At 43.0% G+C, this 41401-nt stretch carries 27 protein-coding genes and 1 tRNA gene (1 of these 28 only partly in view); 19 read left to right on the forward strand and 9 right to left on the reverse strand.

Translation table 11 applies throughout. The features are described from left to right. The 13 genes from CIK96_RS05340 to CIK96_RS05410 form a co-directional block, all read left to right on the forward strand. Positions 1–79, forward strand: the end of a protein-coding gene (locus CIK96_RS05340; protein ID WP_094389362.1) for a ParA family protein. The gene continues 584 nt to the left of window position 1, outside the view; 79 of the gene's 663 nt are visible here — the last part of the coding sequence; its start codon lies off the left edge, out of view; the stop codon is at positions 77–79. After that, positions 76–513, forward strand: coding sequence for a hypothetical protein (locus CIK96_RS05345; protein ID WP_094389361.1), 438 nt, complete (start codon positions 76–78; stop codon positions 511–513). The genes CIK96_RS05340 and CIK96_RS05345 overlap by 4 nt, the downstream gene beginning before the upstream one ends. 1744 nt (positions 514–2257) lie before the next feature. After that, positions 2258–3451 carry a site-specific integrase gene (locus CIK96_RS05360; protein ID WP_094389368.1) on the forward strand — a complete coding sequence of 398 codons (1194 nt, stop codon included), beginning with the start codon at positions 2258–2260 and terminating at the stop codon, positions 3449–3451. 154 nt (positions 3452–3605) lie between these two features. Next, a complete protein-coding gene (locus CIK96_RS05365) occupies positions 3606–4754 on the forward strand; it encodes an SH3 domain-containing protein (RefSeq protein WP_144007256.1) in 1149 nt (382 codons plus the stop codon). Continuing rightward, positions 4744–5454 (forward strand): L,D-transpeptidase, encoded by a 711-nt coding sequence (locus tag CIK96_RS05370; protein WP_094389358.1) that lies wholly within the window; start codon positions 4744–4746, stop codon positions 5452–5454. Before CIK96_RS05365 ends, CIK96_RS05370 begins: the two co-directional genes overlap by 11 nt. Before the next feature lies 1 nt (position 5455). Further along, positions 5456–8518, forward strand: coding sequence for a virulence factor SrfB (locus tag CIK96_RS05375; protein WP_094389357.1), 3063 nt, complete (start codon positions 5456–5458; stop codon positions 8516–8518). Between the two features lie 12 nt (positions 8519–8530). Beyond that, positions 8531–11377 carry a virulence factor SrfC family protein gene (locus CIK96_RS05380; protein WP_094440000.1) on the forward strand — a complete coding sequence of 949 codons (2847 nt, stop codon included), beginning with the start codon at positions 8531–8533 and terminating at the stop codon, positions 11375–11377. 5 nt (positions 11378–11382) lie between these two features. Beyond that, positions 11383–13293, forward strand: a complete 1911-nt coding sequence (locus CIK96_RS05385) for a hypothetical protein (RefSeq protein WP_094440001.1) — start codon at positions 11383–11385, stop codon at positions 13291–13293. Between the two features lie 14 nt (positions 13294–13307). Then, positions 13308–14936 carry a hypothetical protein gene (locus CIK96_RS05390; protein WP_094389354.1) on the forward strand — a complete coding sequence of 543 codons (1629 nt, stop codon included), beginning with the start codon at positions 13308–13310 and terminating at the stop codon, positions 14934–14936. Positions 14937–14938: 2 nt separating this feature from the next. Continuing rightward, complete coding sequence (locus CIK96_RS05395; protein ID WP_094389353.1) at positions 14939–16372, forward strand: hypothetical protein; 1434 nt, start codon at positions 14939–14941, stop codon at positions 16370–16372. Positions 16373–16483: 111 nt separating this feature from the next. Continuing rightward, positions 16484–17626 (forward strand): hypothetical protein, encoded by a 1143-nt coding sequence (locus CIK96_RS05400; RefSeq protein WP_158214833.1) that lies wholly within the window; start codon positions 16484–16486, stop codon positions 17624–17626. Between the two features lie 6 nt (positions 17627–17632). Further along, the gene (locus tag CIK96_RS05405) at positions 17633–19666 is read left to right on the forward strand and encodes a hypothetical protein (protein WP_094440003.1); all 2034 of its coding nucleotides are present in this window, start codon (positions 17633–17635) and stop codon (positions 19664–19666) included. A gap of 7 nt (positions 19667–19673) precedes the next feature. Next, complete coding sequence (locus tag CIK96_RS05410) at positions 19674–20783, forward strand: hypothetical protein (RefSeq protein ID WP_094388343.1); 1110 nt, start codon at positions 19674–19676, stop codon at positions 20781–20783. 1017 nt (positions 20784–21800) lie between these two features. Here the strand turns inward: CIK96_RS05410 and CIK96_RS05415 are convergent. The 6 genes from CIK96_RS05415 to CIK96_RS05440 all read right to left on the reverse strand — a co-directional run bounded on the left by CIK96_RS05415 (position 21801) and on the right by CIK96_RS05440 (position 29701). Continuing rightward, entirely contained in the window at positions 21801–22766 is a 966-nt protein-coding gene (locus tag CIK96_RS05415; protein ID WP_094440004.1) for a YitT family protein, read from the reverse strand. 49 nt (positions 22767–22815) lie between these two features. Beyond that, the gene (locus tag CIK96_RS05420; RefSeq protein WP_094440005.1) at positions 22816–24348 is read right to left on the reverse strand and encodes a phosphotransferase; all 1533 of its coding nucleotides are present in this window, start codon (positions 24346–24348) and stop codon (positions 22816–22818) included. 20 nt (positions 24349–24368) lie between these two features. After that, complete coding sequence (locus CIK96_RS05425; protein WP_094440006.1) at positions 24369–27218, reverse strand: DUF4450 domain-containing protein; 2850 nt, start codon at positions 27216–27218, stop codon at positions 24369–24371. After that, positions 27208–27414 carry a hypothetical protein gene (locus CIK96_RS05430; protein ID WP_094390138.1) on the reverse strand — a complete coding sequence of 69 codons (207 nt, stop codon included), beginning with the start codon at positions 27412–27414 and terminating at the stop codon, positions 27208–27210. The genes CIK96_RS05425 and CIK96_RS05430 overlap by 11 nt, the downstream gene beginning before the upstream one ends. Positions 27415–27759: 345 nt before the next feature. Next, a complete protein-coding gene (groL, locus tag CIK96_RS05435; protein ID WP_094390139.1) occupies positions 27760–29391 on the reverse strand; it encodes a chaperonin GroEL in 1632 nt (543 codons plus the stop codon). 37 nt (positions 29392–29428) lie between these two features. Continuing rightward, the gene (locus CIK96_RS05440) at positions 29429–29701 is read right to left on the reverse strand and encodes a co-chaperone GroES (protein ID WP_094390191.1); all 273 of its coding nucleotides are present in this window, start codon (positions 29699–29701) and stop codon (positions 29429–29431) included. Positions 29702–30268: 567 nt separating this feature from the next. Between CIK96_RS05440 and sppA the strand changes: the two genes are divergently transcribed. The 6 genes from sppA (at position 30269) to coaW (ending at position 36353) form a co-directional block, all read left to right on the forward strand. Beyond that, complete coding sequence (gene sppA / locus CIK96_RS05445; RefSeq protein ID WP_094390140.1) at positions 30269–32047, forward strand: signal peptide peptidase SppA; 1779 nt, start codon at positions 30269–30271, stop codon at positions 32045–32047. An 18-nt stretch (positions 32048–32065) separates the two neighbouring features. Further along, positions 32066–33253 (forward strand): tetraacyldisaccharide 4'-kinase, encoded by a 1188-nt coding sequence (gene lpxK, locus CIK96_RS05450; RefSeq protein ID WP_094440007.1) that lies wholly within the window; start codon positions 32066–32068, stop codon positions 33251–33253. Continuing rightward, positions 33183–33947 carry a purine-nucleoside phosphorylase gene (locus tag CIK96_RS05455; RefSeq protein WP_254046758.1) on the forward strand — a complete coding sequence of 255 codons (765 nt, stop codon included), beginning with the start codon at positions 33183–33185 and terminating at the stop codon, positions 33945–33947. The genes lpxK and CIK96_RS05455 overlap by 71 nt, the downstream gene beginning before the upstream one ends. A gap of 8 nt (positions 33948–33955) precedes the next feature. Continuing rightward, a complete protein-coding gene (gene thiL / locus CIK96_RS05460) occupies positions 33956–35020 on the forward strand; it encodes a thiamine-phosphate kinase (protein WP_094390143.1) in 1065 nt (354 codons plus the stop codon). A 159-nt stretch (positions 35021–35179) separates the two neighbouring features. After that, positions 35180–35252 (forward strand) — tRNA-Phe (locus tag CIK96_RS05465). Between the two features lie 270 nt (positions 35253–35522). Beyond that, positions 35523–36353 carry a type II pantothenate kinase gene (gene coaW, locus CIK96_RS05470; protein WP_094390144.1) on the forward strand — a complete coding sequence of 277 codons (831 nt, stop codon included), beginning with the start codon at positions 35523–35525 and terminating at the stop codon, positions 36351–36353. A gap of 1151 nt (positions 36354–37504) precedes the next feature. Here coaW and CIK96_RS05475 read toward each other — a convergent pair. Genes CIK96_RS05475 through CIK96_RS05485 form a run of 3 tightly spaced genes read right to left on the reverse strand, consistent with a single transcriptional unit; the run spans position 37505 to position 40750 of the window. Then, positions 37505–38164, reverse strand: a complete 660-nt coding sequence (locus CIK96_RS05475; RefSeq protein ID WP_094440009.1) for an MgtC/SapB family protein — start codon at positions 38162–38164, stop codon at positions 37505–37507. A gap of 34 nt (positions 38165–38198) precedes the next feature. After that, entirely contained in the window at positions 38199–39536 is a 1338-nt protein-coding gene (locus CIK96_RS05480; RefSeq protein WP_094440010.1) for an MATE family efflux transporter, read from the reverse strand. Between the two features lie 38 nt (positions 39537–39574). Beyond that, the gene (locus tag CIK96_RS05485; protein WP_094390192.1) at positions 39575–40750 is read right to left on the reverse strand and encodes a dicarboxylate/amino acid:cation symporter; all 1176 of its coding nucleotides are present in this window, start codon (positions 40748–40750) and stop codon (positions 39575–39577) included. Positions 40751–41401: the final 651 nt, after the last annotated feature.

A 41401-nucleotide genomic window follows, 5' to 3' on the forward strand; every position in this document is an offset into this window, starting at 1 on the left:
GACTATCTATCAAAGGAATGCAGTCAAGTATGCCTTTGAACCCATTATCAATGAATTGCAGGAAGGAGGTGATGTATGATGGAAGCAGACAATACTTTCAGTGGCATCTTCGGCAATAAGCTTTCAACACCACAGAAGCCAGAGGCTCTGGCAAAGCAGGAAGATACACCTGTCATCATAGAGCAAACAATAACTGCCCCCACTGAAGACTCTGGACAAAAGACCATAAAAGAAGAGCATGAATCAAATGCAGCGGAGAAGACTGTTCACAAGCGTGGGCGCAGGAGGAAGGGTTATGACAGTACCGATGGCTCGACCGCCGATAAGGCCGGACACTTCTCTTGCATCTGTGACAAAGACCTCATAGCAAAGGTCAGGGCTATCGCCTGGCAGGAGCACTTGACCGTCAGGGCGGTCGTTGAAAGTATGTTCACCAAGTGCATCGCCAAGTACGAGAAGAAACGTGGCCCTATCCAGATTGAACCCCATCAGCAGTCTGAAGAACTCTTCTGACTGTAACACCGTTTATCCTTTTGTGCAGACACCGAACTGAATGTTGTTCCGTGTCTGCTTTTTTTGTATAGCCATATAACGATGGCATACCTATACACTATGGAAGAATATAAGCCTATAGGCATATGCACATCCACAACGTATAGGGGTATATCCAGTATTAGCATATCCCAAGTATAGCTAATTATCCGTATAGTGTTATAGCGTGTATAAGGATATACTGTGTATAGGTGTATAGGTGTATAGTTTGTACAGTCTTATAGGAGATATTGGCATATATGGTTATACAGGGTATATATGTATAGGGTTATAGCATGTATGAATGTACAGGGATATAGGCATATAGCTTTACATTTGGCACGACGGCTTTGCAATGTATAGCCTTATATAGATATACGGTTATACATTAGCGGAGTTTCTGCAATCTCTTTTGTGGCTGCCATTTGTATAACTCTATATTGAGTATAGCCCTATAGGTGATATTCAAATCAAAGGCAAGAGTCGCAATGTTTGGTATTTTGCAGATGTGGTTAAATGCGCAGCAAATCTTGTTATGCCAATGGGCTGGAAATGCACGGCAGATTTCTCGGCACTAAACTATCCCATATGCTCATTTTCCTTTTCCCTTCTTTCAAAGATTTGCGACAGTAGGCCGTCGGAAATGTCCTCGCCTTGAAACCGATGCGATGTCTTATCATTCAGGCAGCCGAAGCCACAGAAGCCTCAGAAATGCCCAAATTCGGGTTTTCGCCATCCCAGAGGTGTGATTACCCACGAAAGGATTTTGACGCTTCCTAAAGCCATTTTCGAGTCTTTGTAGAGGCTTACACGCTGGCTAGGCCATCCGTCCACACCTGTATAGTCATTTTTCACACCTACGGGCACTGGGCTTGCCCATGTGCCACATTTTTACAGTATCGGGAAGCTCACTACCCGTTCCGATTTTCATCGGACGGAGATTTGACCAGATAATTCTGCAAGCAGAGGTCATGGAATCTGGCATGAAGGTGTTCCCACACATGGTCGGCCATGAATGGCAGCGATTAATCTCTGGCAATTTTATCCAGTCAGTCTAATCGGCTTGCCGATGCCACTTTTTCAAAGTCATGGGAAGCCTAATTCCCCAATCCTCCTTCGGGACTTGGAAGACAGACCAGATAAAATTGCAAGCAATGGGGTTTGTAGTGACTATGAAAACTCTTCAAGCGACTGTCATCTGCACGAATGAAATCTGGTAGCAAGATGATACCAGGGCAACTTCTTTCCCATACTTCAAACGAGCTTGCTCCGCGCAGCAGAATCTGTACTCCCGAACCGAGTTAATTTCTGTTAACTCTTATTAGGCTTAGCGTTTTTTCAAAACACTGTTCGACGCAAGCGTCGCATGATGATAAAATCCGCAGCATTTTTACGTGGCTTACGAGAGTCGTTTCCGACACGTCGGAGCTCGCTCCGTTAGCCATTCGACGGTAAGGATGGGTAGCCTAATACCCCTACCTACTATCGATGTCGGGGAAACTAGCCAGATAAAACAGCAAGCTTGTAGGGTTACTATGACTTTGATGGTTCTTCGAAACACGGTATTCAAAATGATAAATATCTGGCAACATCATGCCTGGACAGATATGCAGAAGAGGCTTGCCTCTGTCCACTCAAAAGTAAGGAGGGGCAGCCTAATACCCCAGCCATCTATCGATGTAAGGGGAACTGACCAGATAAATAAGCAAGCAATTAGGGTATGAATATGACATCAATAAAGGTAAAGTTCAGGCCATCCACGGTGGATGGCAAGGAGGGAGGTCTCTATTTTCAGATCATCCACAACCGAGTAGTCCGTCAACTGAATACTGATTACAAGGTTTTTGCAGAGGAATGGGATGCTGAGTCTGAAAGCGTTATCGTAAGTGGTAACCGCTCAAACCTCTTGTTGGGTATTCAAGAACGTCTGGCATGGGATGTGTCCCGTCTTGAAAAGGTCGTCCGCTCGTTGGAAACGGAACGTCGTCGCTTCACGGCAGACGACGTGATCACCATGTTCCATAAACTGACCAAGGAGTCCTCCCTCTTTACCTTTATGCATGGTGTCATAGCTCAACTGAAACAGTTGGGTAAAGTACGCACGTCCGAGACCTATACTGCCACACTTAATAGCTTTATGACATTCCGAGACGAGCAGGATGTTCCACTTGACGACATCAATTCTGACATGATGCTCATGTATGAAGCCCACCTGAAAGCTAGAGGTGTTCGCATGAATACCATATCGTTCTATATGCGTAACCTTCGGGCTGTCTATAATCGTGCAGTTGAAAAAGGATTAACACCGCAGAACAATCCCTTTCGTCATGCCTATACAGGAGTGGATAAGACGGTGAAACGAGCTATACCTATCAAGGCTATTAAAGCCCTAAAGGTGTTAGACTTATCCACGAAACCTTCATTGGACTTCGCTCGTGATATGTTTATGTTCAGCTTTTACACAAGAGGAATGTCCTTTGTGGATATGTCATACCTCAGAAAGACAGACATACAAAATGGTATTCTGACCTATCGAAGACGAAAGACAGGTCAGGAACTGACCATCAAATGGGGGAAGTGTATGGCTGAAATCATTGCCAAATACCCTGAAAACAAAACAGACTTTCTACTCCCTATCATCAAAGAGCAAGGCAATGAGCGGAGGCAATCTGACAATGCCCTGCATCTGGTCAACTATCGCTTAAAGGAACTTTCCACGATGCTGAAACTCCAGCGACCACTCACCATGTATGTGGCTCGTCACTCATGGGCGAGTGCAGCCAAGGCGGAAAATGTGCCTCTATCTGTCATCAGCGAAGGAATGGGACATGACTCTGAGGCAACCACACAGATTTACCTTGCGTCATTAGAAACGTCGGTGGTCGATAAAGCAAACAAGATGATATTGGGATTGCTGTAAATAAGGATTTGTTTAGCAAAATTCTCAATCTCTTTCTAAGAGACGTAGAATATTAGAAACACCTGTAAATACGACAATTCTGACAGTTTTGTTTGCCAATTTGCTAAACAAAGTGAAATAATGAGCGTCAAAATGCAATTTTTTATATAATAAGGTGGAATTTGCAAAAAAAAATGTACCTTTGTACCCAAATATCCATCTCTTAGAAAGAGACGAACGTATTATACTCGACAGAGACCATGTTACTAAAAGGCTAATAACATTTTACAATATAATGATAACAAAATGTCCAAAATGCAATGTTCCCGTACAAATAAATGAGAAGGCATATTCGGGAATAGTGAATCTTGATTATGTTTGTCCTGTCTGTGGAAATCGATTCACAATTCAACTAAACAATCAGCTAGGCGGACAGACTAGACAGCCTGTGCAACCCGATGCTACCACCCCAAATTATCAACAGTCACCTTATCAGGCTACTCCTGAACAACAATATGCCCAAGCAAGCACAAGCCAAGTGCAAAGCCCATTGTTAGAAGAAGCGCCAACCAAGCGTTCTATTCTCATATGGGTTGTGCCACTAATTGTGTTACTTATATGCGCAGGAATAGGAGGATGGTTCTATTACCAAAAAGTATATTTACCAGAGAAGATAGACAGGGAAGCGCCTAGGTATTATACTATTGCAAATGCAACAAATATCAGAACGTCAAAATCATCTGGAGGGGATTTTAATAAGATAGGCTCTGTACCATTTGGTAGTGAACTTATTACCTACAGTTATGATGCAGATTGGAGCGAGGTGAAAGACGCTAATGGAAATAGAGGCTTTATTGCTTCAAATTTCATTGTTGAGAAATCCGACTTTTATAGATTGAATAGCATATTTGGAGATGCTTCATCCCGAGATATAATTGAAACTGTAAAATGTAGAAGAGCATTATTAAACTATTTTAAAGAGCATAATTATATTGGTAAAATAGCACAAAGCGACTTACCAAATATTGTACCACAAGTACAACCAAATTCCCAGAATCAATGGCAGGTGTTTACAAGAGCTAAAGGCGTAAAGCCTAATAGTGTATATTTTTCACGCGTGACTAATTCTGCATCAAAATTCACAGACTTTGCTGTGGTCATTACAAATATTAGCACACAAGATAAACGACTTCTATTATTCACTTTTGCAGACGATGAATCTTCATCCTTAGTTTATGAAGAGGAAACATCAGCAAGCTATATAGAGAATATTTACAATTACGGCAATGGAAATTATGGAGTAGCTTATTATTATGCATATTAATCACAGACAGAAGAAAAAACATAATTGGGCTTTAATTTTACTCTATACGGTGTCCTTCCTAATACCAATTGGAGGGCTTGCTGCTCTATACCTTTATTATAATGGGGAACTACAGAAAATCCCGGAGGCTAAAATTGTAGTAATTTCCAAGCAAGATATGAAACTACGAGTATATGACTATAAGGGTAATAAGGTTGTAGAGTACGGAATTGCATGTGGAAAAAACTATGGCCAAAAATATAAAGTTGGTGATATGAAAACGCCTGAAGGAATGTTTTATGTATCTGGCATAGAAGATGCTTCTGGCAGAACCCATGATTTTGGCGATGGAAGAGGTGCAATCCCTGGCGCTTATGGACCGTATTTTATCCGTTTGGATACTCCTGGTCACAAAGGTATTGGTATTCATGGTACTCATGATCCAGAGTCTATTGGTACTCGAGCCACAGAAGGATGTATTCGTCTTCACAATGAAGATGTAGCCGAGCTCGCTCATCTAATTTACCCTGGAACAATGGTAATTGTTACATCGTCATTCCTTGATTACGAGCAAGAAACAGTAGCTGCAAAGGGTAAAAACGAAACTATAGATAAAAATAAAGAGCAGAAAAATAAGGAGAAAGACAATGTCGTAACTGTTGATAAAACAGCAGACCCATTATTAGAACCCCAAGGAAACATAATCGATAACTACGAATAAGATGGAATACTCATTAATAGCAAATTCCGGAATACAGTTATACACATTCCCATTTGAGATTGATTTAAATAGCAATTTCAAACAATGGTTCCATGAATGGTATGATAAAGAGGAAGGTGTACATAAGCTTGATCTAGTGGAAAGAGTGAAGAGCGATGAAGGTTTCTTTTTCTACAACAAAAAGGAATTGATAGATAAGGGATACATGACCGCATTCGAAACCAAACAGGTTGTTAACCCTGAGGAAGTTCGAGAAGATGGTATCGTGCATCCTCTCGCAGGAAACATTGAGAGCACAGAGGATATGCAAGAAGAGATATACTCGATGTCGTTTACCGACAAGCAATGTAAGCTTTCATTTTATGAGAATCAATGGATTCCACTTCCATATTTCCGCAGAAGGGTTCCTGCCCTAAGATTTGATTTCGGAGCATTCAATTGGGTTCGTGTGAAAATCATTCCACAAGACAGTCAAAATAGCAAGCTCAACTACATTGCTTTATTGGCTATTGACACGAGAATGAATTATGAGGCTACACAACTACAAGAAACGCCTGTATTTCCTGATAATTTCCAAAACGAACTAACGTTCCAGGTGTGTTCGGACGAGATGTTACTAATGGATTATTGTTCTGAGGCAACCGAACAATGCAGTTATATAAATGAGTATCTCCGTAAGTTAGTCCATCCAGATGCTCGTTCAATTTCAAAGATTAAAGGAGAGAAACATAAGATGTCCTATATTGCCACCTATTTTTTGCTTGTTAACTATCTGGCTTCAAAGGATGTCTTTCCAACCCTAAAGTTATACAAAGATGAGAACGTAATTGTAAAAGATGTTGACATGTTCATTGATATCGGTAACTCTCGCACCACATCAATATTGGTTGAAGATGCACAAAATGGTGATTTCACTAAAGTACCCTTGCTGAGTCTTACTGATTTGTCTTCTAGCGTTGAACTTACCGAGGACGGTCCTCGCATAAAACGTTATGATCATCCCTTCGATATGCGTTTAGTATTCCGCAAAGCGAATTTTGGAGAAATTGGACCACGTGATAGCCGTCAATTCGTATATCCATCTATCGTACGATTAGGTAAAGAGGCCAACGATTTGATTCATAAGTCTACAGAGGAATTTTCACCAGAAACGTTATTTACATATTCCAGTCCTAAGAGATATTTGTGGGATAAAGAGGCAGCACATCAAGAATGGCAATTTCTTGTCCTTAATGGTGAAGAACAAAATCCTATTCTCGAGTTAAACGGTATTACGAATCAGCTTAACAGTAATGGAACTGTCGATCCTGATGGAATAGGTGGTGGAAAACATACCTATTCGCGTAGTTCCCTCATGACATTTGGATTTTTAGAGATCCTCTCTCAAGCCCGAATGCAAATCAACAGTGAAGATTATCGAAAGTTCCATGGTGAGATAAATACACCTAGAAGAATAAAGCGACTAATCGTGACCTGTCCTATTACGATGTCACAATATGAACGAGAGACATTAATCAGATGTGTGAACGGGGCAGTTAAATTATTAGCTAATTTTGAAAAATCAAGCCTTACTACTGATCTGCAAACCGAAAAATTCAATATCGAAGTAATACCATCTTATCGAAAAGAAGGCAAGAATGTTTGGTATTATGATGAAGCTACATGCTCACAATTAGTATACCTCTATGGAGAGATAGGGCATAAGTTCAAAGGTAATAGCAAAGAATTCATTAACCTTTATGGCAAAAAAGACAGTAATGGTAGAACATCATTTACAGTAGGATCACTCGATATAGGTGCAGGCACCTCCGACTTAATGATAAATCAGTATCATCTACAAGAAGGTCAGGATTCCGTAATTATTCCTTGCCCCTTATTCTACGACAGTTATTACTATGCAGGTGATGATATGTTACAAGATTTAATCCGCGAGATTTTATTATCAGGAGATTTCTCGGCTCTTGTTAGCCAAATAGGTAATGACAATCATGGACAACAGATGATTAAAGATTTCTTTGGGCACAACTATAATGGTCAGTCTATTTCACAAAGAATCCTAAGAAGAGACTTCAATATCCAGGTATTGATGCCTCTGGCTTGTCATTTCCTTGAATTGCTACGTACAAAGAGTCATGATTGTTCTGTACTCTTTTCGGATGTTTTCGAAGATGAGGAACCAAACGAGAAAGTACTTAAAGGATTTAGGGATTTCTTTGGTTTTAATTTCCAAGATCTAGAATGGAAATATAATAGTGAGGTTGTTACAAATATTGTGATGAAGTCTTTCGACGCATTAGTCAAGAAGATATCTGCTATTATGTACACATACAATTGTGATATTATTGTATTATCTGGGCGCCCTGCTACCCTACCTCCTCTTAAAGATCTGTTTATGAAGTATTATGCAGTAGCCCCCAATCGCCTGATACAGTTGTCTAGCTATTATGTAGGAGACTGGTATCCCTTCGGAAATAATACAGGCTATATACGTAATCCAAAGACAGTAGTGGCTGTAGGTGCAATGATTGGTTTTTATTCTTCAGATCTTATACAATTCTCTAATTTCAAATTAGACAAAAGCGAATTAAACAAATTGCAATCTACGATTAATTATATAGAAACCCCTGATTCTGTTTTGCTCAATACGCAATACTGCCTTACTCCTGTTCAAAATAGAGGAGAAATACTCGTTAAACAGCTACCTGCCTATCTCAAAATCAGACATGAAAACTTTGACAGTTATCCTAGTAGGCCACTCTATGAAATAGACTACGATTTCGGAAGTATCAGAAATCGCATGCGCAGACAGAACGAAGATAGCAACCCGAATATGACAGAAGAGGCATTATCTAATCTTGCAAATGGCGAAATAAGCCGTCTCAAACGTTTACTACCTTATAGAGTCATTCTTACCAGAGACCCTGGAGAAAAAGAAGAAATTCATATCGAACAAATTATTGACAATCAAGAAAACGATGTGACCGAAACAAACATACGCCTTAGCGTTCAAAGCTTAGGGCCGACAGATTGTTATTGGTTGGATTCTGGTATTTTTGATCTCTAAACAATTACAATTATGCAAAACGATATTTCTATACAAGATATAAATCATTTGCTTCATGTTGTTGAACAGTCGATTAAATGGGCCAATACTCATGAAGAGAACTCTTTCCCTTTTTCAGCATTTAAGGAGAAAAGGCGTGAACTAAAGAAGATTAAGTTTGCACTCGAGGAGAAGTGTTCTGCTGCAGCTTATGGTGAAAGTCAGAATGGTAAGTCATATCTGATAAGCAGTCTGCTTTCTTACGAAGGTGAAGCGCTTACCATTTCTGGTGGTATTGGGGGGAAGTTGTATAGCTTCATCGATGATATCAACCCGAGTGGTGGCAATACTTCCAAGAAAGAATCAACTGGTGTCATCACTCGATTCACTGTTCGCCCTGACGATTCACCAGCAGCTCATGACAAAGTAAAAGTTCGTTTGTTAACAGTTGCTGACATTGTATCGCTGCTTGCAGACTCATATTATAAAGATGTGAAGATCAATGCTGCCGATTTGCTACAGACAGACGACATTAATAGCAGTCTTGAAAAACTGTTACCAACTATTATTGACAAGTCTTATCAACAAGATTATATTGATGAAGATGACATCTATACGATTCATCAATTTCTTGACACATCAATAGGTAGCAGTTCAGCTAATGTGTATGGATCTAAGTTCTGCGCCTTAGTCGCACCAAAAATTAGGCAAATCTCACCGAGCAACTGGAGCAAAGTTTTCAGTATGCTTTGGAACAACAACCCGTCAATCACGTCTTTATTTGACCGGTTGATTTCTGATTATATGAAGTTGAAATTCAATCAAGTAGTATATGTTGACTTTGCTGCCATTTTGCGACAAAAGGGTACAATTCTTGATATTACATGGCTGGATTACTTGTTTAATGATAGTACAGTTGAAATCAACTCCAATTACGATCAACTCTGTGATGTTTATGATGAACAAAATCATCTACTATTCAGCGGATTTTCTAAGGCTTCATTTTCTGCACTCGTAGCAGAACTTACCTTAGTTTTACCAGAATCTACTACGACAAAGCGAACATTTCTTAAAGACTTCGATTTGTTAGATTTCCCTGGTGCACGCCATAGAATGAAACTGCCCGAAGCAAGTATACAAACCGAACTTTCTATGATGTTGCGTCGTGGTAAGGTTTCTTATTTGTTCGACAAATATTCAGATTCACTTAGAATCAATTCCATTCTGTTTTGCCAAAACATGGACAAGCCCGAAAGTGAATTAGGTGAGGTGTTGAACGATTGGATAAACAAGAATATCGGTAAAACACCTGAAGAACGGGCAGAGCATATTAAGCACACTAATTACACTTCTCCATTCTTTATTATATCTACATTTTTTAACTGTGATTTACAGCGAACTAAGGAAACACCTTTGTTTACTCAGACTGTACCATTATCTGAAAGATGGAAAACTAGATTTGAGAATCATCTCAGCAACGAGGTTATTAAACCGAGTATTTATCAGTGGTTCGAAAAGTGGGTACCCGTTGGATCAGGCTTTGAGTCGGAATCATTTCAAAACATATTCATGTTGAGAGATTACTTCTGGTCATCAAATCAGCAAGTGTTTAAGGGATACGAACCTGGAGTTAGTGGAGAAACGGAAATAATAATGCATCCTGAATATCCCAATTATATGGAGGATTTAAAGCAATCATTTATTACGTTTCCATTTGTTAAGCAGCATTTTAGAAATCCAGAAAAATCATGGAACGAAGCTGCCTCTCTTAATCATGACGGTTCACAAGCAATTATTCAGTCTTTAGAAAGAATTGCAGTGGTGATTGATGATGCTCGATGTCAAAAGTATCATCAAGAGGTTAGAATAATCAGAGATCAATTACTTGAGTCTTTACTTCGACATTATATCTCTGGTGAAGAAACAGATAAGCGTGAATCCATCAAGCGTACTGCAGGTGAGATCAAGTTTGGACTTGACATGCTTTCACCTTCGTCATTTGGCATGCTCATCAATAATTTTATGGTCAGTGCTCATGATATTCGCTTTCTTGCCACCGACATTGTACTCCATAAAAAAGAATTGCCACAAGACTTTACTCTTATAAATGTTTTGCGTCTGAATGCAGGTATCAACCCTTCTGATGGCAAAGAGATAAACTTGAAAAAACTATGTGATTATTATCATACTGATGAGCATATGCTTCGTAATGGTCTGAAGATGCAAAACATTAATCTGGATGATGTCATATCCGGACAAAATGAAACGATGACTACAGAGGCTGATATTCTTGCAAGAAACATTTCTGTTTACTGGTTAGAATTTATAGATGCTGCTGCTTACAATCTAAGCAAGCGCCTTATTCATTCTGATAGAATTGCATTTATGTATGGCGTATTGTATAAGAGATTTTGCTTGCAACAAGTCATTGCGAACAAAATTCAAGAATATGCAAATACGATTGAAGATAGAGATGTACTCTCAAATATTATTGCAGATTCAATATCATTGCTACTTAATGACTTTGTGACATCTGTTGGTACGAAACTTATGACATCCGAGGATAAACAGAAATCACTGAATAATGCAGAAGAACTACACATCCAAGTTGATATACAAGACGATCAGCGACAGGAAGTTCCCAATCTAAAAGAAACTATGGAGGCATTCGAGAAATCTGTCGAAACACTCAGGTTTCAGGCTTTCGATCAAAACAGTCAAAACCTTTTACGTAAACTTCCATTATGGGATAATTTCAAAAGATGGGAGAATTTACTCATCATGGGGCTGATGCTGACAAGCGATGTGATTGAAATAGACGAAGCAGCCAACAAAGAAATGGAGATTATTATTGATGAATGTAAGTCGGTTTTAAATTAAGGTGTATGGTTCGATTTATAGATAAAAAGCCATTGTGTACTACCCAATTAAAGAATTTCTGTGAGATTCAAGGTATTGGCAATGATCCAATCTACATGCGATTTAGCAGTGTAGATAGTATAATCCTGCGATATATACCAGAGGAATATCAGCACTTTCTAGCCCGTCCAGATTATTCACCCGAAGACGATGCTATTGTATGGTTTGCTCCAGAATGGACAGATACACCTAGACGATTAAACGATCTCTATGGTATAGAAAAAGAAAAATATGAGCGCATTTATGAATCTACCTTCAATTGTTACAACCAATTAAAATCTAAAATCCATGGCGAGGCTTTGGGCATTCTTAATGCAGCCATTAAGTTTGTAGATAAAAAATTTACCTTTTGCTATGACAATAAGGTGGTTTGTGTAGCATGGGGCATGAAACTCAGAGATAGTATATACGATGCAAAGGGAAGTGTCGTTTATAACTTTTCTCAAACTAAAGGATACTCAATTATTTTTGACCCAGGAGAAGGCGGAGACCTCGCAGAACCTAATGATAGAATTATCCGCAGAAAAGAAAAGGCAGAATTAGTAACAGCAGACATACCAAAATTGATTCCCAAACCAGGGTATCAATTCCTTGGGTGGATCCCTCAAGTACAGGGTACAATCGTTACATCCGATTTGATTTTTCATGCTCAGTATCGTCAAGACGCAATAGATCCTATAGCAGGTCCAGCGGTAGAAGAACCACAGGTAGTACCTACTCATACACTACGTTTCTTATCTGATGATAATTGTCAATTCGAAGGGCAAACCGAAATGAAGGTAGAAGACGGCTATCAACTATCGGAGAGCGACTACCCGCATGTTGTTCCTAACAACGGCTATGAATTTGATTGTTGGGATCCATTCTTTGTTGGCCCCGTTCATTCTGATATGAAATTCCAAGTTCGGACTAGACAAAAGTTCTTTGATGTAAACTTCCAACCAGGAAGATTTGGCAGTTTAAAAGGTGTGTCTCCGATTATGGTACCTGCAGGTAGTAGACTTTCGCAAGAACACATCCCACAGGTAATCGCTAATTCTGGTTATCTTTTTTCTGGTTGGAATGTAGAACCATTAAACTACACAGTATCTGATAACTGCACTTTTACTGCCACTTATTATCACATCCCATGGTGGCGACGCTTCTTCATATGGTTTGACACTTTTGGCTGTTTAAAGTGGCTTTTGCTCCTACTGGCCTTCCTTCTGCTTTCATGGCTTTTCTCGTGGATATTTCCTGGTTGTCATAGTCTTCGTTGGAACCATTGGTATCATCCTGTAGATGTAACAGATAATTCTTTGTATGTTGTATCAGAGCCAACAGATACAATATACATTCCAAAGACCATTTATGGACAAGAATATATACAATCTTATGATACTGTTGCTGACCCTTCAGACATTCGAGATCAAGTTCAGAACCGTGGAGGAAACATCAATGCATTTATGCGTTTTTCTATAATATGGAATCAAAATCAAGACGATATCGTAGATTTAGATGCACATGCCGTTCAGCCAGATAAGAAAGAGATTTACTATGGTAGTTATCGTAGCAAACCAACATCTATGTCTGGCCAACTTGACGTAGATGATATTCGACCTAATCACACTGGTGTGGAAAATATTGTATGGACAGATCCATCAAAGATGAAGGATGGTACCTACACGCTGTTCATCCGCAATTATGATGGGGGAGATAATCATGGAGCAAAAGCCGAAGTCGCTTTCAATGGTAAACTATGGCATTACACTATCGACAAACCTATCATCAAAGGTGAAGATATTCCTATTGCTCAAATTAAGATTTATAACAATGGACATAATTTCTTTGTTCACCATTCAAAATATCTTGATTCTGATGAACGAAATAATAACTGAGAAAATATATAATTATGCCTAAGAAAATAGCAATTTTAAATAATGTAACAGAGTATTCCCCTGCTGATTTGGCTTCCTACATTCAGCAAGGCATAGTTACGCTCGATGAACTTTGTAATAGCACCGATGGCGATTTTACTGCTAAAATGAAATTAGATGTGGAGGAAATTCTCGCTGGTAGTGAGGATGCTGATTTCAAACGTGTAATGAAATCCGAATCCATTTACGACCTACAAGAATTTCTCAATAAGTACCCCATGGGTAAACCAGAGCATCTAGAAGCTGTCAGAATCAAAAAAGATAAACTTGAGGCAAAGCCTATCTATGCGGTACCCCCAATTGCTCCTGAGTTTGAGGATGGTTCTGATGAAAACGAATGGATTAATATAAAGAACTCTGACGATATCAATCTTTTTCTTCAATTCAAGGAGAAATATCCTAATAGTAAATACACTTTTGAAGTAAACAAGGCTATTACCCAAATTAAGAATAGTGAAGCGACTCAAAAGAAGTCTACAGCTATCCTTAAAGCGCTTATTCAGCAAGCCAATAGCGCAGATGAGGTTAGTCGAACGATTGTTAAGTTGGTCAGAAATGAGACAATCTCAATCCAAACACTTATTGATCTCATTAGTAAGGACCATAATCTTTTGTCATCTGTAGCATGCTGCAATATTATAGAACAAGGAATACTTAACCGTACAGACTTGTCTAAATGTGGTATAGCTGATGATTTTATCAATAAGATGCTAGGCAAAGCCCCTTCAATAACATTTGATCCTGCACGTCCATTATTCTCTATTGCTGAACCATGTACGGAGGTGTATTTTTGGGGCATTCCTTCATCAGGAAAAACTTGTGCCTTAGGTGCAATTCTTAGTACAGCCAAAAGCGGATTGAATTCAAGAAGCATGATACCAGACAACAATTGTCAGGGCTTTGGATACATGAACCGTTTGTCCTCTGTATTCTCTTCTGGAAAGGTTTGTCGTTTGCCTGGTGGCACCCCTGTTGCTTCTACTTACGAAATGCGTTTCGAATTAGAGGATCAAGAGAATGCTATTCATGATCTTGCATGCATCGATCTTGCAGGAGAACTGTTTACATGTATGTTTATGAAGGATGCTGGTGAGGAATTACGTGAGGATCAAGAACAAGCTTTAGGCACACTTCATAATATCTTACTCAACAATCGTTCAAACAATCGAAAGATTCATTTTTTTGTAATTGAGTATGGTGCAGAAAACAGAATATATAATGGTCTTCCCCAATCAGAATACCTCAATTCTGCAGCAGTTCATCTCAACAATATGGGGTTGTTTAATGACAACACTGATGCAATCTACGTATTAATTTCTAAGGTTGATAAGGCCAAATATGAAGGGTCACTCGATCAGCACCTCATGAAATACATGACCAAGAACTATCTTGGCTTCTACAATAATCTCCTGCGTATTGCAAAAGAAAACAATATCAATAGAGGTAAGATCAGTATTGTCCCATTCACTATTGGCGACGTATGCTTCAAGGATTACTGCCGTTTTGAGACATCTTCTGCATCAAAAATGGTTGAATTGTTGATGCATTATTCATATACCCGCAGAAAGGGATTTTTTAATAAGATATTTGACTTGTTTAGGTAATCATGAGTAAGATAGAATTATTAGTTCAGAAAGCACAAGGTGGCTTGAGAGATATTTATATCACCAACAAAGGCGAATGGTATCGTAAAACATATGATATGCGCAACCACATCAGCAAGTTGCATTTAGGCAATTTGTTTTATGTGCTCAATTCTAATCCACTAGGGACATTCTTCACAATTGTACGCCCGTTGGATGTAGGGCGAAGTGGCGACTATGAAGCTGCATGGATTTTTATTCCATCTACTATATCTGTATTAGCTGATGATTTGATAAAGATAGTGTCTTTAGCCCAGCAAGATATTTTAAATGGAACAGAGCAATTTGACAATCTGTCCCCACTACTCGGTAACGTGTATCCCGATTTGCAATATATCGACTATAATCCTGTTCAGCAGACACATGCATTGGCTTATCGTTTGTATGGACAAAATACTGACTATGTTTACTTGGGAAGTCTACTACAGAAAGGAATAGACCAATCTTACTATAAGAAATATCAGGCTGTATTTTTCTTTGATTTCGCTACGAGAAACTCCATTCCGTCACAGATTATTTCTCAAATGGCTGATCTGTCTAAGATGGGCTTTGAACAACCGGCGTTTTTGTTTCCTCCACAGCATGAATTACCCAATGGTATTCAGGCTTTCTTGGGGCAATCTCCTTTCAATTCAATGCCCATTAAGGTCGCTTTAGGTACCAATGTTCAATTACAATTGCTTAGGCCTGGCTTCGAAGATATTGTTACCACCATCAGGGTGAACCAGCCTCGTCAGATTTTGAACTTACAAGGTGAAATACCGTGGGAGAAACAAATCACAAGGAAAAAATTCCGAGTATCTATAAAGGGCCGTGAAGTTAACCAGTACCAGATATATGTAAATGGTATTCTTCTTTTGGAAGATCATCCTATTTCTATTCCTGAACGTCAAGCAAAATCAGCTAGAATAGAGATTAAGAAAAGTGGTTGTGTCCCATATACAGGCATGCACGATTTGTCTTCTGACGCTCCAATCTTTCTTAATCTTACAGAGAGAGTTCATGTTCGCCCAGGAGGATATGGGAATGAGGGCAGTAAACCATTCTATGCTAACTGGAAGTTTATTCTAGGTGCAGCATTTTATACATTGCTAATTCTTTGTCTTGGTATTTCTATCGGAACAGCTATCGAAGGAAATAACCATGTAAATGATAGCATGTCTAATATGGAAATTGTTGGGGATACAACAAATACAGATAACACTACAAATATAGTTGGTGGTGGGAACAAACGTAAAACGAGCCCTGACAAAGATAAGTGGAAAAAAACAAAAGATAATACTAGCGATAAAGCAAAAGGACAAGAAAATCCACCGAATAATGTTGGCAGCCAAAAAGATCCCAATCTATCTCCTCAAAACACTTCGAGCGATGAAGAATCATTTAAACAACCCTAAAATTATTAGATTATGATATTTGAATATACATGTCCAAGATGTAACAATAAGTTTACATCACCAATGAACGCAATAAGAGAATATGTCGCATGTCCATATTGCCAACAGCAGATGGCTAGTAATAACATTTCTTTAGTAATAGATAATCCTGTGAATGCAGGTTCTTCAACAGTCAGACCAGACAATCCACAAACTGTTCATGGAAGACCCGTCCATGGAAGACCCGTTCAAGGTAAACCCGTCCAAGGTAAACCTGTACAAGGTCGTCCAGTCCTTGCTCAACCGATTCAGGCTCAACCTGTAATCACTATGTCCCAACCCAATGACATCACTCCTCCTCCTGTTTCGTCACAGTATGCCCCCCCCGAGGATAAGCCTGCTATGCAACCAGTTGTGGCTCCTATTGATCCAATAGAACCCATTGCCAATGGGCATGCTCCTATAGCATCTACTTCAAATAATCCTTTTGAAAACAATCCTAGTAATGTTGTAGCTCCCGAACAGGATAACCGCATGAACGAAACGCCTACTGAGGATGAAACGCTCGATGATATGCTAATCAACAAATCACTTGCAGCTGTGGACGAAACAGAAGAACAGGAAGATTATGATGTTGAAGTAGCAGATGAATTGAAAGATGCGTTCGACAACGGAAATCTTGCCAATCCTCACCCACTAAAGAAGGGAAAGTTGTTTGCTGTATTCGGAGGACTTATTATACTACTCATAGCAGTCTGTTATCTCCTGTTCTTTAGTAAGAGTACTAATACAGAACAAGATGAAATAGAAATGGCGAAGAACAATGAAAAGGCTGCTGTTGACTCTTTGAAAGCATATGCCCAAGCTAACCCAGATGCAGGTATCAAGGAGTATTTTATGATAGACTTGAATCAAGATGGTCAGAAAGAAGTGCTAGCTAATTCCGACAAGCAATTAATTGTTTATGGAGCAAAGGGAGGCATTGCAACTCAACTTTATAACAAGCCTGTACTCGAGTGGGTATGGCTACGTGGCAAAGGCTTGTTTGTGGTCTTTAGCAGTGACGATCAGTCAGAAGGTAGTGCCGTATGGCTTAAACAGAATGTAACTACACTCGTCGAAGATTCTACCCAAGAGAATTACTCACACACTAAAGGTAAGTTTGCAAAATCACAGAACGGCAGTATCACAAATGTTTCAGAAGATGACTATTATGGTTTTATCAATGTAGTAATCAAGAATTACACAAAGTTAACTCCGATTAAACTTCAATAATATATTATGAAGGAAAATAGAATACTTGTTTTGACATTAATATGTCTTAATTGGTTGACAGCCAATGCTCAAGTTTCCACCTATACATTACCCAGCAATAAGGAGCAGATTGATAATTTATGCCAAAATGATGCTGAGTATGCCGAAAAGGTGCGTACTGAACAAATGAAACTAAATCACTGGGAGCTATTTGCAAAAAATAATCTTGCTTCTAACGAGGCCAGCTTTACTAATGAAGATAATTCCAACCCAGCTTTAGTAAACAGCAATAGAGAAAACGCGGTCTGGGAAATAGATGGGGTTGTTTATCGAATGCCAACAGCGAGCGAAATGTCATTTATTGCTGCGCCTTATAAGTTAGGGCCAAAAGACGAAATGCCACTATTTAATAAATCGAGTAAACTATATAATAATTTGGAGTTTGTAAAGATTGGGCATAATGGGGGAAAGTCTTTCTATTCAGACTATATTAGCAAGGGTAAGAATACAATCTATGCGTTGAGGTTTAAAGACAATATCGAGAAAAAGGGAGAAGACAATCCGGATCGTTGGGCATATCGTTATGATTTAAGCGAAACTAAACTTACTGTCACCATGAAGTATATAGGTGCAGACTCTCGTATAAAGAAAGTAAAAGACATAGATGATGACGAATGGTGGAACGGGCAAACTGGCAAACAGGTGATTGTATTGCCTGTTTATAGTGGAGGTGTTTCTTATTATATAAATAATGAGGAATTTCTAAACATCAATAACGAAACAGTAACAATTTCTTCTCAACGTATGTCGACATGTTTCATTCGCCCGTTTGTCGACATAGAAAAAACATATAAGAAAAATATGACTTATATGCACTATAATATCTATGGTGAAAATATTAAAACAGATAAATCTAGTGATACAGAGAAAGTTTATCAGATAAGTCCAGCCAATCCTGTAATACAGGTCTATGCAAAAGGAAATCCAAATGCCCCTTTATTAAAGTATGATGATGCTATTTTAAAATATGGTATTGTAGAAAAGAAATCTGAAGACGGTGGAGTATCTAATTACGAGATTAAACTAAACAAAAATTTGGGAATCGTTGAACGAAATCTGGAATTTACAATGGTTTGCCCAGAAGATGAAAGGCATAATAAAACCTTCACTGTTTGCCAACCAATCCTAAGCATCGAAAATATCCCAGATTCTATACCTTTTGACTTTATCAGTGAAGATTACCTCGACCAAGAAGGCAACTTTATGACTAACCACAATAATGAACCTGGAGTATTTAGTTTCGATGACGCAAATATGAAGGCCTGTCTCAATGACGGTGACCATGATTTTCACCTACCAACGATGAATAATATGAATTGCATTTTCCCTTCAAGCGACAAAAAATTTGATACACGTTACGAAACGGAAGATACAGATACCTTACAATTTGGAATGTTTGACAAAGCTCCTTATGCTGCAAAATCATCTTATTTTTGTAAAGGTGATGGCGTAATCTATGCTTTACGCTTTAAAAATAGTTGGCTGTGTTCAGCTTTTCGCTACAAATTCGATCCTCAGAATGGCCTTTATGTAAGTATTGTACCGTTAGGATCTCAAGCATATTTATTAAAAAATGCTAGAGAAATTAGTGATGGAGAAATCTTCGATAGAAAAGAATGCCAAACCTTTCTTTTCAAGAATCTTAAAGAAAAAACGAGCGAAATAGGAGATGGAGGCGCATTGTGGACAAGTACTAAGGATCCATACGATCCCGATTATTCGGCCTTTGCTATTGGATTTGACAAGAAAAAAATCTACAGAACCAGTGTTGCCCAATCTTGCTTACTACCAGTTTTGCCCTTCATCGGTAAAGTAGAGGTTACAGAAAAAGAGATAGAGCCAACTGAGGACACTGATACTGTTGTTACAGTTCAACCGCGTATACGCAGAACAAATCGTAGCAGCGGATCTTCAAGAAATCGTTCTAATAATCAAAGCGGAAGAAATAATACTACACGTACTGGTAGTAATCATATTCTTATTATAGACAAAACAAAATAATAAATGTATGGATAATATTCAATTCGAAGTTACCTGCCCCTATTGTGGACAAGTATTTCTAGTATCTTCACAAGCAGGCATACAGGTGCAGTGCCTATGTCCCAATTGTCAACAAGACGTAATAGTTGATGCACCTATAGTTGATAACAGTGCCCTGTTAGAATCCGACTTTGAAGATTCTCAGACAAATGGTTATCAGTCGGTAACAAATTATCCTCAACAAGTGCCGCCAGAAACTAATTACTATCAGACATCTGGTGCACAACAGAATAATAACCATCAACAATTTGCGGGCACCGTGCCTCCACAAGATTCACTTGTTTATGATGAAGAGCAGAGCAGTAAAGCAAAGAAACTAATCATACCATTATTGATTATTGCTTTGCTTCTAGGTGGAGTGGCATATTGGTTTTTCGGCATATATGCCCCCAAACAACAGGAATTGGCAGATTATAATACAGCGAAAACAAAAGGTGATATATATGCTGCGCGTGAGTTCCTTTCGAAACACCAAACAGATGCACTCCCTGATCATAGAACCTCAATGGAATCAATCGTAGAGGCATTTGTCAATGATTCTATAGCATGGCAATCAACGAAAGCTGGGCTTTCTGAGGATAATCTAAAGAAAAGTGTTTCGCTGCTAGAAACTTATCTTCAAGATTATCCCAAAGGTCTTCATCGTAACGAAGCATCATCAGAACTAAACAAGTATAACAGCTTGGTCGCTGCTGATGAAGAAGCAAGAAATAAAGTTGTAGAAATTGAGATGGTGACTGATGGTTACTCGATGCGAAGTTATTATTGTAATTATGGATCACACCAAACGAGTAACGGGAATGGCGGTACAACATACTACGCTGAATCACAGTACATCTCTGTGCCTGTAGGTAGAGCTTGGAGAATGGTTACTTATGATTGGAACTATACTACAAGCAGAATGTACTATCCTCCGGAAATTGTATTGGATAATGGCTCCCGTATTAATATTAATGAAGCCGGTAGTGGATATGTTATTCCAGGAGGTCGTTCTTTCAAGATTCATACTAAACCAATGTATGCATCCGACTATTATACCTACAAGCTCAAAATATATTTCCATGAGGATGATGCATAATATTATATCTATTAATGGAATGTCTATTTATATAATGGGATTAAATAGAAAGGCGAAGGAAGATAATTACTGTAGCCAGTTTAATTCGCGACAAGTTTAAGAATGTTAAATACGTTAAACTTTCGTGGCTTTGAGGTGTTCATTAATCCTCAAAGCCACTTTTCTATCGTATAAAACACAATTGTCAGATTATCAGCACATTACATATTCTGTGGTTGACTTCGATAGTTTCCCGTCGGCTACTCGATCGACGTTCGTTGCTCTTTCGTTCGTTTTTTGCTTGTTCCTCGTTCGGTCCTCGTTCGGTCTTCGATAGACTAACGAATAAGCAACGAGAGACGAACGAGAGACGAACGAGGACCTAACGAGAACCGAACGAGAAGTTAACGAGAACCGAACGATAACGGGTCGGGTGTCAAATGAAGACTCATGGTCCTTCTGTTGTAAGCAGTTGGGGTTGCTGAATGTACTGTTTGTAAACATAAATGCACGGTTTTGATTATTCGTTAAATGGTTTGTTGCAAAGCTACCATCTTGTTTGGGAAATCATCCTCAGGTAGGGCTGCAAAGATACAACATCACAAAACCCAAATGTCCATCTTTGTCACTCTTTGTCACTCTTTGAGCTATTTTTTAATTTTATTTAACTCATTTATATACTTTTTATACAAATTCTGTGCGCAGTCACACTAAACACTTTTGATGAGAAATCAATAATCGATCAATAAGACAACATATCTTTTGCCGTTAATAAGGCAGAATCTATTACCGAATGGTCTGTAAGTATCATTTACCGCAGTTTGAGTCTTTATTTTTGATCAGTCAAAATTTTCTGCGTTTCAAATTGCCATAGTCCATTATATTTCATTCAAAGTTTCACAAATACAGTTTTATAAGAAATACCAAATACAAATCCAAATTCCACCCAAACCTTAATAATCGATTTGGGTTTAGTATGTTCTTTGAACCATCTCTTTAGTAAGTCCCCACCTGTTCTATCAAGCAACCAACCGGAAATTAATGTCCAGACGAAGTAGTTTCTGGATTTAATTCACGCTCTTTAGCCAACCTCTCACGAAGTTCCGTGAGATTGATTTTATGGTGTGCTTTCACTCGGTCAAAGCCCTGACCATATACACCAACCACAGCCGATTGAGCCACAAAGGCATTGGGATCTATCTCATCGATGAGGTCGAAAATGAAGCGCGACTCGCTCTTTTTAGCGATACAAAAAATCACCTTGATGTCTTTCTTCGTAAAGAAACCACTACCGTTGAGCACCGAGCATCCGCGGTCGGCTATCTGATTGATAGCCTCACCAATCTCTTGATACTTGTCGGAAATGATGAAAAACTGCACACTCTGACGTAGTGAGTTGACCATGTGGTCAACAACAAACGATATGACAAAGAGTAACACGTAGCCATAGAGCACCTTTTCCCAGTCTTGCAATACCACATAGGAAGATGTGATGATGGTGAGGTCGCAGAACAAGATGATTTGTCCAAGCGACACATCACGATACTTATGTATCATGGCGGCTATCACATCCGATCCTCCAGTAGAACCTCCGGCAGAAAGTCCCAATCCCACACATGTGCCAAGGAATACAGCTCCCACCATACATGCCATAAACTTCTGATCGGCAAGCAGATGGAAATCGGGTGGCATAATATTTTGCAATACCGTAGAGGCTACTGTAAAGATCACAACACCATAGATGGTTTTAGCACAGAAACGCCATCCCAAGACCTTCAGCGCCACAACGAGCAACAAGGCATTAAGCACAAAGAATGTTTCGTGGGCTGGAATACCCGTCCCCCAATAAACAATCGATGCTACACCAATGATACCACCTGTTGTGATTTCATTAGGCAACAGAAAGAGTTCCACACCAACGGCTCCCAATATCATAGCAAGGGTGAGCACACAATAGTCGCGCAGTTGGCGCAAGAATTTCCCTTTATTACTTTTAGAATACATAAGCAATAGCAGTTTTTTAGATTGGTTATGCTTTTTTTACTCGCATGCCTCAACGCGCTGGCAAGGTTTGCGTGATGTGCTGCTCACGATGACAGATGCGCACCTCTATACCAAACTTGTCGTGAAGATGCTCAGCCAGATGTTGGGCTGAATATACACTACGGTGCTGTCCACCTGTGCAACCGAAACAAAACATCAATGATGTGAAGCCACGCTGCATGTAACGGCGCACATGGGCATCGGCAAGTCGATAGACGGAGTCAAGGAATGTCAGTATCTCACCATCGTCTTCCAAGAAACGGATGACCGGTTCGTCGAGTCCTGTCAACTGTTTGTAGGGTTCATAGCGACCGGGATTGTGAGTACTTCTACAGTCAAACACATAGCCGCCACCATTGCCACTCTCGTCTTCTGGTATGCCTTTGCGGTAAGAGAAACTATAGACCTTGACCACCAACGGTCCCTGAGAATCGTATTTAGAGAAAGTGGCTGGACCGTCCTGTGGATGCTGGCGGTAAGGGTTATGCGCAGTAGTCTTGTAGCCATCGGCTCTACTGGCTGTAAGTTCTATCTGCTGGAACTGCGGCAATTCTGTCAGGCGCTGGAGCAGGTCGATGAGATAGGGATAGGGGAAATGTGCCACTTCCAACAGTTCTCGAAGATTCTGTATAGCGGGCGGTATGCTACTGATGAAATGCTGTTTGCGCTCAAAATAGCCGCGGAATCCATAGGCTCCCAACACTTGCAGAATGCGGAACAGCACGAAGAGAGAGAGTCGCTCTACAAAGTGGTGAGGTGTGGGCACCTCGGTAAACTGCTTCAGCGCGTTGTAGTATTCATAGACCATTTCGCGGCGCAGCTTATAGGGATATTTGGCTGACGCCTGCCACAGAAACGATGCCAAATCATAATAATACGGTCCACGACGTCCGCCCTGGAAATCAATAAAATAAGGATTGCCCTCGCTGTCGAGCATCACGTTGCGTGCCTGGAAATCACGATAAAGGAAGGCATCACAACGCTCAGCTGTCAGGTCTTTGGCAAGCAGACGGAAGTCAGCCTCAAGCTTTAACTCATGAAAATCCAGTTCGGTAGCCTTGAGAAAACAATACTTGAAATAATTGAGATCAAACAACACACTATCCACATTGAATTCTGCCTGAGGATAACAATTGGTAAAATCGAGTCCTCTGGCACCACGCATTTGGATGTTGGGCAACTGTCGAATGGTACGTTTCAGCAGTTCCTGCTCCTTCAACGTATATCTGCCACCGGCCGCACGTCCGCCACGAACGGCATCGAAAAGCGACACACTACCTAAGTCGGACTGCAAGTATCGGAGTTCGTCATCGCTAACTGCCAGAAGTTTAGGTACTGGCAATTGGCGCTGGGTAAAGTGTTGGCAAAGATAAACGAAGGCATGATTCTCATCGCGACTGGTGCCGATGCATCCCACCACCGATGTGCCGTCGGCAGCTGTCATACGGTAATACTCGCGATTGCTGCCTGCACCGGGCAGTTTTTCAACCTGTGCGGGTTCTTCTCCGCACCATTTACTATAGAGTGATATGAGTTGTTGCATGATGATTCAATAGATAAATATTATTGCAAGGTGAGGCCCATCAGTCCGACAACCACATCATTAGAACAAGTGCGGAGCGTGATGGAAGCCAGCGGTTTGTGGGATTTCAGCGGCATGCAGAGCATTTGGGCAGCCCCTCCGGGAATGTTACGTTGGGCGGGACCTCCGAGATGCAGAGCCTTGCCCAGGTTGCGACTCACAGTACCTGTGGCAAGTGAAACGCGATATGGTCGCGGCATGGGAGCACGGAAGGCCTTACCGTCGATATAATAGTCCTGATCTACAGGACACCAGTTGTCGGGATTGACCAGCGGCAGCGTGTCGGTCGTACCATCTGCATAATGCACCACAATCTCTGCATTGGTGATATGGGATTGCATGTGATTGGTCGAACCTGCCATCAGCAACCATGCTTTGGCTGCACGTCCCTTCAACGGAATGGTGACACTATCAGGATAGTTGTCCCAAAGCGAAGTAAACACGATATTCTGTCCTTCGGCAGGAGTGGCAAAAGGTACGCCCATCATCACAAATTCGTCATTAACAATACTTGCCCGGAAAGCGGTATCTACTATTTCCGGACAATAATCTGGATGACACCACTCTCCCACTCCCTGCACAGGTATCTGCAAGGTAGTATATGGCGGACGAGGTGTGCGATACTCCTGACGGAATATGTCTGTGACATTGGCATTATAATATGGAGTCAGCCGCTGCTTGACAAACTTACGGTCAAAGGTTGGTTCGTCGATGGGTGTTGCATCGGGAATTGTGACTGCTTCATGAAGTTCTACATCGGGCAACCGAACCGGTTCTTCCACGGTCAGCACCTGATGCTGTTCGGTAGTGCCCTCTACATCGCGATAGAGCCCCCCACCCATATTCACTCGCAGCACAATCTTCAAGGGTTTGCTGAAATGCTGATCAACCTCTATCATCACTTTTCTACCCATACGGCGGTAGGTATAGGAGAGATAAGGTGTATTGACCGAAGCATGATCCCACGATGAGGGAAAGCCCGGACGGATGATACATTTTCCGAAGAGAGCTTGTGGCTGTATGCCGAAAAGTCCCTGTAACAGCGTGCGCGAGGAAATACCGATACAATCGCCGAAATCGCGGTAACACTCACCTCGTGCAGCATCATATTTACTGATTTGTCCGAAGTTGGCAGGACTTTGTCCCTCATACATTTGGTCGATAATATTGCCCATCATCAGTCGATAGGCAGCATCTGTCCTGCCGGCTTGATAGTAGGCCAACGCCGTATGCATCACCTCGGCAGCCGCTACATTATTGATACTCCAGTCGTAAGGTTGCCAGTTGGTGGTGGCAATAGTAGCATAATCACCACGCACAGGAATATGTGGAATGGCATGATCCACATAGCGAGTGGCCCGATAGGCTTGTTCGGGCGAGCATGCGCCACAGTCGATAGGTGTATAGATGGACCATACGGCAGCACTCTCATGCTTGCGCTTCAGTCCCATCAAGTCTTCATATTCAGCCCAATGTCCTTTGTCTTCAAGCCAAAGGCGACTGTTCATGGCATCGAGAATGGCAGCCGCTTCCTGCTGATACGGTTTTGGATCGCGCCCTATGAGTTCTGCCATACGGGCAGCCAATAGGTTGGCGCGATAGTTATAGGCCGAGGAATGGGTGACTGCACCACCATTATAATATAAGGCATCTGAAGCCCAGATGCAGCAATAGGCATCATAGAGGTGGTCTCCGTCGGGGTCAAAGTTGCGTTTCTCCCATTCGAGATGTCGTTCCACCACAGGCCACATCTTTCGTATATAGGCTATATCGGCATTATATTGGAAGTGCCAGAGCAGTTCGTCGATATAGTTAAGATTCATGTCATAATGGTGCATCTGATCGTTGCGATTCGGATTCCGACAGATGTAACCATTGCTATACATGGGTGTTCCCCATCGTTTTTCTGCACGTGCAAGATGTTGTTTCTCATCTTGTGCAGGGTGCGATTGCGTTGCTGATACTTTGTTAACCTGACTACGGGCATAAGCATCAAAATGTGAGCGTGCACGATCATTCCATCCCAGCACATCGCCGAGGTATCCGGCACGCCATCCTGCCAGCGGCATTCGCCAGCCTACACAGCCATGCAACCATGTTTGTCCATCCCAATCACCATCGGCAGCCATCACAAGTGCGCCACCCAAAGTATTGATATAAGGATCAGGAGTGTCGAACGTCACACGCGAAGCCATCTTCTGATTATAAGCTACGGCTTCGGCAAAGAGTTGTGCTTGTTGGTCGGGCGACATGTTGACCACTTTGTCAAGCATCACCACAACATATACGGGAGAGGAATTGGGACATTTCACCACCTGTCGGTCGGCATCATTCTGGGCTGCATCGAAGCAGTCACGACTATCCACACCCAGGTCGCCGTTACGATGCAGCTTCGGTTGTTTCACGCCGCTCAGCGTACAAGTCACATCAAGAGAATTGTCGCCAGACATCAGTCGCCACACGGCACCCTCTCGGTTGTGTAGCGCCACAACATCCACCAGCACATCAGTTTTTCCTAACCTCTTGTCGCGCAAGCGATAACTGCGCATACCATCAACATACCATGCTTTGCAATAAGCAACATTTTCAAGGTCGATACCATTGACTTTGAAAGCCACATGGCGATGATGCCCCTTCTTGGCAATAGCAAAGACAGGGCGATCGCTGGTCTCTATGCGATAGTCGGTAGGGCCACCATATAGGGCACGAGTATAACGGTTGTTGCCATTCTCGCAGACAAAGGCACGTCCTTCGGGCCGATAGTTTTGTTGGGCAACCATCGGCAACAGGCACAACCAAGATGCGACAAGCGCCAACCATCTATTCCTCATTTTCTTTCTCTTTACGTTCACGACGACGCTCCACCCATTGTTCTACGGCATATTCCGCAAACACCAGCAATATCATAATGCCAAGCGACATGCAGAAAGCCGACAGACGTGAAGTGGTCTGTCCATACACTATGAGATATATACCATAGGCTACTATAGCCTTGAGTATCCATATTAGCCAATTACTCTTATTCATATTGGGTACAAAGATACTATGAAGTGGGCGAAAAACAAAATAAAAGCCGTTTTATTTTAACCCCACCTGATGACATTAAAAAACCGGCTGTCATCTCGACAGCCGGTTTCAAAACAAACTACTTAAAAACTAATCTACTAAAACAAATCAAAAAAATATCTCTTATTTTCTAATAATCATATCATTTTGCGTTGATTTTAACTTTCAACGTTGCAAAGATAAGTGTTTTATAAACACGATGCAAATTATTTAGATAAAAAAACACTTTAAATTGATATAAATCAAACCGGGAGACTGAAACAACGTTCAATCTCCCGATTTTTGATATGTTTGGTTTACAAATTATTACATCATTCCGCCCATTCCTGGGTTGCCGCCCATTGGCATAGCAGGATGCTCTTCTGGTTTGTCAACGATAAGACACTCAGTAGTCAGGAACATGCCAGCGATAGAGGCTGCATTCTCCAAAGCTACGCGAGCAACCTTGGCTGGGTCAACAATACCGGCAGCACGCAGGTCTTCATACTTGTCAGTACGGGCATTGTAACCGAAGTCGCCCTTGCCTTCGCGTACTTTCTGAACAACCACAGCACCTTCACCGCCTGCATTGCGTACAATCTGGCGAAGTGGTTCTTCGATGGCACGCTCTACAATATTGATACCGGTCTGCTCGTCGGCATTCACACCCTTCACGTCTTTCAGTACGTCGAGTGCACGGATGTAGGTAGTACCGCCACCCACTACAACGCCTTCCTCAATGGCAGCACGTGTAGCGCAGAGTGCATCGTCAACACGGTCTTTCTTCTCTTTCATCTCAACTTCACTATTAGCGCCGACGTAAAGAACGGCTACGCCACCTGCCAATTTGGCCAGACGCTCCTGCAGTTTCTCTTTATCGTAGCTGCTGGTAGTGAGTTCGATTTCTTTTTTGATCTGTGCAATACGATCCTTGATATTCTCTTTGTCGCCAGCACCATTGACAATAGTTGTATTGTCTTTAGATACGGTAACCTTATCGCAAGTACCCAGCATGTCGAGGGTAGCCTGCTCCAGTTTCAAACCTTTCTCTTCGCTGATAACGACACCACCTGTCAGAATGGCAATATCTTCGAGCATAGCCTTACGACGGTCGCCAAAGCCAGGAGCCTTGACAGCGCAAATCTTCAAGCCACCACGCAGACGGTTTACAACCAATGTGGTCAAAGCCTCTGAATCGACATCCTCGGCAATAACGAGCAAGGGTCGTCCGCTTTCAGCAGCAGGCTGCAGGATGGGCAAGAAATCCTTGATATTGCTGATCTTCTTATCGTAGATGAGCACGTAAGGATTCTCCATGATACACTCCATCTTGTCTGAATCGGTTACGAAATAGCCTGAGAGGTAACCGCGGTCGAACTGCATTCCCTCTACAACACCGATGTGGGTATCGCGACTCTTAGACTCTTCAATGGTGATGACACCATCTTTAGATACTTTGCGCATAGCGTCGGCAAGGAGTTTACCGATTTCCTCATCGTTGTTAGCACTTACTGTGGCAACCTGTTCAATCTTGTCGTAGTTGTCGCCAACCTGCTCAGCGCTCTCCTTGATGTGGTCAACCACGGCTTTCACAGCCTTGTCAATACCGCGTTTCAAATCCATAGGATTGGCACCTGCGGTCACGTTTTTCAGACCTTCGGTCACAATAGCCTGAGTGAGAATGGTGGCAGTAGTTGTTCCATCACCGGCATCGTCACCAGTCTTAGAAGCAACACTCTTTACCAGCTGAGCACCTGTGTTCTCAAATTTATCTTCGAGTTCGATTTCCTTAGCTACCGTAACACCGTCCTTGGTGATCTGTGGAGCGCCAAACTTCTTCTCGATAACCACGTTGCGTCCTTTAGGACCGAGGGTTACCTTTACTGCATTAGCCAACTGATCGACACCGTTTTTCAACAGGTCACGAGCTTCAATATTGAATTTAATATCTTTTGCCATAATGTTTATTCCTTATTCTTTTATTATTGTCAATTGCTTATTTTTCGATAATGGCGAGCACATCGCTCTGGCGCATCATCAGATATTTTTCACCTTCAAACTCAAGTTCGGTACCACTATATTTGCCATAAAGCACTTCGTCGCCGGCTTTCAGAATCATCTCTTCGTCCTTAGTGCCTTGTCCAGCAGCAACAATTTTACCGTGGAGAGGTTTCTCTTTAGCTGTATCAGGAATGATAATTCCACCAATCTTTTCTTCTGCGGGTGCGGGCAATACCAGCACGCGGTCACCTAATGGTTTAATGTTCATCATAATCTTTATCTGTTTTAAAGTTAAATTTCTTCTGTCAGTCAATATGCCAAAAGTGTGCCATTCGTCAAAGACTGACACATTGTCACACTTCCACTCCGTGTATGACTGCCACAAAGAAGCAGGGAATCATATATAAATAAGGTGTAAGACTGATGTGAGCACAACTTCTGCCACAATTTTTAATGATGCTTATGACATTTTTGATGTTCGGGATGCGTTCGGGATGCGTTCGGGATGTTGCCATCTTTATATGTAGCGAGATTATTAAGTAAGTCCGATGTAAGTCCCAAGTAAGTCTCAAGTGAGTCCCCAAAACTGACAGACAATAATGGGAAATAGATGGGAGAACAAAAGGGGAAATAAAAGAAAAACGGGGTTTTTCTTTGTATTTCGCTCGGTTTGCACTACCTTTGATGCAAAGCACCTTAGGTAGGCGGCACCTCGGAAATAAAAGAAAAACGGGGTTTTTCTTTGTATTTCGCTCGGTTTGCACTACCTTTGCAACGAAATGTGTACTATCGGATTTTATTCAAAAGACAACAAACCATATCAAAACAATAAATTATGAAAGATTTTATTAAATACGTAGGCGCAACCATAACCGGAATCGTCATGCTTTCTGTTATCGTAGGCATATTGGGTGTTATCTCGCTGGTCGGCCTTGCCGCAAGCACCGCATCAACCGTTCAGGTGAAAGACGGTTCAGTATTCACCCTTGTGCTCAAGAACAACATTGATGAACGCGGCACAGACAATCCGATAGGATTTCTGAATGGCAGCGATACCACTATCGACGGACTCAACGACATTATAAGTGCTATCCATAAAGCAAAAGACAACGAGAACATCAAAGGTATCTACATTCAGGCAGACGGAATGGCAACAGACTCGCCAGCATCACTCCATGCCATTCGCGAGGCATTACTCGACTTCAAGAAGAGTGGTAAATGGATCATCAGTTACTCCGACGGATACAGCCAGAGCGAATACTACCTCTGCTCGGTGGCTGACCAGATTCTGCTCAACCCACAAGGTCAGATTGGTTGGCACGGACTGGCTGCCGAACCCGTATTCTACAAAGATTTGCTCGCTAAGTTTGGCGTTAAGTTTGAACTCTGCAAAGTAGGTAAATACAAGAGCGCACCAGAGCAAGTGACTGCCGACGGCATGAGCGAAGCTAACCGCGAACAGGTGACTGCCTATGTGACAGGCATATGGAAGGTAATGCTCAAAGACGTATCTGCCAGCCGTAAGATTTCTACCGACTCGCTCAACGCATACGCCGATCGTTTCATGGATTTGGCCGATGCACAGGAGCTCATCAAACTGCGCCTCATCGACAAGACCATGTATGCTGATGAAGTGAAAAACGTCATCAAGAAACGCCTCGACATCGATACCGACACCGACATTCCACAACTCAGCCTGGGCGATATGCTCAATGTGGAGGATAAGAAAAATCGTGGCGACAAGGTTGCTGTCTATTATGCTTATGGAGATATTGTAGATGAAGACAACAGCAATCCCATGAATCCACAAACCTGTATCGTGGGAAAAGATATGTGTAAGGACTTGGAAGAACTGGCCGACGACGACGATGTGAAAGCAGTAGTGCTCCGAGTCAACTCACCTGGTGGTTCTGCCTATGCTTCAGAACAAATCTGGCACGCAGTTACCAAGTTGAAAGCCAAGAAACCCGTAGTGGTTTCCATGGGCGGATACGCAGCATCGGGAGGCTATTACATCAGTTGTGCAGCCAACTATATCTACTCCGATCCCACTACCATTACCGGCTCTATCGGTATCTTCGGCATGTTCCTCAACTATAGCGAACTGATGAAAGACAAGCTCGGCATCAAGTTTGACGAGGTAAAAACCAACAAACATGCCAACTTCGGCACGCGTTCACGATTCTTTAACGCAGAAGAGATGGCTATCCTCGACAAATATATCGGCAAAGGCTACGAACTCTTCCGCAAACGTGTGGCTGACGGACGCAAGATGTCCGTAGCCCAAGTGGAGCAGATTGCACAAGGCCGTGTATGGCTGGGCAACGACGCCCTGAAGATTCATCTCGTAGATGGAATCGGTTCGCTCGACGACGCTGTCAAGAAAGCCGCCCAACTGGCAAAGCTCGACGAATATTACGCCAGCGAGTATCAGACTCCAAGCAGTTGGTATGAAACCCTTCTGGCATCGGCAAGTGGCAATAGCGGCAGCTATCTCGACGAACAAATGCAAGCCACTTTCGGCGAACTCTACGAGCCGCTCCGCTACATCAAGCAGGTGGAAAACATGAGTAAGATACAGGCTCGCCTGCCCTATTTCCTTACTATTCGATAATTACACCTTATATAATATATGAACGCAAGAGGGAATTTCATCCGCATCAACAAATGGCTACTTCCGCTGAGCTGGCTTTACGGACTCGGCGTGAAGCTTCGCAACATGGCCTTTGAGATGAATCTGCTGAAAAGCCGATCGTTTGACATACCCGTCATCTCGGTGGGCAATATCACAGTTGGCGGTACAGGAAAAACCCCTCACGTGGAATATCTTATCGAACTGCTGAAAGACCATTGCAAGGTGGCAGTACTCAGTCGTGGCTATAAACGTAAGAGCAAAGGATTTGTCTTGGCAGACAACGACACACCGATGAAGCGCATCGGCGATGAACCGTTTCAGATGAAAAGGAAATATCCCGACATCACCGTGGCAGTTGACAAAAAGCGTTGCCACGGCATCGACCAACTGACAGAGCTCAACAAGGCTGATGTCATCCTGCTCGACGATGCGTTCCAGCACCGTTACGTGCAGCCAGGCATCAATATCCTTCTGGTGGATTACCATCGTCTGATTATCGACGACTGCCTCTTGCCTGCAGGCAGACTGCGCGAACCGTTGTCTGCCAAAGACCGCGCAGATGTTGTCATCGTGACAAAATGTCCTAAAGACATGAAACCGATGGAGTATCGCGTGACCAACAAGATGATGCAGCTCTATGCCTACCAGTCGCTCTATTTCACCTCGTTGAAATACGGACCGCTACGCCCCATGTTCGGCGGACAGGACAAACAGAATCAGGGCAAACGACCACTCGAAAGCATCAAAGCCGACGAACACATTCTGTTGCTCACCGGTATTGCATCGCCCAAACAGATGATACAGGACTTAAAGCCCTACACCACGCACCTGACTCCGCTGACCTACAGCGACCACCATCAGTTCAAAAGCAAAGACATTCAGCACATCAACAACACCTTCGAACAACTGCCGAAACCACGTCTGCTCATCACGACAGAGAAAGACGCAGCCCGTCTGTACGACGTCGAAGGACTAAGCGAAGAAGTAAAAAACAATATGTATATACTCCCTGTAACCATCAGCTTCATGCTGGACCAGGGCGAAATGTTTAACAAATACATCATCAGTTATGTACGAAAAAATTCAAGAAACAGCATCCTGGATCAAAGAAAGGATGACCACAAATCCCACAACAGCGATCATTCTGGGAACAGGACTCGGACAATTAGCTTCCGAAATAACTGATAAATACGAATTCCTATACAGCGAAATCCCCAATTTCCCCATTTCTACCGTAGAAGGCCACTCTGGCAAACTCATCTTCGGCAAACTGGGCAACAAGGACATCATGGCCATGCAAGGACGCTTCCACTTCTACGAAGGCTATTCGATGAAGGAAGTAACGTTCCCCGTACGCGTCATGTACGAACTGGGCATCAAGACGCTTTTCGTGTCAAATGCAGCCGGAGGCATGAACCCACAGTTCAATATCGGTGACCTCATGATCATCACCGACCATATCAACCTGTTCCCCGAACACCCCTTGCGCGGAAAAAACTTCCCCACCGGACCTCGCTTCCCAGACATGCACGAGCCATACGACCTGCAACTGGTGGCAGAAGCTGATAAAGTGGCAGCAGAAAAAGGCATCAAAGTGCAGCATGGTGTATATATCGGCGTACAGGGTCCTACCTTTGAAACACCAGCCGAATACCGCATGTTTGCCAAGATGGGCGGCGACGCCATCGGCATGAGTACCGTCCCCGAAGTAATTGTAGCCCACCATTGCGGCATCAAGACCTTCGGTGTGAGTGTCATTACCGACCTTGGCGGCTTCGACGATCCCGTTGAAGTAAGTCACGAAGAAGTACAGGAAGCAGCCAACAAGGCACAGCCTTTGATGACTGAGATCATGCGTGAAATGATTAACAGAGCATAAACAAATACATGGAAATAGCAAAACTGGGTGAATTTGGACTGATCGACAGACTGACCAAAGACATCAAACCACAGAATGAATCAACAAAGTACGGCGTAGGCGATGACTGCGCCGTACTCAGTTACCCCAACAGCGAAGTACTCGTCACCACCGACATGCTGATGGAAGGCGTACACTTCGACCTCACCTATATAGATTTAGAGCACCTTGGCTACAAGTCTGCCATGGTCAACATCAGCGACATCTTCGCCATGAACGGCACCCCACGCCAACTGACCGTCAGTCTGGCAGTAAGCAAGCGCTTCACCGTGGAAGATATGGAACAGTTCTACAACGGACTGCGCCTGGCATGCGACAAATGGCATGTGGATATCGTAGGAGGCGACACCACCTCATCTTATACAGGCCTCGCCATCTCCATCACCTGTATCGGCGAAGCCAAGAAAGAGGATATCGTCTATCGCAACGGAGCCAAAGAGACCGACCTGATATGTGTCAGCGGAGACCTCGGTGCTGCCTATATGGGACTGCAACTCTTAGAACGTGAGAAATCTGTTTACTATTCACAAGTTGACGAAGCCAAACGCAAAGGCGATAAAAAGGCATTGGAGAGTCTGGCTCAGTTCCAGCCCGACTTTGCCGGCAAAGAATATCTGCTCCAGCGCCAACTGCGCACCGAGGCACGCGGCGATATTATCGAAAAGCTCCGTGCTGCCGGCATACGCCCCACAGCTATGATGGATATCAGCGATGGACTGTCGAGTGAACTGATGCACATCTGCAAGCAAAGCCATGTGGGATGCCGTATCTTCGAGAAGCAGATCCCCATCGACTATCAGACTGCGGTAATGGCAGAAGAACTCAACATGAACGTGACCACCTGCGCACTCAACGGCGGCGAAGACTATGAATTGCTGTTCACCATTCCTATTGGTGACCATGAGAAAATCCAGGCCATCGACGATGTTCGCCTCATCGGACACATCACAAAGGATAGCCTCGGACAGGTGCTTGTGACACGCGACGACCAAGAATTTCCACTAAAAGCGCAAGGTTGGAATCCACTGCAATAATGGCAAAATAAGCGCAAAAACAAAGGTAAATGGAGGCAAAAAGGGCGAAAGTTCTTAAAATTCGTTAACAAATAGCACTTTTTCATGCGGTTTGTTTGGTATATCAAAATTATGTAGTACCTTTGCAACCGCAAACGAAAGAATTGCAAAACCGAATATGGTGCCTTAGCTCAGTTGGTAGAGCATCGGACTGAAAATCCGTGTGTCCCCGGTTCGATTCCTGGAGGTACCACTCCTCCTTTCATTTAAGCCCCTGTTCAACATTTAGTTGGCAGGGGTTTTACTTTTCTACATATCGTACTCGCGCTCGAGAATAAAAAGAAATTTGGGCATTTCTTTTCTATTCTGCTCGCTTATTCGTACTTTGGCGCTAAAGCGTCCAAGGTACTCGCGCTCGAGAATAAAAAAAGAAATTTGGGCATTTCTTTTTTATTCTGCTCGCTTATTCGTACCTTTGTCGGCGGATAAACGAACTAACAAACAAAAAAGAAAGTAAAAACCAATGGGAATCATCATCGGCATTGACGTGGGCATATCGACCACCAAGATTGTTGGACTGCACGAACAACATGTTCTTTCACCCATCCGCATTACTGCGGTCGATCCCGTCACATCACTCTACGGAGCTTTCGGAAAGTATCTTCACGACAACAACATCAGCCTCAGCGACGTTGAACAAGTCATGGTGACTGGTGTGGGATCGGCATATATCGACGGACCCGTCTATGGATTGCCAACAGGCAAGACAGACGAATTCATTGCAGATGGCTTGGGCGCACGCTTTGAAAGCGGTCTCTCGAAAGCCATTGTAGTATCAATGGGTACAGGAACCAGCTTTGTGCAATGTGATGGCGATGAGATCCGACACATCGGAGGTATTGGTATCGGAGGTGGAACCGTACAGGGTCTATCGCGTGTGATGCTCAACACAAGCGATCCGAAACAGATTTCGAGTCTGGCACTCCGTGGCGACATCCGCAACATCAACTTGCTCATCGGCGACATCTCTAGTCGTCCTTTGCCCGGCCTCCCCATGAATGCCACCGCATCGCTATTCAGCAAGGCACAGTATGACGCGCCACGCGAAGATATTGCCCTTGGCATTATCACCATGGTATTGCAGAGCATCGGTTCTGCGAGCATTCTTTCCGCCCTCAACACGGGCATCAAAGACTTTGTACTGATAGGCAATCTGACGCTCTACCCCCAATGCAAAGAGATTTATCCTATGCTGGAAAAGCTCTACAACGTGCGTTTCCACATACCGAAATACTCTGAATTTTGTACTGCCATCGGTGCTGCGCTCAACTTCAGACAGCAACTCGGCAAATAGAAACTGTTAGATATCAGTATTTTAAGTTCTATTCTGCCATTTGACAAGCGACTGTGGTGCTACAGAAAGGAGCACCTGAAGTGCTTACATAAAATTCAGTTTTCAGAAAAATTTCGACCACTCGACCACCAATCCGTGTATCGCGCTGTCATTCAGCGCTATATGCGGTGGTCGATTGCTTGAAATTCAGGATTATCGACCACCCATCGACCACCAGTGCAACGATGTGATGTGCACGAATCAGCCTAAAGAATGATGCTTTTCAATGTGGAATTACTATTGTTTTCGGCAAAAGAGCAGAGCTGAGTTACTTTTGTCCTTTCAGGACGTGGTTGATTATGTGCATTCATATCCGCAGGGCGATGCCCTGGGCTAAGGAAACCATTGGGCTTTCAGCCCGCCTTTGCTTGTTTGGTTATTAACACATCTTTAGTTGTTGGGTATTAGCCCGTCGTTAGTTGTTGGGTTACTAACGCCCCGAATGGGGCAAAATCTTCATAGCCCAGGGTAACACCCTGGGGTGTATGATTTTATTTAGCCTACGTCCTGTAAGGACAAAAGTAAAGCGTGATCCTATTTTCCTTATAAAATACTATCGTTTATCAGCACTTTGACAAGCCTTGATAACACCTTTATCAAATATTGGATAACACCTTTTATCAAACGTTGGATAATACTTTTATCAAACGTTGGATAATACTTTTATCAAACGTTGAAAACACCTTTATCAAACGTTTGAAAACACTCTTGCCAAACGTTGGGAAACACTCTTGCCAAACGTTGGGAAACACTCTTGCCAAACGTTGGGCAATACTTTTGCCAAAGGTTTGGAAATGTCTGACAATACGTATATTGGGCTGAGATGTAAAAATTCGACAAATTTTGACGGTGGTCGATAGATGTTCGAATGGTGGTCGAAAACACCCTATGAAACGATATTCGACCATCAGCTAAACCGTTGTACCACATAGTTTTACACAGACTTGGTGGTCGAGTGGTCGATTTTTGCAAAAGACGCGCGTGCGCGTGCGTAAGAGAAACAAGGTTTGTCCGACAGCGTCAAACAAACCTCGTTGTTGTTGTATCACGGTTTCGGAAAGGCGAAAAAAAACTTCCATGCGCTCAACCGCCGACCTCCTATGGCCTTGATACTATTCCAGATTGTCGATGGTGATTCCATCAAACTCAGTCATAAACGACATGATGCGCGACTGATAATGGTTGCGCTTCACCTTCAAACGAACGGTGGCAGTATATGTTTCAGCATCTTGTGAGCGATGAGTTTTCATTTCATAAGCCAACACCTCAGCGTGTTCGCGACCGATAGAATCGAGCACTCCGCGTATTCCCTCACGTGTAGGAGCAGAGAAGGTCAGCGAAATTTGCTTCGCACCGAATCGGTTGTGCAAGATGCTGACACCTTCCAAGCACAACAATACGAGAACCGTAGAAACCGTTGCCAGCAGATAGAGTCCCGATCCGCAAGCCAATCCGATGGCAGAGGTCACCCACAGCCCAGCCGCTGTAGTCAGTCCGCGCACCACATGGCGCTGGAAGATGATACATCCGGCACCGATAAAACCGATACCGCTGACCACCTGTGCGGCAATGCGCGAAGGGTCGAGGCGCACCACTCCGCCCACCACATCTTCGTAACCATATTTAGACAGTATCATGAAGATGGCAGCACCAAGCCCTACAAGGAAGTGGGTTCTGAATCCTGCTTCCTTTGCCCGGTATTCACGTTCTATACCGATGGCACCACCCAGCAGGGCTGCCAACAAAATGCGGATGATAAATGCTTCGTTCATAGTTTTATGATTTAGAGTTCTATCGTTTAGTTCTTCAATTCACAAACGACTTGTTTGCCCATTTAAAGGCATTCCATCGTCTGACAAACAGTATGCCGCGGATATTCTCGTCGAGCACAAAGGCAAACCACATGCCCACCAGTCCGAAGCCAAGCGTGATGCCCAGCAGATATCCGAACAGCACCCCCACTGCCCATTGCACCACAAGACCGAGGTAGAAAGGATAGAGGATGTCGCCCGCAGCCCTGAGCGTATTGGTCGCCCAGATGTTGACACACTTACCCACTTCGAGCAGCACATCGACCCAGAAGCAGGTGCATACCAGTTTGGCGATAGTGGGATTGTCGGTCAGACAGTCGGCAATAAACGGTCCGCAGAGTGCACAGAGCACCGAGAACGACAGTGTGACGAGTGCTCCCCTACGCCAGGAGAAGCGTCCCACTTGGTATGCCGCCTGTGTTTTTCCCAATCCTGTCAGATGTCCCACCATGATGCTGCTTGCCTGGGCAATGCAGATGGCATACATATAGACAAACATCACCACATTGACAATATAGGTGCGGGCAGTCAGTTCGTCATTGCCCAGCATATTGATGAAATACAGCAAGGTGAGCTGCTGCAGGTTGTAGGATATGTTTTCGCCAGCCGATGGCATGCCAATCTTCAGCAGATTGCGCAACTCGTGTGTGGGGAAATGGGCAAAGAGTTTTTGAGGCACATAGGTGAACAAGCGCCAACGCAGTATGACCACCAACAACACCATAGCCACTACTCGCGATATGCTTGTAGAGATGGCGGCACCCTCGGCACCCATTTCGGGCATGCCAAACTTACCGAATATCAATATATAGTTGCCCATGATGTTGAGCACATTGACCACCCCCACCACCATCATTGGCGGAACGGGCATCTTGGCAGATCGCAGAATGGTGCTCACCGTGGTGGAAATCGCCTGTGTGAAAGCCATTCCGCCCACTATCTGCATATACGGGCGACCATACACCATCAGTTCGGGACGCAGTCCCATGAGTGTCAATATCGAGTCGGCACCGAGAAACAGCGTCAGGCTGACAGCTATTCCCACCACCAGATTGAGTGCCAAAGCCACTATGCCGACTCTGATAAACTTCTCTTCGCGTCCTGCTCCGAGATACTGTGCACACAGCACAGAAGTGCCGGCATTGATAATAGTGAAGAGCAGAAACACCAACGAGAGTATCTGGTTATCTACTCCTACTGCTGCTACAGCCGCATCGCTATACTGGCTGAGCATGAAAGTATCGACGCCTCCCAAGAGAAAAGTCAGTAGGGTTTCCAGCAGAATGGGTCCCACGAGGTGGTTGACGTCACGTTTGAAATTGTAGTGTATCATGTGTATTTGTTATCCAAATTAAAGTCATGCGGTTGAGTTCAACCCGTCACAGCGACTTTTCTGCCAAACCATCGGTCGATAATCAGCGCCAAGGCACCGTCGCCCGTCACATTGCAGGCAGTGCCGAAACTATCCATAGCGATATAAAGGGCTATCATCAGTGCCAACGACTGCTGGTCGAATCCCAGCATAGACTGTAGGATTCCCAATGCTGCCATAATGGCTCCACCCGGCACACCCGGTGCGGCAACCATCGTAATGCCCAGCATCAGTATGAATCCTATCATGCCTTGCATGTCGTAGTCTATATGCTGCATCATCATCAGCGCCATGGCACATGCCACAATCTTCAATGTGCTACCCGACAAATGTATCGTGGCACAAAGGGGCACCACAAAGCCGGCAATACCCTCACCCACCCCATTGGCTATGGTCTGCCGGAGTGTCACAGGAATGGTTGCTGCCGACGATTGTGTGCCGAGTGCGGTAAAATAGGCAGGCATCATGCGCATCAGCAGCCGCAACGGATTCCTATGGGTCAGCAGTCCTGCTACGGCATATTGCAAGAGCAGCAATACGACGTGCATCACGAATATCACGCCGATAATCTTCACAAAGACTGACAGCACCCGGAACACTTCGCCCGAATGGGTCATGTTGAAGAATATGCCGAATATATAAATAGGTAGCAGCGGCAATACCACCACCTGTATGGTCTTGGTGATAATCTGTCTGAATTCGGTGAAAACATTCTTCAGCGTTGCCGTGCCCTGATAGGCTATGCCCAAGCCGAGTGTAAACGCCATGACCAATGAGGTCATCACAGCCATCGGCGGTGTGATGCTCACGGTGAAATAAGGTTCCTGCTGTTTCGCCTCGTTGATCGATGTCCATTCTATCTGATCGGAGATGAGCGAAGGGAATACCGCCTCGCTAACGCCATACGATAACAGTCCGGAACATACCGTTGCGCCATAGGCGAGCAATGCCGTGACCACCAGCAAGCGACCAGCCTCCCGTCCGATATCGGCAATGGCAGGTGTCACCAGTCCCACAATGATCAGGGGAATGAGGAATCCCAAAAACTCGCTAAACAAGCCATTGAAAGTCACAAAAACGCGTACTGGCATTTCCGGCGACACCATACCGCCAGCAATACCCAGTGCCATGGCTATCAATATCCTTGGCAGCAATCCAATCTTCATCTTTTTCATAGTCGAAAAGCTAAAGGCCATATATCTGTCATGATGTTATCTGTGTTATTCTTGCAAAAATACGCAAACTTATTGAAACTGCCAAAGAAATGGTTAATAATCTCCGTAGATCTATGTCTTTGACGGACCGTGACGTTGCTGTGCTGTGGTGTGGCTGGCAGCGTGTGGCTTTGTCTCATGCATCACCATCATACTGCACCATTCTTCTCTATGCCGACGTTATCACAATAGTCATGCAACATCATTGTCCTCTGTCAGCATCTATTGTGTATCATAATTCATCTGTCTATCCAAGACAAAATTACAGACTTATTACCATTTTCTAACAGTTTACCCCAACAAATCGTTAAAATAGTATAATATTAAGCCATATATCGCAGTGTTATGTATAAATAGTGTAAAAAAAAACAAAAGTTTTCCAGTCTATTTGACAAACCTATCAATTATTATCTTAAATTTGTAGCCACAAAATAAAATCTAAATACAATAACCAAAAACATATAACTCACTAACACATTACAATTCACTAGTGTCCACTAAAAACGATTAACAATCGTTGTAAGTGGTTGATATGCGACAAAATACGAGCAAAAAATGACTCTATGGGTTAGAAATGACTATCTTTGCAGAAAATTACAATCTGTAAGTTAG

The sequence above is a fragment of the Prevotella sp. P4-98 genome, from assembly GCF_002251405.1.
In the GTDB taxonomy this organism is placed as follows: Bacteria; Bacteroidota; Bacteroidia; order Bacteroidales; family Bacteroidaceae; genus Prevotella.

What these genes read in the sequence shown, in the direction of transcription:
- CIK96_RS05345 (WP_094389361.1), top strand. Translation starts at nt 76, where the DNA reads ATGATGGAAGCAGACAATACTTTCAGTGGCATCTTCGGCAATAAGCTT.
- CIK96_RS05360 (WP_094389368.1), top strand. Translation starts at nt 2,258, where the DNA reads ATGACATCAATAAAGGTAAAGTTCAGGCCATCCACGGTGGATGGCAAG.
- CIK96_RS05370 (WP_094389358.1), top strand. Translation starts at nt 4,744, where the DNA reads ATGCATATTAATCACAGACAGAAGAAAAAACATAATTGGGCTTTAATT.
- CIK96_RS05375 (WP_094389357.1), top strand. Translation starts at nt 5,456, where the DNA reads ATGGAATACTCATTAATAGCAAATTCCGGAATACAGTTATACACATTC.
- CIK96_RS05380 (WP_094440000.1), top strand. Translation starts at nt 8,531, where the DNA reads ATGCAAAACGATATTTCTATACAAGATATAAATCATTTGCTTCATGTT.
- CIK96_RS05385 (WP_094440001.1), top strand. Translation starts at nt 11,383, where the DNA reads ATGGTTCGATTTATAGATAAAAAGCCATTGTGTACTACCCAATTAAAG.
- CIK96_RS05390 (WP_094389354.1), top strand. Translation starts at nt 13,308, where the DNA reads ATGCCTAAGAAAATAGCAATTTTAAATAATGTAACAGAGTATTCCCCT.
- CIK96_RS05395 (WP_094389353.1), top strand. Translation starts at nt 14,939, where the DNA reads ATGAGTAAGATAGAATTATTAGTTCAGAAAGCACAAGGTGGCTTGAGA.
- CIK96_RS05400 (WP_158214833.1), top strand. Translation starts at nt 16,484, where the DNA reads ATGGCTAGTAATAACATTTCTTTAGTAATAGATAATCCTGTGAATGCA.
- CIK96_RS05405 (WP_094440003.1), top strand. Translation starts at nt 17,633, where the DNA reads ATGAAGGAAAATAGAATACTTGTTTTGACATTAATATGTCTTAATTGG.
- CIK96_RS05410 (WP_094388343.1), top strand. Translation starts at nt 19,674, where the DNA reads ATGGATAATATTCAATTCGAAGTTACCTGCCCCTATTGTGGACAAGTA.
- CIK96_RS05415 (WP_094440004.1), bottom strand. Translation starts at nt 22,766, where the DNA reads ATGTATTCTAAAAGTAATAAAGGGAAATTCTTGCGCCAACTGCGCGAC.
- CIK96_RS05420 (WP_094440005.1), bottom strand. Translation starts at nt 24,348, where the DNA reads ATGCAACAACTCATATCACTCTATAGTAAATGGTGCGGAGAAGAACCC.
- CIK96_RS05425 (WP_094440006.1), bottom strand. Translation starts at nt 27,218, where the DNA reads ATGAGGAATAGATGGTTGGCGCTTGTCGCATCTTGGTTGTGCCTGTTG.
- CIK96_RS05430 (WP_094390138.1), bottom strand. Translation starts at nt 27,414, where the DNA reads ATGAATAAGAGTAATTGGCTAATATGGATACTCAAGGCTATAGTAGCC.
- groL (WP_094390139.1), bottom strand. Translation starts at nt 29,391, where the DNA reads ATGGCAAAAGATATTAAATTCAATATTGAAGCTCGTGACCTGTTGAAA.
- CIK96_RS05440 (WP_094390191.1), bottom strand. Translation starts at nt 29,701, where the DNA reads ATGAACATTAAACCATTAGGTGACCGCGTGCTGGTATTGCCCGCACCC.
- sppA (WP_094390140.1), top strand. Translation starts at nt 30,269, where the DNA reads ATGAAAGATTTTATTAAATACGTAGGCGCAACCATAACCGGAATCGTC.
- lpxK (WP_094440007.1), top strand. Translation starts at nt 32,066, where the DNA reads ATGAACGCAAGAGGGAATTTCATCCGCATCAACAAATGGCTACTTCCG.
- CIK96_RS05455 (WP_254046758.1), top strand. Translation starts at nt 33,183, where the DNA reads ATGACCACAAATCCCACAACAGCGATCATTCTGGGAACAGGACTCGGA.
- thiL (WP_094390143.1), top strand. Translation starts at nt 33,956, where the DNA reads ATGGAAATAGCAAAACTGGGTGAATTTGGACTGATCGACAGACTGACC.
- coaW (WP_094390144.1), top strand. Translation starts at nt 35,523, where the DNA reads ATGGGAATCATCATCGGCATTGACGTGGGCATATCGACCACCAAGATT.
- CIK96_RS05475 (WP_094440009.1), bottom strand. Translation starts at nt 38,164, where the DNA reads ATGAACGAAGCATTTATCATCCGCATTTTGTTGGCAGCCCTGCTGGGT.
- CIK96_RS05480 (WP_094440010.1), bottom strand. Translation starts at nt 39,536, where the DNA reads ATGATACACTACAATTTCAAACGTGACGTCAACCACCTCGTGGGACCC.
- CIK96_RS05485 (WP_094390192.1), bottom strand. Translation starts at nt 40,750, where the DNA reads ATGAAAAAGATGAAGATTGGATTGCTGCCAAGGATATTGATAGCCATG.